The sequence below is a fragment of the Micromonospora sp. NPDC003816 genome, from assembly GCF_042874705.1.
In the GTDB taxonomy this organism is placed as follows: domain Bacteria; phylum Actinomycetota; class Actinomycetes; order Mycobacteriales; family Micromonosporaceae; genus Micromonospora.
In genome coordinates this window covers 1-56,093 of the sequence record NZ_JBIANP010000018.1, presented here as the reverse complement: position 1 = coordinate 56,093, position 56,093 = coordinate 1, and the positions used below count along the sequence as shown (strand labels likewise).

Annotated in this window: 56 protein-coding genes (1 of these 56 running past the window's edge); 14 read left to right on the top strand and 42 right to left on the bottom strand. The window is 72.8% G+C overall.

What is annotated here, in order from left to right:
- From ACFYTT_RS30005 to ACFYTT_RS29995, 3 genes are all read right to left on the bottom strand, one after another.
- Window positions 1-251: the beginning of a hemolysin family protein gene (locus ACFYTT_RS30005; protein WP_387264254.1), read on the bottom strand. It extends 1,234 nt beyond the left edge of the window; only the first 251 of its 1,485 coding nucleotides appear in the window; it begins with the start codon at window positions 249-251; its stop codon lies off the left edge, out of view.
- A 147-nt stretch (window positions 252-398) separates the two neighbouring features.
- On the bottom strand, window positions 399-1,034 hold the full coding sequence (locus tag ACFYTT_RS30000; protein WP_131054948.1) for a hypothetical protein: 636 nt from the start codon (window positions 1,032-1,034) through the stop codon (window positions 399-401).
- Between the two features lie 66 nt (window positions 1,035-1,100).
- Complete coding sequence (locus ACFYTT_RS29995; RefSeq protein WP_131054947.1) at window positions 1,101-1,580, bottom strand: GNAT family N-acetyltransferase; 480 nt, start codon at window positions 1,578-1,580, stop codon at window positions 1,101-1,103.
- Window positions 1,581-1,735: 155 nt separating this feature from the next.
- Between ACFYTT_RS29995 and ACFYTT_RS29990 the strand changes: the two genes are divergently transcribed.
- Complete coding sequence (locus ACFYTT_RS29990) at window positions 1,736-2,491, top strand: hypothetical protein (protein ID WP_387264251.1); 756 nt, start codon at window positions 1,736-1,738, stop codon at window positions 2,489-2,491.
- A gap of 79 nt (window positions 2,492-2,570) precedes the next feature.
- Entirely contained in the window at window positions 2,571-3,416 is an 846-nt protein-coding gene (locus tag ACFYTT_RS29985) for a universal stress protein (protein WP_131057738.1), read from the top strand.
- Window positions 3,417-3,466: 50 nt separating this feature from the next.
- On the opposite strand, the gene ACFYTT_RS29980 is transcribed toward ACFYTT_RS29985, so the two are convergent.
- The 3 genes from ACFYTT_RS29980 to ACFYTT_RS29970 all read right to left on the bottom strand — a co-directional run bounded on the left by ACFYTT_RS29980 (window position 3,467) and on the right by ACFYTT_RS29970 (window position 5,996).
- The gene (locus ACFYTT_RS29980) at window positions 3,467-4,090 is read right to left on the bottom strand and encodes an FMN reductase (protein ID WP_387264248.1); all 624 of its coding nucleotides are present in this window, start codon (window positions 4,088-4,090) and stop codon (window positions 3,467-3,469) included.
- Window positions 4,087-5,217 (bottom strand): LLM class flavin-dependent oxidoreductase, encoded by a 1,131-nt coding sequence (locus tag ACFYTT_RS29975; protein WP_387264245.1) that lies wholly within the window; start codon window positions 5,215-5,217, stop codon window positions 4,087-4,089. The genes ACFYTT_RS29980 and ACFYTT_RS29975 overlap by 4 nt, the downstream gene beginning before the upstream one ends.
- Before the next feature lie 170 nt (window positions 5,218-5,387).
- A complete protein-coding gene (locus ACFYTT_RS29970; RefSeq protein WP_387264243.1) occupies window positions 5,388-5,996 on the bottom strand; it encodes a CGNR zinc finger domain-containing protein in 609 nt (202 codons plus the stop codon).
- 91 nt (window positions 5,997-6,087) lie between these two features.
- Between ACFYTT_RS29970 and ACFYTT_RS29965 the strand changes: the two genes are divergently transcribed.
- Both ACFYTT_RS29965 and ACFYTT_RS29960 read left to right on the top strand, forming a co-directional pair.
- Window positions 6,088-6,834 carry a metallophosphoesterase gene (locus ACFYTT_RS29965; protein ID WP_387264240.1) on the top strand — a complete coding sequence of 249 codons (747 nt, stop codon included), beginning with the start codon at window positions 6,088-6,090 and terminating at the stop codon, window positions 6,832-6,834.
- Between the two features lie 2 nt (window positions 6,835-6,836).
- Complete coding sequence (locus ACFYTT_RS29960) at window positions 6,837-7,508, top strand: LysE family translocator (protein WP_387264238.1); 672 nt, start codon at window positions 6,837-6,839, stop codon at window positions 7,506-7,508.
- Window positions 7,509-7,528: 20 nt separating this feature from the next.
- Here ACFYTT_RS29960 and ACFYTT_RS29955 read toward each other — a convergent pair whose 3' ends face one another.
- The gene (locus tag ACFYTT_RS29955; protein ID WP_387264236.1) at window positions 7,529-8,134 is read right to left on the bottom strand and encodes a DNA-3-methyladenine glycosylase; all 606 of its coding nucleotides are present in this window, start codon (window positions 8,132-8,134) and stop codon (window positions 7,529-7,531) included.
- A 415-nt stretch (window positions 8,135-8,549) separates the two neighbouring features.
- Between ACFYTT_RS29955 and ACFYTT_RS29950 the strand changes: the two genes are divergently transcribed.
- Both ACFYTT_RS29950 and ACFYTT_RS29945 read left to right on the top strand, forming a co-directional pair.
- Window positions 8,550-8,681: a hypothetical protein gene (locus tag ACFYTT_RS29950; RefSeq protein WP_387264233.1), complete on the top strand. Its 132-nt coding sequence runs from the start codon at window positions 8,550-8,552 to the stop codon at window positions 8,679-8,681.
- Between the two features lie 27 nt (window positions 8,682-8,708).
- Window positions 8,709-8,978, top strand: a complete 270-nt coding sequence (locus ACFYTT_RS29945; protein WP_387264231.1) for a hypothetical protein — start codon at window positions 8,709-8,711, stop codon at window positions 8,976-8,978.
- Window positions 8,979-9,182: 204 nt separating this feature from the next.
- Here the strand turns inward: ACFYTT_RS29945 and argH are convergent, their stop codons facing one another.
- The 13 genes from argH to ACFYTT_RS29880 form a co-directional block, all read right to left on the bottom strand.
- Window positions 9,183-10,646 (bottom strand): argininosuccinate lyase, encoded by a 1,464-nt coding sequence (gene argH, locus ACFYTT_RS29940; RefSeq protein WP_176095740.1) that lies wholly within the window; start codon window positions 10,644-10,646, stop codon window positions 9,183-9,185.
- Between the two features lie 58 nt (window positions 10,647-10,704).
- Entirely contained in the window at window positions 10,705-11,220 is a 516-nt protein-coding gene (locus ACFYTT_RS29935) for an arginine repressor (protein WP_117230175.1), read from the bottom strand.
- Complete coding sequence (gene argF, locus ACFYTT_RS29930) at window positions 11,217-12,143, bottom strand: ornithine carbamoyltransferase (protein ID WP_387264228.1); 927 nt, start codon at window positions 12,141-12,143, stop codon at window positions 11,217-11,219. The genes ACFYTT_RS29935 and argF overlap by 4 nt, the downstream gene beginning before the upstream one ends.
- On the bottom strand, window positions 12,140-13,372 hold the full coding sequence (locus ACFYTT_RS29925) for an acetylornithine transaminase (protein ID WP_387264225.1): 1,233 nt from the start codon (window positions 13,370-13,372) through the stop codon (window positions 12,140-12,142). Before ACFYTT_RS29925 ends, argF begins: the two co-directional genes overlap by 4 nt.
- A complete protein-coding gene (gene argB / locus ACFYTT_RS29920) occupies window positions 13,369-14,256 on the bottom strand; it encodes an acetylglutamate kinase (RefSeq protein ID WP_131054058.1) in 888 nt (295 codons plus the stop codon). Before argB ends, ACFYTT_RS29925 begins: the two co-directional genes overlap by 4 nt.
- 140 nt (window positions 14,257-14,396) lie before the next feature.
- Window positions 14,397-15,566, bottom strand: coding sequence for a bifunctional glutamate N-acetyltransferase/amino-acid acetyltransferase ArgJ (gene argJ / locus ACFYTT_RS29915; RefSeq protein WP_357219460.1), 1,170 nt, complete (start codon window positions 15,564-15,566; stop codon window positions 14,397-14,399).
- Entirely contained in the window at window positions 15,563-16,564 is a 1,002-nt protein-coding gene (argC, locus tag ACFYTT_RS29910; protein ID WP_387264220.1) for an N-acetyl-gamma-glutamyl-phosphate reductase, read from the bottom strand. The genes argJ and argC overlap by 4 nt, the downstream gene beginning before the upstream one ends.
- Window positions 16,565-16,670: 106 nt before the next feature.
- On the bottom strand, window positions 16,671-17,696 hold the full coding sequence (locus ACFYTT_RS29905) for an NAD-dependent epimerase/dehydratase family protein (RefSeq protein ID WP_387264218.1): 1,026 nt from the start codon (window positions 17,694-17,696) through the stop codon (window positions 16,671-16,673).
- 8 nt (window positions 17,697-17,704) lie between these two features.
- Entirely contained in the window at window positions 17,705-18,505 is an 801-nt protein-coding gene (locus tag ACFYTT_RS29900; RefSeq protein ID WP_236145813.1) for a glycosyltransferase family 2 protein, read from the bottom strand.
- Window positions 18,502-19,704 carry a nucleotide sugar dehydrogenase gene (locus tag ACFYTT_RS29895; RefSeq protein ID WP_387264216.1) on the bottom strand — a complete coding sequence of 401 codons (1,203 nt, stop codon included), beginning with the start codon at window positions 19,702-19,704 and terminating at the stop codon, window positions 18,502-18,504. The genes ACFYTT_RS29900 and ACFYTT_RS29895 overlap by 4 nt, the downstream gene beginning before the upstream one ends.
- Window positions 19,705-19,928: 224 nt before the next feature.
- Window positions 19,929-20,753 (bottom strand): hypothetical protein, encoded by an 825-nt coding sequence (locus ACFYTT_RS29890; protein WP_254876777.1) that lies wholly within the window; start codon window positions 20,751-20,753, stop codon window positions 19,929-19,931.
- Entirely contained in the window at window positions 20,750-23,038 is a 2,289-nt protein-coding gene (locus tag ACFYTT_RS29885; RefSeq protein WP_387264214.1) for a hypothetical protein, read from the bottom strand. The genes ACFYTT_RS29890 and ACFYTT_RS29885 overlap by 4 nt, the downstream gene beginning before the upstream one ends.
- The gene (locus tag ACFYTT_RS29880; protein WP_387264212.1) at window positions 23,035-23,850 is read right to left on the bottom strand and encodes a hypothetical protein; all 816 of its coding nucleotides are present in this window, start codon (window positions 23,848-23,850) and stop codon (window positions 23,035-23,037) included. The genes ACFYTT_RS29885 and ACFYTT_RS29880 overlap by 4 nt, the downstream gene beginning before the upstream one ends.
- 451 nt (window positions 23,851-24,301) lie before the next feature.
- Here ACFYTT_RS29880 and ACFYTT_RS29875 point away from each other — a divergent pair, with 451 nt between their 5' ends.
- On the top strand, window positions 24,302-24,901 hold the full coding sequence (locus tag ACFYTT_RS29875) for a Crp/Fnr family transcriptional regulator (protein WP_254876776.1): 600 nt from the start codon (window positions 24,302-24,304) through the stop codon (window positions 24,899-24,901).
- 79 nt (window positions 24,902-24,980) lie between these two features.
- Here ACFYTT_RS29875 and pheT read toward each other — a convergent pair whose 3' ends face one another.
- The 10 genes from pheT to ACFYTT_RS29825 form a co-directional block, all read right to left on the bottom strand.
- Window positions 24,981-27,551 (bottom strand): phenylalanine--tRNA ligase subunit beta, encoded by a 2,571-nt coding sequence (pheT, locus tag ACFYTT_RS29870; protein WP_387264209.1) that lies wholly within the window; start codon window positions 27,549-27,551, stop codon window positions 24,981-24,983.
- Between the two features lie 39 nt (window positions 27,552-27,590).
- Window positions 27,591-28,661, bottom strand: coding sequence for a phenylalanine--tRNA ligase subunit alpha (gene pheS / locus ACFYTT_RS29865; RefSeq protein ID WP_131052958.1), 1,071 nt, complete (start codon window positions 28,659-28,661; stop codon window positions 27,591-27,593).
- Between the two features lie 255 nt (window positions 28,662-28,916).
- On the bottom strand, window positions 28,917-29,714 hold the full coding sequence (locus ACFYTT_RS29860; protein WP_131052959.1) for an RNA methyltransferase: 798 nt from the start codon (window positions 29,712-29,714) through the stop codon (window positions 28,917-28,919).
- Window positions 29,715-29,781: 67 nt separating this feature from the next.
- Window positions 29,782-30,174, bottom strand: a complete 393-nt coding sequence (rplT, locus tag ACFYTT_RS29855) for a 50S ribosomal protein L20 (protein ID WP_131052960.1) — start codon at window positions 30,172-30,174, stop codon at window positions 29,782-29,784.
- Between the two features lie 33 nt (window positions 30,175-30,207).
- Window positions 30,208-30,402: a 50S ribosomal protein L35 gene (gene rpmI, locus ACFYTT_RS29850; RefSeq protein ID WP_131052961.1), complete on the bottom strand. Its 195-nt coding sequence runs from the start codon at window positions 30,400-30,402 to the stop codon at window positions 30,208-30,210.
- Window positions 30,403-30,422: 20 nt separating this feature from the next.
- A complete protein-coding gene (infC, locus tag ACFYTT_RS29845; RefSeq protein ID WP_131052962.1) occupies window positions 30,423-31,058 on the bottom strand; it encodes a translation initiation factor IF-3 in 636 nt (211 codons plus the stop codon).
- 668 nt (window positions 31,059-31,726) lie between these two features.
- Window positions 31,727-32,254: a PH domain-containing protein gene (locus ACFYTT_RS29840; RefSeq protein ID WP_131052963.1), complete on the bottom strand. Its 528-nt coding sequence runs from the start codon at window positions 32,252-32,254 to the stop codon at window positions 31,727-31,729.
- A complete protein-coding gene (locus tag ACFYTT_RS29835; RefSeq protein WP_387264204.1) occupies window positions 32,247-33,305 on the bottom strand; it encodes a DMT family transporter in 1,059 nt (352 codons plus the stop codon). The genes ACFYTT_RS29840 and ACFYTT_RS29835 overlap by 8 nt, the downstream gene beginning before the upstream one ends.
- Window positions 33,302-34,147 carry an ATP phosphoribosyltransferase gene (hisG, locus tag ACFYTT_RS29830; RefSeq protein WP_131052965.1) on the bottom strand — a complete coding sequence of 282 codons (846 nt, stop codon included), beginning with the start codon at window positions 34,145-34,147 and terminating at the stop codon, window positions 33,302-33,304. The genes ACFYTT_RS29835 and hisG overlap by 4 nt, the downstream gene beginning before the upstream one ends.
- 44 nt (window positions 34,148-34,191) lie before the next feature.
- Window positions 34,192-34,473: a phosphoribosyl-ATP diphosphatase gene (locus tag ACFYTT_RS29825; RefSeq protein WP_387264270.1), complete on the bottom strand. Its 282-nt coding sequence runs from the start codon at window positions 34,471-34,473 to the stop codon at window positions 34,192-34,194.
- A gap of 120 nt (window positions 34,474-34,593) precedes the next feature.
- Between ACFYTT_RS29825 and ACFYTT_RS29820 the strand changes: the two genes are divergently transcribed.
- The 5 genes from ACFYTT_RS29820 to ACFYTT_RS29800 all read left to right on the top strand — a co-directional run bounded on the left by ACFYTT_RS29820 (window position 34,594) and on the right by ACFYTT_RS29800 (window position 39,863).
- Window positions 34,594-35,454: an ABC transporter substrate-binding protein gene (locus ACFYTT_RS29820; RefSeq protein WP_387264201.1), complete on the top strand. Its 861-nt coding sequence runs from the start codon at window positions 34,594-34,596 to the stop codon at window positions 35,452-35,454.
- Entirely contained in the window at window positions 35,451-36,296 is an 846-nt protein-coding gene (locus tag ACFYTT_RS29815; protein ID WP_131052967.1) for an amino acid ABC transporter permease, read from the top strand. Before ACFYTT_RS29820 ends, ACFYTT_RS29815 begins: the two co-directional genes overlap by 4 nt.
- A gap of 2 nt (window positions 36,297-36,298) precedes the next feature.
- Window positions 36,299-37,048, top strand: a complete 750-nt coding sequence (locus ACFYTT_RS29810) for an amino acid ABC transporter ATP-binding protein (RefSeq protein ID WP_131052968.1) — start codon at window positions 36,299-36,301, stop codon at window positions 37,046-37,048.
- Window positions 37,049-37,131: 83 nt separating this feature from the next.
- Window positions 37,132-39,135, top strand: a complete 2,004-nt coding sequence (locus ACFYTT_RS29805; RefSeq protein ID WP_387264197.1) for an acyl-CoA dehydrogenase — start codon at window positions 37,132-37,134, stop codon at window positions 39,133-39,135.
- A 74-nt stretch (window positions 39,136-39,209) separates the two neighbouring features.
- Complete coding sequence (locus tag ACFYTT_RS29800; protein ID WP_387264194.1) at window positions 39,210-39,863, top strand: hypothetical protein; 654 nt, start codon at window positions 39,210-39,212, stop codon at window positions 39,861-39,863.
- A gap of 936 nt (window positions 39,864-40,799) precedes the next feature.
- Here the strand turns inward: ACFYTT_RS29800 and ribH are convergent.
- The 6 genes from ribH to rpe all read right to left on the bottom strand — a co-directional run bounded on the left by ribH (window position 40,800) and on the right by rpe (window position 46,361).
- Window positions 40,800-41,300, bottom strand: coding sequence for a 6,7-dimethyl-8-ribityllumazine synthase (gene ribH / locus ACFYTT_RS29795; RefSeq protein WP_176093313.1), 501 nt, complete (start codon window positions 41,298-41,300; stop codon window positions 40,800-40,802).
- A 5-nt stretch (window positions 41,301-41,305) separates the two neighbouring features.
- Window positions 41,306-42,565: a bifunctional 3,4-dihydroxy-2-butanone-4-phosphate synthase/GTP cyclohydrolase II gene (locus ACFYTT_RS29790; protein ID WP_387264190.1), complete on the bottom strand. Its 1,260-nt coding sequence runs from the start codon at window positions 42,563-42,565 to the stop codon at window positions 41,306-41,308.
- A 76-nt stretch (window positions 42,566-42,641) separates the two neighbouring features.
- Entirely contained in the window at window positions 42,642-43,259 is a 618-nt protein-coding gene (locus tag ACFYTT_RS29785; protein WP_131057555.1) for a riboflavin synthase, read from the bottom strand.
- 2 nt (window positions 43,260-43,261) lie between these two features.
- The gene (gene ribD, locus ACFYTT_RS29780) at window positions 43,262-44,323 is read right to left on the bottom strand and encodes a bifunctional diaminohydroxyphosphoribosylaminopyrimidine deaminase/5-amino-6-(5-phosphoribosylamino)uracil reductase RibD (protein WP_176093312.1); all 1,062 of its coding nucleotides are present in this window, start codon (window positions 44,321-44,323) and stop codon (window positions 43,262-43,264) included.
- Window positions 44,324-44,698: 375 nt separating this feature from the next.
- Window positions 44,699-45,715: a response regulator gene (locus ACFYTT_RS29775; RefSeq protein ID WP_254876775.1), complete on the bottom strand. Its 1,017-nt coding sequence runs from the start codon at window positions 45,713-45,715 to the stop codon at window positions 44,699-44,701.
- On the bottom strand, window positions 45,681-46,361 hold the full coding sequence (rpe, locus tag ACFYTT_RS29770; protein ID WP_387264187.1) for a ribulose-phosphate 3-epimerase: 681 nt from the start codon (window positions 46,359-46,361) through the stop codon (window positions 45,681-45,683). The genes ACFYTT_RS29775 and rpe overlap by 35 nt, the downstream gene beginning before the upstream one ends.
- A 246-nt stretch (window positions 46,362-46,607) precedes the next feature.
- On the opposite strand from rpe, the gene ACFYTT_RS29765 reads away from it, so the two are divergent.
- Window positions 46,608-47,495 (top strand): septum formation family protein, encoded by an 888-nt coding sequence (locus ACFYTT_RS29765; RefSeq protein WP_176093310.1) that lies wholly within the window; start codon window positions 46,608-46,610, stop codon window positions 47,493-47,495.
- A gap of 78 nt (window positions 47,496-47,573) precedes the next feature.
- Entirely contained in the window at window positions 47,574-48,458 is an 885-nt protein-coding gene (locus ACFYTT_RS29760; RefSeq protein ID WP_387264184.1) for a septum formation family protein, read from the top strand.
- Window positions 48,459-48,510: 52 nt separating this feature from the next.
- On the opposite strand, the gene ACFYTT_RS29755 is transcribed toward ACFYTT_RS29760, so the two are convergent.
- The 6 genes from ACFYTT_RS29755 to ACFYTT_RS29730 all read right to left on the bottom strand — a co-directional run bounded on the left by ACFYTT_RS29755 (window position 48,511) and on the right by ACFYTT_RS29730 (window position 55,985).
- Window positions 48,511-49,926 carry an RsmB/NOP family class I SAM-dependent RNA methyltransferase gene (locus tag ACFYTT_RS29755; RefSeq protein ID WP_387264181.1) on the bottom strand — a complete coding sequence of 472 codons (1,416 nt, stop codon included), beginning with the start codon at window positions 49,924-49,926 and terminating at the stop codon, window positions 48,511-48,513.
- Complete coding sequence (fmt, locus tag ACFYTT_RS29750; RefSeq protein WP_131055812.1) at window positions 49,923-50,849, bottom strand: methionyl-tRNA formyltransferase; 927 nt, start codon at window positions 50,847-50,849, stop codon at window positions 49,923-49,925. The genes ACFYTT_RS29755 and fmt overlap by 4 nt, the downstream gene beginning before the upstream one ends.
- 4 nt (window positions 50,850-50,853) lie before the next feature.
- Complete coding sequence (gene def, locus ACFYTT_RS29745; RefSeq protein ID WP_131055810.1) at window positions 50,854-51,414, bottom strand: peptide deformylase; 561 nt, start codon at window positions 51,412-51,414, stop codon at window positions 50,854-50,856.
- A gap of 43 nt (window positions 51,415-51,457) precedes the next feature.
- The gene (locus ACFYTT_RS29740; protein WP_387264267.1) at window positions 51,458-52,726 is read right to left on the bottom strand and encodes a cytochrome P450; all 1,269 of its coding nucleotides are present in this window, start codon (window positions 52,724-52,726) and stop codon (window positions 51,458-51,460) included.
- A gap of 55 nt (window positions 52,727-52,781) precedes the next feature.
- The gene (locus tag ACFYTT_RS29735) at window positions 52,782-53,765 is read right to left on the bottom strand and encodes an AAA family ATPase (protein WP_387264177.1); all 984 of its coding nucleotides are present in this window, start codon (window positions 53,763-53,765) and stop codon (window positions 52,782-52,784) included.
- A 282-nt stretch (window positions 53,766-54,047) separates the two neighbouring features.
- Complete coding sequence (locus ACFYTT_RS29730; protein WP_387264265.1) at window positions 54,048-55,985, bottom strand: primosomal protein N'; 1,938 nt, start codon at window positions 55,983-55,985, stop codon at window positions 54,048-54,050.
- Between the last annotated feature and the right edge of the window lie 108 nt (window positions 55,986-56,093).

Here is a 56,093-nt window from a genome sequence, read left to right as displayed (position 1 = left end):
CGGGCCAGCGACACGGCGGCGGCGGCCGAGGCGAGGAAGCCGGCCAGGGTGATGCCGATCTGGATGGTGGCCAGGAAGCGGTTCGGGTCCCGGGCGAGCCGGGCCAGCACCTGTCCGGCCCGGCCGGTGCGCTCCAGCCGCTGGACCTGGCTGTCCCGCAGCGACACCAGTGCCAGCTCACTACCGGCGAAGATCGCGTTGATCACGATCAGGACTCCGACCAGGGCCAGCTGGCTCCAGTAGCTCTGCACGCCCGGTTCTCTCCCTCACTGGACCACGCCGGGTGGCGTCGCCGGCGGAGGCCCCGCGGCGTAGCGGTGCCAATTCCCCGTCGTCCCGACGCCGAATCCTGGTATCGGAAGGAGGCTTCCGCCCGGGCGCGGCACCGACGCGGAAGGTCAGCTCGACGGCACCGTCGGTGCCGGCAGGTCCAGTACGAACGAGTCGCCCTCCCGGCGGAAGCCGAGCCGGTGGTAGTACGCGCCGACCATGCCCGGTGGGCTGACCACACGGCGGAAACCACGCTCGGTGAAGAGGCTGCTGCGCCGGTAGACGAACTCGCCCGGGGTGAAGTCGCGAAACGGCGGGGTGACGTAGTCGAGGTCGATCTGGGCGACGCCGTCGCCGACGTCCCGGGCCAGCACCACGCCGACCACCTCGTCGGCGCGTACCACCAGGAAGGCCGTGCGGCCGGCCACCCGCCCCGGGTGGAAACCGGGGTTGAACCGGGCGATGTCGGCGGCGTGTACCCGCAGCGTGTGGGCCAGGAAGGCGTCGTCGGCACCGACCTCGACCACCTGGTAGGTCTGCTCGTCGTGCCGGGTGGTGAGCAGCCCGCGCAGGTACCACACGTTGATCACGGCCAGCACGACGTTCAGCCCGACCATGGGCCACACCTGCACGGCGGCGTTGTAGCCGATCAGCACGAAACAGCCGACCAGGTTGAGGGCGCGCAGCCGCAGGATGCGCGTCTGCAGCAGCGACCAGACCAGCAACGCGGAGCCGGCCCAGCCGACGAGATCCAGCCAGTTCACCCCGCGAGGGTAGTCGCCGCCCAGGTCAACGCCCCGGCGGGGCGGACGGTCAGGCGGGGCGGACGCTCAGGCGGGCAGTTCCAGGACGTACTCGTCGACCTCCTGGTCGCGGGCCGGGGCGTACCCCCGGTCGGTGCCGCGCACGACGAACCCGCAGCGACGCAGCACGGTCAGCGAGCCGGCGTTGTCGACCGCCGCGCGCGCGTGCAGCGGCCGTCGGGTCACCTCCTCCAGCAGCGCGCCGAGTGCCCGCGTGGCGTGGCCCCGGCCCCACCGGGCCGGATCGATCCAGTAGCTGACCTCGGTGCGGTCCCCGACGGGAAAGGCCAGCACGTAACCGACCACGGTGTCCCCGACGGTCGCGGTGCGGGACACGATGTCCGGGTCGGTCAGGATCCGGACCCAGCGCGCGGCGAACACCCGCGGGTCTGCGGGGTCCGCCGGACCGAAGGCGGCCATCCGGTTGGCCTCGAGGTCGAGCTGGTGGGCGTAGAACTCCGGCAGGTCGTCCTCGCCGACGGGCCGCAGTCGCAGGTCGTCGGTCATTCCTCAGACGATACGCAGTGACTCCTTCGGTCGGGCAGGGCCGTTGGTCCCGGGCCACGCGGGCGGATCGCCCCTGCCGCCCGGCGTCGGACCGGACCAGGCTGGCACCGGGAGAGCCGTCAGCGGGACGGCCCCGGCACAGGGCGGAGCGGACGTTGGCCGGACAGGTCCAGGTCACCGGCGGGACGACGACGGCGCGCACCGGCGTGGTCGTGGAGGGGGCGCACGGCGCCCGCACCGAGAGGCGGTGGGCGGTACGGCACGTGGTCGCCCCGGACGGCGACCGCTTCGACGTGACCGGCACCGGGTACGCCCCGTTCGGCGGCGTGCACCGCGACGGCACACCGGTGGCCGTGCCGGACGAGCTGCGCCGCCTGGCGCGGGCCGGGCTGCTCTGCGCCGACGCCTCGGTGGCCCCGCCGGACGCCGACCGACCGGACTGGTACGCCGTCGGCGATCCGGTGGAGGCGGCGCTGGTGACCTTCGCGGCCCGTTGCGGGCTGGACCCGGTCTCCACCCGGACGGCCTGGCCACGGATCGCCGCCCGCCCCTTCGACCGCCGGTTGCGCCGGACGACCACGGTGCACCGCTGCTGCGACCGCCGGTACCTGGTGGTCTGCACGGGTACGCCGGAGGGGGTGCTGCGCATGCCGCTGCTCGACGCCGTCGACGGGGACGTGACCACCCTGACCGCCGCCGCGCAGCGGATGGCCGACACCGGGCTGCGGGTGCTGGCGCTGGCGGCGGCCCTGGTGGGGACGGCACCGGTCGACACCGCCCACCCGGTCGGGTTGCGTCCGCTGGGGCTGGTCGCGGTCGGTGATCTCGCGGAGTCCGCCGGCCGACCCGGCCACCCGGATCGGAACCGTGGTCCACGGACCGTGGCCGCGCCGGGTGGGTCAGGCTGGTAGCGAGCGGGCATGGTGTGTCGGGGCCGGTCCCGGCCAGGGACGGCCCCGACAATTGGGCAGAGGCGAATCTGGAGGGCCGATGAACCGACCTGTCGTGGTGGGGGTGGACGGATCACCGCCGAGCCTGGTCGCCGCGGAACACGCGGCACAGGCCGCGGTCTGGCGGTCCCGCCCGCTGCACCTGGTGCACGGTTACCTGCACCCGCTCGGCTACGGGGTGCCGATCAACCCGTACGAGGTGGGGGTGCCGGCACCGACCGAGGACGGCCGGAAGATGCTCGAACAGACCTCCGCCGAGCTGGCCGACCGGTGGCCGGGGCTCACCGTCGAGGTACGCCAGGTGGCCGGAGGCCCAGGCGCGACGCTTGTCGAGGAGTCCCGGCGGGCGGAACTGGTCGTGGTGGGCAGCCGGGGTCTCGGCGGCTTCGCGGGGCTGCTGCTCGGTTCGGTCGGCACCCAGGTCGCCGCGCACGGTCACTGTCCGGTGCTGGTGGTCCGGCCGCCGGACCGTCCCCTGCCGACGGAGGGGCCGGTGCTGGTCGGGGTGGACGGCTCCGAGTCGGCCGAACTGGCCCTCGGGTACGGCGCCGAGGAGGCGGTCCGGCGCGGCGGCACGCTGGTGCTGGCGCACGTCGCCGACGAGCGACACACGGACGACGGCGGGGAGGCGGCGGCACTGCTGGCCACGGCGGCGGCCTCGGCCCGGGGCAGCCACCCGGGGCTGACCGTGGCGGAGCGGTTGATCACCGCGGCGAAGCCGGACCAGGCGCTGATCGAGGCGACGTCCGACGCGGCCCTGGTGGTGGCGGGCTCCCGTGGTCGGGGCGGCTTCGCCGGCCTGCTGCTCGGCTCGGTCAGCCAGGCGCTGGTGCAGCACGCCCGCTGCCCGGTGCTGGTCGCCCACCCGCACGGACCGGAGGTCTGAGTCGCCGACGCCCTCGCCGTGGTCACGGCGAGGGCGTCCGCGTCGTACGGTCAGGAATTGCCGCCGCGCAGCAGCCGCTCGAAGTCAGTGCCGAGCGCGAACGGGTCGGCCGGCCCGCTCGACGGAGCGGCACGGTGCACCTGCTCGGCGAGTTCACCGGCGGCACGGGTGATCCGGGACCGCAGCGCGCCCTCGGCCGTACCGCCGGACCAGTCCTCGGAGGCGGCGAACACCGCCGTCGGCGTCACCACCGACCGCAGGTAGGCGAACATCGGGCGGAGCGCGTGCTCCAGCGCGAGGGAGTGCCGGGCGGTGCCACCGGTGGCCCCGATCAGCACCGGCCGTCCGCCCAGCGCGTCGGCGTCGAGCAGGTCGAAGAACGACTTGAACAGGCCGCTGTACGAGGCGTTGAAGATCGGCGTCACGGCGATCAGCCCGTCCGCGCCGGTGACCTGGTCGAGCACCTGTCGCAGGGCCTCCGGGGCGAACCCGGTGAGCAGGTGGTTGACGATGTCGTGGGCGTACTCGCGCAACTCGACGTGGTGCAGCTCGACCTGCTCGCCGCGCCCGACCAGCTCGTCACGGGTGGCCGTGGCGAGCTGGTCGGCGAGCAACCGGGTCGACGACGGCTGGCTGAGGCCCGCCGAGACGACGGCGATCGCGCGTACGGTCACCGCTCCCCCTCCGCCGACGCGGCGCCGGCCAGCGCGTCGCCGCCCGAGGCGGCCCGCTCGGCGGCGGCGCGCAGCGAGGCGTGCGTCGGTGCCGCAGGTACGTGGGCGGGCCGCAGCGACTCGAACTCCTTGCGCAGCACCGGCACGACCTCCTCGCCGAGCAGGTCGAGCTGCTCCAGCACCGTCTTCAGCGGCAGGCCGGCGTGGTCGACCAGGAAGAGCTGACGCTGGTAGTCGCCCACGTACTCCCGGAACCCGAGGGTCCGGTCGATCACCTGCTGCGGGCTGCCCACGGTCAGCGGCGTCTGCGAGGTGAACTCCTCCAGCGAGGGGCCGTGCCCGTAGACCGGCGCGTTGTCGAAGTACGGCCGGAACTCGCGGACCGCGTCCTGGGAGTTGCGGCGCATGAACACCTGCCCGCCGAGGCCGACGATGGCCTGGTCGGCGGAGCCGTGGCCGTAGTGCGCGAAACGCTGCCGGTAGAGGCCCACCATCCGGCGGGTGTGCTCGGCCGGCCAGAAGATGTGGTTGGCGAAGTACCCGTCGCCGTAGTACGCGGCCTGCTCGGCGATCTCGGGGCTGCGGATCGAGCCGTGCCAGACGAAGGGCGGCACGCCGTCGAGCGGTCGCGGCGTCGAGGTGAACGACTGCAACGGGGTACGGAACTTGCCCGACCAGTCGACCACGTCCTCCCGCCAGAGCCGGCGCAGCAGGTCGTAGTTCTCGATGGCGAGCGGGATGCCGTTGCGGATGTCCTGCCCGAACCAGGGGTAGACCGGGCCGGTGTTGCCGCGCCCCATCATCAGGTCGACCCGGCCGTCGGCCAGGTGCTGGAGCATCGCGTAGTCCTCGGCGATCTTCACCGGGTCGTTGGTGGTGATCAGCGTGGTCGCGGTGGACAGCAGCAGCCGCTCCGTGCGGGCGGCGATGTAGCCGAGCATGGTGGTGGGCGACGAGGGCACGAACGGCGGGTTGTGGTGCTCGCCGGTGGCGAAGACGTCGAGACCGACCTCCTCGGCCTTGAGCGCGATGGCCACCATCGCCTTGATCCGCTCCGCCTCGGTCGGCTCACGACCGGTGGTCGGGTCGACCGTGACGTCGCCGACGGTGAAGACTCCGAACTGCATGACAGCTCCTCGTGTCGTCCGACCCGGGCGGTTCGTACCCGGCGTCGCGGACAACATATTTGACTCGTCAACTATTCCGTAACCCCGGCCCCCACCAGTGTCCCCCGTCACGCCGCGCTCATCCGCCCGGCCGAGGACGCCGCCGGGAAGCCGAGGACGCCGCCGAAACACTACGGAACCGTCGGGCTCGCCGCGTGGCGCTGGTAGTGCCGGGACACCCGGGCACGGTTGCCGCAGGACGGCTTGCACCACGCCTGGCGCGGATGGTCCTTCACGAAGTAGCGCACGCAGCGCGGCGCCGGGCAGGCGAGCAACTGAGTGCGAGCCGGGCCGGTGAGGAACTCGATCGCCGCCCGGGCCAGCACCGCGACGAGCCACCGCCGGGCGTCGGTCGTGGCACCCCGCCAGGCGACCGCCGGTGTCGACCCGTCCGGCCAGCTCAGCACCGGCCGCACGGGCAGCCGGCCGGCGGCCTCGTTGAGTCGCTCGACGGCGTCCGGCACGGGCATCAACGTCGAGGAGTCGGCCCGGCTGGGCGGCCCCGGACGGACCGCGTGCGCGAAGAGGGCGCGGACGGCACGCCGTACGGCCACCACGTCGCGCCGCAGGTGCTCGTCCGGCGTACCGGCGAAGGGCTCGGCGGCGTACTCCCGCAGCGGTTCGGCCTGCTCCCGCAGCCAGGCCGCCAGCCCGGCCACGTCCGCGAGGTCGTCGGCCACGCCCCCGTTGCCGTCGTGCCGGATGGTGCTCGCCAGGGCGAGCACGAGCTGCTGCGACATCGGGCCTCCTCAGGTCCTGCTTGACGCGCCCCGTGCGATCGAGTGTAGTTTCCCTAATGCTTGCGGACGCTACAACCATTAGGGGACTGCTGTGCTCGTCATCGCCCACCTCAGCGACACGCACCTCGACAGTCATCCCCGCTCGGCCGAGCGGACCGCCCGGGTGATGGACCACCTGCACGCCCTGCCCCGACCGGTCGACGCGATCCTGATCAGCGGGGACATCGCCGACCACGGCGAGGTGGCCGAGTACCGGCTCGCCGCGGAACTCTTCGCGTCGCCACTGCCGGTGATGGTCTGCCCCGGCAACCACGACGTGCGCGACGCGTACCGCAAGGGTCTGCTCGGCGACGCGGGCGGCGGCGACGGCCCGATCAACACCCGGCACGACGTCGCCGGCGCGGTCTTCCTGCTCGCGGACTCGTCGATTCCGGGCGAGAACGACGGTCACCTCGACGAGGAGACGATGGAGTGGCTCGCCGGACAACTCGGCTCGGTGCCGGCCGGGACTCCGGTCTTCGTCTCCTTCCACCACCCGCCGGTCGCCCTGCACCACCCCGTCGTCGACTCGATGCGGCTCTCCCCCACCGCGCCGCTGGCCGACCTGCTGGCCGCCCACCCACAGGTCGTCGCCGTGCTCACCGGCCACTTCCACACCGCCGCCGCGAGCACCTTCGCCGGCCGACCCCTGCGGATCGCGCCCGGCGTCGTCTCCACGCTCCGACTGCCCTGGGAGGGTGACGGACCGCTGGTCGACCTGCGCCAGCCACCCGGGGTGGCGTTCCACGTGTACGACGACGCGGGACTGCTGAGCACCCACTACCGCGTGGTGGTCTGAGGTTGAACAGGGTCGCCGTGCTCGGCTTCCTGGTCGCCGTCGCGCCGATAACCCTGACCCCGGGAACCAGCCTCACGCTGGTCGTCTCGCGGGTCGCCGCCGGCGGGCCCCGGCAGGGCTGGTGGGTGATCCTGGGTACGGTCACCGGGATCTACGTGCACGGCGCGCTCGCGGCCATCGGCCTCGCCGCTCTGGTGCTGCGCTCGTCGCAGGCGTTCTGGACGGTGAAGCTGCTCGGCGCCGCCTATCTGGTCGGGTTCGGGCTGTGGCTGCTGTGGTCGACGATCCGTCGCCGACACCCGGCCGGTTCTGCCCCGCCCGACGGCCCTGCGCTGTCCGACGGCCCGGCCACCGTCCGCCGAGCCCGGCGGCTGCCGTGGCGCGGGCACCATCCGTACGCGCAGGGGCTGCTCGGCACCGTGCTCAATCCCAAGGCCGCCGCCGTCTACCTGACCCTCGCCCCACAGTTCCTCGGCTCGCACCGCTCCGTGCTGGTGCCGATGCTGGTGCTGGCATCGGCGCACGCGGCGCTGCACACCTGCTGGCTCGCCGGCTGGACCGTCGTCTCGGGTGCGGCGGCCCGGCTGCTGCGCACCCTCCGGGTCCGCCGGGCACTGGACCGGCTGACCGGCGCGCTCCTGGTCGGTCTCGGTGTCCGCACCGCAGTCGGATAGAGCAGCCTGGCAGACCCGAGTCAGTGCCGTCGCCGGGGCACGTGGCGACGGTAGGTGCTGACCGTCGGGTCACCGGTGATCCAGAAGCGCCAGGGGACGTCGTGGGCGGCGGCCACGCCGACGCGCGGGCCGGCGGAGACCTCGGACGGCGCGACCGGACGCGTCGGCGGAGTCAGCAGCAACGGCCCGCTGCCGTCGACGAGGTTGGTGCCGTTAGCCGTCGCGTCGAGCCCCAGCGCCACCACCAACCGGGCCGGGCCGCGCGCCAGGTCCCGGTCGGGCACCTCGCCGCGACGCGTGCGGGCGAGATCCACCCCGTCGACCACCGCACCGGCCCGCAGCAGGACCGCCGCCGCCTCCCCCTCGCGCCCGCAGACCACGTTGAGGCACCAGTGCATCCCGAAGACGAAGTACGTGTAGGCATGGCCCGCCGGGCCGAACATGACCTTCGTACGCGGTGTCGGCCCGCGATGGGCGTGCGAGGCCGGGTCCTCGCCCGTCCCGGCGTACGCCTCGACCTCGGTCAGCCTGATCCGAACGCCGCCGGCCGAGACCTCCCAGCCCAGCAGCGTGCGGGCGGTCTCGGCGATCTCGGCGGCGGGCGCGTTCAGCCAGGAGTGGTCCACCCGTCCAGGTAACCGCGACCGGGGTTCGATCGGCAACCACGCGCCGACGCCTCGGAGAGCCCAGCATGGTCCGTCCCGGGTATGACCTGGGAGTCCAGGTCGCGGCCGAACATGTCCGGGACGACATCGCGCTCGGCTGAGACGGTCGGCATGTCGATCCCACCCCTCGGCGGGAGCGCACCCTCGACGAATCGGGCCTGGGGTGCTCCTCCTGGCCGCCTTTCGAGCTGAACCGTCGGCGCTATCGCCCGCCCCCAGGTGTGGACGGCTATGCCCGATCCGCTGCTGCGGTCAGCTCGACAGGCGCCTCGATGGACAAGCGACGCCCCACCGGCGCCCGCCGATCGACGCCCCTCCGACCTCGAGGGTTCAACACCTTGTTGACAACGCTTCATTGAAGTAGTGGACTGGGGGCATGACCGCCTCCGCCCGCACCTCAGCACAGGCAGCCCAGGATCCGGCCCACCGCACCTACGCGGCCCTGCACCGGCTCACCGAGCGGCACGCCGCCACCGAGGCGCAGCGCCGCCGGCACACCAACCCGTAGGCGGCCGATCCGTACGAGGCGATCGCCGTGGTGTTGGCCCTGGCCGCCGGGGCCGCCGAAGCTACGAACGGTGAGGAACCGGTCGACGAGGGAGACCTGCTCGCCGCGCTCACCCTCTTCCCGCACCTGCGGGCGGAGATCGACACCATGGAGGCGGGACTGCTGGACCTCGCGCGCAGCCGTGGGCTGACCTGGCAGGCGATCGGGCACGGACTCGGCCTGGGCAGCGCCCAGGCCGCCCGCCAGCGCTACGACCGGCTGGCCGCCCGCACCCGACCGGACCAGGCCGCCGACTGAGTCGGGTGCTGCGCCAGGGTCGCAGCACCCCGCCCCGGAGGTCGCCACCACCGGCGGGCCCCAGGCCCGACAGCACGAACGGTTCAGCTCGAAAGGACACCAACCACAAGTACCCGGAGCGACGAGCCGGCCCTCCGAAGCCGACGTAAAGGGGTGAAGCGAGCGTACGGCCCGGCCGGTGTAGACCGGGCCGGGCCGTCCGCCTCAGCGGGGTACGACCTGCTCCGCCGCCCACTCCCGCCAACCGGCCAACCGGTCGGCGGCGGTGGCGAGCTGGTCGGCGACCGGGCCGGGGCCGGTCGAGCCGGGCGTGATCCGGGCGGCCAACGCCGAGCGGACCGACAGCACGTCGCGCACGCTCGGGTCCAGGTGCTCGCTGACCGTGGCCAGGTCGTCGTCGGAGACCTCGTCGAGGGCACAGTCCCGGACCGCGCAGAGCGCCACCAGCTTGCCGGTGATCTCGTGCGCGTCGCGGAACGGCACACCCTTGCGGACCAGCCAGTCGGCCACCTCGGTCGCCAGCGAGAAGCCCACCGGCGCGGCGGCGACCAGGCGGTCGACGCGTACCGTCATGGTGGAGATCATCCCGGCCAGGGCCGGCAGCAGCAGTTCCAGGGTGTCGACCGCGTCGAAGGCCGGCTCCTTGTCCTCCTGCATGTCCCGGTCGTACGTCATGGGCAGGCCCTTGAGCATGGTCAGCACCGCGACCAGCCCACCGACCAGCCGTCCCGACTTGCCCCGGGCCAGCTCGGCGATGTCCGCGTTCTTCTTCTGCGGCATGATCGAGGAGCCGGTGGCGAAGGCGTCGTCCAGCTCCACCCAGCCGAACTCGTGCGACGTCCAGAGCACCACCTCCTCGCCGAGGCGGGACAGGTGCACGCCGACCAGCGCGGTGATGAAGAGGAACTCGGCGACGAAGTCCCGGTCCGCGACCGCGTCCATCGAGTTGGCGAACGAGGTCCGGAAACCCAACTCCTTGGAGACCGCCACCGGGTCCAGCGGCAGCCCCGACCCGGCCAGCGCGCCCGCGCCGAGCGGGCTCACGGCGGCGCGGTGGTCCCAGTCGCGCAGCCGCTCCAGGTCCCGCAGCAGCGGCTGCACGTGGGCGAGCAGCCAGTGGCCGAAGGTGACCGGCTGGGCGTGCTGCAGGTGCGTCATCCCGGGCGCGGCGGTGTCCACGTGCCGCTCGGCCTGCTCCACCAGCGCCTCGGCCAGCTCGACCAGCCGCGACGCCACCCCCCGGGCGTGGTCGCGCAGATAGAGCCGCAGGTCGGTGGCGACCTGGTCGTTGCGGGACCGGCCGGCGCGCAGCTTGCCGCCGAGGCTGCCGAGCCGCTCCAGCAACCCGCGTTCCAGGGCGGTGTGCACGTCCTCGTCGTCGACGGTGGGCCGGAACGCGCCGGAGGCGCAGGCCGCCTCCAGGTCGTCCAGGGCGGCGAGGATGCGGCCCAGTTCGTCCGGGTCGAGCAGGCCGGCGCCGGCCAGCACCCGGGCGTGGGCCCGCGAACCGGCGATGTCGTACGGGGCCAGCCGCCAGTCGAACTGGACGCTCACCGACAAGCGGGCCAGCGCCTCCGACGGGCCACCGGCGAACCGGCCACCCCACAGGCTCGTACGGTTGGCGGGCGCGCTGTTCTCGGTCAGGCTCTTGTCGTCCACCTGGCCCATTCTGGCGGTCACCACCGCGACGCTCCGCACCGGGCGTCCCGCCCGAAGTCCCGCTCGGTCATGGTGCTGTGTTCCCTTCGGTGTACTCGTCGCGACGGGCCCAGCCGGCGAGCCGTTCGCCGAGCGCAGCCCCGCCGTCGGATTCGCGGGCCACCACGAGGATGGTGTCGTCGCCGGCGATGGTGCCGACCACCTCCGGCAGTCCCGCCCGGTCCAACGCGCTGGCCAGATACTGTGCGGCCCCCGGCGGCGTCCGCAGCACGGCGATGTTGCCGCTGGAGTCGACCTCGTTGAGCAGTTCCCGCAGCAGCCGTACCAGCCGGGCCGGCGCCGCCTCGGCGTCGCGCAACGGCCGGTGGCCGTCCTCCGGGATGACGTACACGGCCCGGCCGTCGCCGCCCCGGGCGGTGACCGCCCCCAGTTCCTTCAGGTCCCGCGAGAGCGTGGCCTGGGTGACCTGGACGCCCTCGTCGCCGAGGAACTCGGCCAGCTCGGTCTGTGAACGGACGGCCCGGTCACGGATCAGCTCGACGATGCGGGCGTGCCGGGCGGCACGGGTGAGGGGTGCACTCATGTCTTCTCCTCCAGGAGGAACGCCAGCAACGCCTTCTGGGCGTGCAGCCGATTCTCCGCCTGGTCGAAGACGGCACTGCGCGGGCCGTCCAGCACCTCGCCGGTGATCTCCTCGCCCCGGTGCGCCGGCAGGCAGTGCAACACGATCACCGTCGGTGCGGCGTGCCCGAGCAGTTCCTCGTTGACCTGGTACGGCAGGAACGGGGTGGCGCGGTCCAGCCCGTCGCCCTCCTGCCCCATCGAGACCCAGGTGTCGGTGGCGACCACGTCGGCGTCCCGGACCGCGTCGACCGGGTCGACGAGCACCCGGACGCTGCCGCCGGTGTCGGCGGCGATCGCCTCGGCGCGGGCCACCACGTCGGCGTCGGGCGCGAAGCCCTCCGGACCGGCGACCCGGACGTGCATCCCGGCGGTCGCGCCGGCCAGCAGGTACGAGTGGGACATGTTGTTCGCCGCGTCGCCGACGTACGCCAGGGTGCGCCCGGCGGTGTCGCCGAAGCGTTCCCGCACGGTCAGCAGGTCGGCCAGGAGTTGGCAGGGGTGGAAGCCGTCGGTCAGCGCGTTGACCACCGGCACGGTGGCCCCCTCGGCGACCTCGGCGATCCGGTCGTCACCATGCGTCCGCAGGACGATCGCGGCCACGTAGCGGGACAGCACCCGCCCCGCGTCGGCCAGCGTCTCCCCCCGCCCGAAGTGGGTGACCTGGGTGTCCACCACCAGCGGGTGCCCGCCGAGTTCGGCGATGCCGGCGTCGAACGAGATCCGGGTCCGCAGGCTCTGCTTGTCGAAGAGCACCGCCACCGACCGGGGACCGGCGAGCGGCGCGTACGCGAACCGGTCGGCCTTCATCCGGGCCGCCAGGTCGAGCACGGCGGCTTGCTCGGCGGGCGACAGGTTGTCGTCACGCAGGAAGTGCCGGGTCATGCCTTGGCCTCCGTCGGGTCGAGGTCACCGGCCGGGCCGGGGGTGGGCGTCACCGCGTCGAGGGCGAGGGGCAGCGCGGCCAGGAACGCGTCGGCCTGGTCGGCGGTGAGGATCAGCGGCGGGGCCAGCCGGAGCACGTCCGGCTGGATCGGGTTCACCAGGAAACCGGCGCCGCGCAGCGCCTCGGCGGCGGCGGCCGACACCGGCGCGGTCAGGGTCACGCCGAGCAGCAGCCCGGCGCCCCGCACCCCGCCGACCAGCGGATGCCCGAGCCCCTCGATGCCCCGGCGCAGCCGCTCCCCGATCCGCTTGACGTGGTCGAGCAGCCCCTCGTGGGCGATCGTGGAGATCACCGCGAGCGCGGCGGCGCAGCTCACCGGGTTGCCGCCGAACGTGCTGCCGTGCGACCCGGCGACCAGCAGGTCCGCAGCCGGGCCGAAGGCCAGGGTGGCACCGATCGGCAACCCGCCGCCGAGCCCCTTGGCCAGGGTCACCACGTCCGGCTCGACACCCTCGGCCTGGTGCGCGTACCAGTGTCCGGTGCGGCCGACACCGGTCTGCACCTCGTCGACCACCAGCAGCGCGCCGTGCCGGGCGGTGATCCGCCGGGCGGCGGCGAGGTAGCCGGCCGGTGGGACCACCACACCGCTCTCGCCCTGGATCGGCTCCAGGATCACCATCGCGGTCGCGTCGGTCACCGTCGCCTCAAGGGCGGCGACGTCACCGTACAGGACGTGGTCGACCTCGCCGGGAAGCGGACGGAACGGGTCGGCCTTGGCCGGCTGACCGGTCAACGCCAGGGCACCCATGGTCCGGCCGTGGAAACCACCGACGGTGGCGACCACGTGGGTGCGGCCGGTACGCCGGGACAGCTTGAACGCCGCCTCGTTGGCCTCGGCGCCGGAGTTGGCGAAGAACACCCGACCCGGGCGTCCGGCCAGGGCCAGCAGCAGCTCCGCCAGGGCCACCGGGGGTTCGGCGACGTACAGGTTGGAGACGTGCCCGAGCGTGGCGACCTGCTTCGACACGGCGGCCACCACGGCCGGGTGCGCGTGCCCGAGGGAGTTGACGGCGATGCCGCCGAGCAGGTCCACGTACTCCCGACCGGCCTCGTCCGTGACCACGGCGCCGGAACCGGACACCAGGGCCAGCGGCGGCGTGCCGTAGTTGTCCATCATCGACTGCCGCCACCGCTCGACCAGCGTCATGCCGGCACTCCGCCCGCTCATGAGGGGATCACCATCGTCCCGAAGCCTTCCGAGGTGAAAACTTCCAACAGGGTGGAGTGCGCGACCCGACCGTCGACCACGTGGGCCGCGGGTACGCCCCCGCTGACCGCGCGCAGGCAGGCCTCCATCTTGGGCACCATGCCCGACTCCAGCGACGGCAGCAGTGCGGCCAGCTCGGTGGTGCCGATCTCGCTGACCAGGCTGGAGGTGTCCGGCCAGTCGGCGTACAGGCCGGGCACGTCGGTGAGCACGACCAGCTTGCGGGCGCGCAGCGCGACCGCCAGCGCGGCGGCGGCGGTGTCGGCGTTGAGGTTGTGCAGCACCCCGTCCACGTCCGGCGCCACGGTGGAGATCACCGGAATCCGGCCCGCTCCGATCAGGTCGTCCACCGCCGACACGTCCACCGACTCGACGTCGCCGACCTGACCCACGTCGACCGCCTCGCCGTCCACGTACGCGTGCCGACGTACCGCCGTGAACAGCCCGGCGTCCTCGCCGGAGAGCCCGACCGCGAACGGGCCGTGCGCGTTGATCAGTCCGACCAGTTCCCGGCCGACCTGCCCGACCAGCACCATCCGGACCACGTCCATCGCCTCCGGGGTGGTCACCCGCAGGCCGCCCCGGAACTCGCTGTCGATGCCGAGCCGACCGAGCATCGCCGAGATCTGCGGTCCACCGCCGTGCACCACCACCGGCTTGAGCCCGACGTAGCGCAGGAACACCATGTCGGCGGCGAAGGCCCGCTGCAACTCGGGGTCGACCATGGCGTTGCCGCCGTACTTGACCACCACCGTGGAGCCGGAGAAACGGGCCAGCCAGGGCAGGGCCTCGATCAGGGTGGCGGCCTTCTCCTGGGCGCGGGTCAGATCCGAGGTCAGGGTCACCGGACCGGCCTTCCGTAATAGATCACGTCGCTGACCTTCTGTTCGCGACTGCGGGACTCCGCTTCGCTGCATTCCTCGCGCTCACGTCGCTGACCTTCTGTTCGCGACTGCGGGACTCCGCTTCGCTGCGTTCCTCGCGCTCACGTCGAGTACGCCGAGTTCTCGTGCACGTACCCGTGCGACAGGTCGTTGGTCCACACCGTCGCCTCGGCGGCGCCGGCGTGCAGGTCGATGCGGATGGTGACGTCGCGTCCGGTCAGGTCGACGCGGGACCGGTCCTCGGCGGCGGCGCCGGAGCGGCAGATCCAGATCCCGTTGACCGCGACGTCGATCTCGTCCGGCTCGAACGTGGCGGCGGTCGTGCCGACGGCGGCGAGGATCCGCCCCCAGTTCGGGTCGTTGCCGAACAGTGCGGTCTTCACCAGGTTGTTGCGGGCCACCGACCGGCCCACCTCGACCGCCTCGTCCTCGTTCGCCGCGCCGACCACCTCGATGGCGACCTCCTTCGTGGCACCCTCGGCGTCGGCCAGCAACTGCCTCGCCAGGTCGTGGCAGGCGGCGGTGACCGCGCCGGTCAGCTCCGCCTCGCTCGGCGTGACCCCGGAGGCACCGCTGGACAGCAGCAGCACGGTGTCGTTCGTCGACATGCAGCCGTCGGAGTCGACCCGGTCGAAGGTGACCCGGGTGGCGGCCCGCAGCGCCGCACCGAGCGTCTCCGGCGGGGCCACCGCGTCGGTGGTGAGTACGCAGAGCATGGTGGCCATGCCGGGAGCCAGCATGCCGGCGCCCTTGGCCATGCCACCGACGGTCCAGCCGTCACCGCGCGTCACGGCGGTCTTCGGTCGGCTGTCGGTGGTCATGATCGCCTCGGCGGCGGCGTCACCGCCGTCACCGGCCAGGGCCCGCACCGCCGAGGCCACTCCCGGCAGGAGCTTCTCCATGGGCAGCCGCTCGCCGATCAGACCGGTGGAGCAGACGGCCACCTCACCGGCGCCGTACTCCCGGCCGCTGACCGCGCTCAGTTCGGCGGCGGTGTGCTCGGCGGTGGCGTGGGTGTCCTGGAAGCCGGCCGGGCCGGTGCAGGCGTTCGCGCCGCCGGAGTTGAGCACCACCGCCCGGACCAGGCCGCCGTGGACCACCTGCTGGGTCCAGACCACCGGGGCGGCCTTGACCCGGTTGCTGGTGAAGACCGCGGCGACCCCGGCGTCCGGGCCGTCGTTGACCACCAGGGCCACGTCGGAGGCGCCGCTGGTCTTGAGGCCGGCGGCGACCCCGGCCGCCCGGAACCCCCCGGGGGTGGTGACGGTCATGGCGCGACTCCGAAGCAGGACAGGCCCGTGGTCTCGGGCAGACCGAACATCAGGTTGGCGTTCTGCACCGCCTGGCCGGCGGCGCCCTTGCCGAGGTTGTCCAGTGCGGCGACCACGATCAGCCGACCGGAGTCGACGTCTACGGTGGCCTGGAGGTGGCAGGAGTTGCCACCGAGGGTGGCGGCGGTGTGCGGCCACCGGCCCTCGGGGAGCAGGTGCACGAAGGGCGCGTCCGCGTACGCCTGCGCCAGCACCGCGCGGGGGTCCACCTCGCCGGTCGGCCGCGCGGTGACCGTGGCCAGGATGCCGCGCGGCATCGGCGCCAGCACCGGTGTGAACGACAGCCCGGTCGCGCCGGTGGCCTGCTTGATCTCGGGTACGTGCTGGTGGGCGCCGACCTTGTAGGGCGACAGGTCGCCCGCCACCTCGCTGGCCAGCAGGTGGGTCTTGGCGGCCCGGCCCGCGCCCGAGGTGCCGCTGGCGGCGACGACCACCACGTCGGCCGGGTCGGCGGCTCCGGCGGCGATCAGTGGTGCCAGCGCCAGCACGATGGTGGCCGCGTAACAGCCGGTGTTGGCCACCCGCGTGGAGGCGGCGACGCGCTCCCGCTGACCGGGCAGTTCGGGCAGCCCGTAGGTCCACGCGCCGGCGTGGGCGCCGCCGTAGTAGCGGGTCCAGGCGTCCCCGTCGACCAGGCGGTGGTCGGCGCCGAGGTCCACCACCCGCACCTGCGCGGGCAGCCGGGACGCGAGCGCCGCCGACTCACCGTGCGGCAGGGCGAGGAAGACCAGGTCGGCATCGGCCAGGACGTCCGGGGTGGTCGCCGCGAACGTCAGGTCCATGCCGGTGAGCTGCGGGTGCACGCTGTCCAGCGGCTGCCCCGCCTGGCGGTGCGCGGTGGCGGCGACCAGGTCGAACTCGGGGTGCCCGGCCAACAGGCGCAGCAGTTCACCTCCGGCGTATCCGCTCGCCCCGGCGACTGCGACCCGAATTCCCATACCTACCTCCGCATGACTATGCAGAAGAGGTTAGCAGTGGCCGATGACTGACCGCAAGGTCATGCATACCGCTGCATGGTGATGTCACCGGGTGCGGACGGGACGGTCAGAGCCGCCCCTCGGCCACCGCCCGGGTCACCCACGGGACGACCTCGTCGAGCATCTCGTCCAGCGAGGTGGCGGCCGTGAAACCGAGCACCTCGGCGGCCTTGGTGGTGTCCGGCACGCGCCTGCGCACGTCGTACTCGAAAGGGTCGTCACTGACGTGACGGAACGGCACGTCCGGCCCCTTGATCTTGCGCCAGATCACCTCGGCCAGCTCCAGTACGGTGGTCGACCGCGCGGTGGAGAGGTTGAAGTCCTCGTTCCACGCGGCCGGGTGCTCGACGGCGAGCGCGATGCCCCGTGCCAGGTCACCGCCGTAGGTGTAGTGCCGCACCTGGTCGCCCTCGCCGAGGATGTGCAGCGGGTCCTGCCCCTTGACGATCTTCTGCACCAGGTCGGGCACCACGTGCGACATGGCCAGCTTGACGTTGCCGGAGAGCACCTCGGCCTGGCCCAGGGCCCGCCCCTCCCCCACGCCCACGCAGTTGAACGGCCGCACGATCGTGTACGGCAGCCGGTACTGCTCCCAGGCCGCCCGGGCGTAGTACTCCACGGCCAGCTTCTGGAAGCCGTACGAGGAGAGCGGAGGCGGGATCCGCCGCTCGTCGCCCTCCCGGCTCGGCCAGTGCGTCGTCGACTCGTACACCATCGAGGAGGACAGATAGGTGACCTTGGCGAGCCGACCCTCCCGATGGGCCCGGATCGCCGCGTCACAGGTGGCCGCCATGATCCGTTCGTTGGTGGCGAGCAGGTCGTAGGCGTACGCGTGGAAGTAGGAGATCCCGCCGATCATCGCCGCACCGGCGACCAGGTGGTCGCAGCCGTCGAGCAGGTCGGTGAGCAGGCCGACGTCGCGGGCGTCACCCTCGACGAACCGGAAACGCGGGTGCGTGTCGTAGCTGTGGGTGACCGGCCCGTACTTCGAGAAGTCGTCGATCCCGACCACCTCGTGCCCGCGATCGAGCAACTCGGAGACCAGATAGCCGCCGATGAAGCCGGCCGAACCGGTAACCAGGACCTTCGCCACGTACGCTCCTAAGCCGTCTTCTCGTACTCGGTGCCGCGCTGTTCGTACCCGGCGCCGCGCGGGACCGCCACGACCGCCGGCCCGCGCCGGGCGGCCATCTTCTCCCGGCTCAGCCGCCGACCGTAGGAGAAGACGTACCAACGCAGGTAGCCCGGCAGGAAACGCCCCAGGTCGAAGTGGGACTCGCCGAGCGGTCGGTCCAGCCAGATCGTCGGGATCTCCGCCACCGGCAGCCGCAGCCGGGTCGCCTTGGCGGTCAGCTCCAGCCCGATCTCGAAGCCGGTCCGCGACTCGATACCGACCTCCCGCACGAACGCGGTGTCGTACGCCTTGAAGCTGTTGGTGGCGTCCCGGGTGCCGACCCGGGCGAAGGTGTACAGGCTCCGGCCCGCCCACCGGGACATGATCCGCTTCAGCCGTGGTCCGCCGACCTGCTGGCCGCCCGGCATGTACCGGGACGCCGCCGCGACCACCACACCCCGGTCCACCAGCCGGGCCAGCTCGTCGATCTGCCGGGGGTCGTCACAGCCGTCGGCCATCGTCACCACCACGACCGGCGCCCGGGCCGCGTCGATGCCGAACCGGATCGCGTTGGCCGGGCCCCGCCCGTAGGTGTTCAGCACCGCCCGCACCCGAGGATCGGTCCGCGCGATCTGCTCCACGTACGGCACCGTGGTGTCCTCGGGCTGGTCGTGCACGATGAGCACCTCGGCGGGGAGCATCAACTCCCGCAGCATCCGTTCCAGGCAACGGACGATCGCCTCGCCCTCGTCGTAGACCGGCACGATCACCGAGACGCGCGGGTTCACACCCGCACCCCCTGCCCGGTCAGGCCCCACATGTCGATCACCGGCCGGTCGGTGTCGAGGCGGGCGTACTGCTCGTGCGGGGCCGCGATGACCAGCAGATCCGACCGGCGCACCACCTCGTCCAGGTCGAGGAGCCGCTCGTCGACCACGTACGGGTCGGTGCACAGCGTCTCGCGGGCCTTCAACGCCAGGATCTTGCGCAGCTTGTACGCCAGGCTCTCCCGAGGGTCGTCGCTGCCGCCCTTGAACGCCATGCCGAGGATGCCAACGGTCGACGTGGCCAGGTCGAAGCGGTCCTCCAACCGGGACACCAGATACAGCGGCAGCCCTTCGTTGATCAGCATGGCCGAGTGACCGAGCACGAAATTGTTCCGGTTGAAGGCGGCCAACTGCATGGTGTCCTTGAACAGGCACGGTCCGGCGGCGAAGCCCGGCATCGGCAGGTCCGCCGCGCGCGGATAGTCGAACGCCACGGCGTGCCGGATCCGGGCGAAGTCGAGCCCGACGTCGTTGGCCATCATCCAGAACTGGTTGGCGGTGGCGAACTTGATGTAACGCCACGTGTTGGTGAACAGCTTCGCCAGCTCCGCCTCCTCCGGCTGCAACGGCACGATCTGCTCGGTGAGGTGCCGGAACAGCCGCTCCGCCCGGGCCTGCGCCTCCGGCGTCCGCGCGGCCACGATCTGCGGCAGCGCGAACAACTCGGTCATCGCGTGGCCCTCGGCGATACGCTCCGGACAGAAGGCGACGTCGGCGTGCACACCCTTGGCGGCCAGCAGCTTCTCGGTCAGCGCGGTCACTCCCGGATAGACGGTGCTGCGCAGCACGACGAGCTGACCGTCCCGCAGGTGCTCCGCGCAGCGTTCCAGGGCCCGGGGCACGGCACCGAGATCCGGGTTGAGGTGCTCGTCGACCGGCGTACCCACCACGACCACCAGATGCGCGGAGAGGCCGACGGCCGCCGGGTCGGTGGTGGCCCGCAGACGACCGGCGGCCACCGCCTCGGCCAGCGGTGCGGCGGCACCCGCCTCGGCGAACGGCAACGTGGCGGCGTTGACGGTGTCCACCGCGTCGGCGTTGAGGTCGTACAGCACGACGGAGAGTCCGCGGGTGGCGAAGGCGATGCCCAGTGGCAGGCCGACCCGGCCACAACCACCGACTATGCAGACGTCGACCGCAGGGGGTGGCTCGTCGGACATGAGGGGGCTCCCGTGGGGTGGCGGGTCTGATCGGCGGCGGTGCGCGGGGTCCAAGCAGGCTAACCGCTCGCACGTGACTCGCGGGTAACCAAACAGCTATCGATGCCAGCCTTTCGGCCGATCTCTGCCCGGATGCAAGGACCGGATGCAAGGAAGGGTCCCCTCCTAACGCCTCATGCATAGGAGGGGACCCTTCCTAACATCTCTACGAGCGCCCTGACGCTTCAGTTGACCTGCTCGGACAACCCGTGCTGCCGCTCATACGTGCGCAGTGCCAGATCCCACGCCTGCGTGTACTCGGACGGCCCGAGAGCAAGGTCGCTGTGCCCCTTGACCGCCTCGCGGAGCAGCCGCACCAGGTCCGGCACGCTGCCCCGACGCTCCTCGACGTAGCGCCGGAAGATATCGGCGAACTGTTCCCCGGCCAGGGCCGCCGCGTGGGCGGTGACCGGGTCGTCCTCGAGGTCACGCAGCACCGTGCCCCACCGGCGAGTCAACTCGTCGGCCTGGCGAGCCCGGATCTTCTGCAGTTCGTGGTCGCACTCCAGCCTGATCCGCTCCTCCCAGTACGGACGGAGTCTTTCGCGCACCCGATCCTCCGGGCTGACCCGGATACGCACCCCGAACTGCGGCAGCTGGCCCTGCTCCTGCGGCCACCGCTGGTGCATCAACACGTTGTTCAGCGCCCGCTCCAGATCGTGGGCCCGGTGCGGCTCGTACTCGCGGGCAAGGTCGATCACGCGCTCCCGGACGATGCTCCGCGCCCACGGCAGCAGACCCTCGGCACGCATCTGCAGCTCCTCGAAGGGCATGTTCGACGCCGTCCACAGGTAGGCCACGTACAGGCAGAAGTCGAAGGCGTCCCCCTTGGCCGGCACCAGCATCGGTCTCGGTACGTCCTGCCGGAAGGTCACCCGCACCGGCGCGGGCCTCGGCACAGGCACTGGCGCAACGGGCATCGGCGAGAAGATGCGCTGCCACCACGAGCGCTCCGGCTGACGCGGTACGGCATGGTGCGTGGGCGTGTTCCCCGGGGATGCAGTGGTCATCGGCTGTCCTCACGAATCAGTCGTTCGACATCGTCGAGTAGCGGCTTGCGCGGCATGACGGGACGCCACACATGACGCAACTGGTGGTCGAGCCGGCGGCGCAGCGGAGGCCGTCCGGCCACCACGAGCCGCAGCAGCGCCAGTACGTGGCCGGCGACCTCCGGCTGCCCGTCGGCCCGGTCCAGCCAGAAACCGAGCGTCCGCCAGGCGCGGTACGCCGTCTCCGGGAGGCTCAACGCCGTCGCCCAGAGCTCGGCCAGGTCATGCGGGGACACGATCTCCGCCCGGGCCAGGTCCAGCAGTTCCGGCCACTGCTCCCGGGGTGCCGGCGCCCACCGTTCCGCCAGCACCCGGAGGGTCCTCGCGGCGTGCAGCCGCACCTCCCGATCGCTCGAACGGGTCCATCCGGCCAGGTCGGGGACGAGCGCGGCGGCGTTCCCGCCCTGGTACACCTCGACCAGCCCGCGTGACACCGAGTTGTTCCACCGCTGCATCCGCGCCGACGCGACCATCCGCAGTTGGACCAGGGCCGCGTCCGGCCAGAGACGGGCCAACCCCAGTTCGTGGGCTCGGGCCACGGTGTCCCGCAGGTGCGCGGCCGTTCCGGCGGCCCAGCCGTCCAACTCGACCCGTACCCGCTGACGCAGGCGAGGCTGCAGTGCCATCGCGACCAGGATGATCGCGGCGGCCTGCCGAACCCCGGCTCGCCGGTCCCGGGCCAGGTCCCGCACGGCGTCCAGAGCCGCCCGGACGTCCCGGCCGGCAGACCAACCGATCGCCCCCGCCGCGGCCTGCCGCACCTCCGGCAGGTCGGTACGGACCATGTCCGCGAGCCAGCCGAGCAGGACCTCCGGCGGCCACCACTCGGCCCACGCGACGTCGAGCACGGCCGACCGCAGATCCTCGCTGCCCGTCGCGAACTGCACCCGTACCCCACCGACGGCCCATCCGTCGGCCGGCTCCACCACCACGGCGGCACGCAGGGTGGCCCCGAGCAGATCGTCGAGCGCGGTGCCCCGCAGCCGTACCGCCGTCGCCGGTGACCGCTCCGGCACGGGAGCCCCCGGCGGACGCTCCGGCGCGTCGGCCGCCACCAGCCGGCCGGCGGCGAACCGGATCTCCGCTGTCGACAGCCCCGCCAACACCACACAGGAGAGTCGGAACGCACGTACCTGTTCGCCGGACCAGCCCACCGGGATGCCGGCACCGTCCTGCGGATCCAGGATGCGCGCGGCGCGCTCCCGGAGCTGCTGGGGAAGCAGCTGCGCCAGCCGCTCGGTGAGCTGGCCGGCACGGGGCAGCGTCCGGGCGATCGCCTCGACCACCGGCACCACCTCGCGCGACCGAGGCTCGGCGGCGAGATAGGTGGCGAGCAGCGGATGGCGGGCGCACTCCTCGTCCACGTAACGCTCCAGGCACTCCCCGTCGCAGCGGTCGGCGCAGAAACCGACGCAGCGTCCGGCCAACTCCCGTCGCAGCCGAGCGCGGAACACGTCCCCGGCCGGCGCCGGTCGATGCTCGATGACGTGCCCGCCAAGGTCCCGGGCACGTCGGGAGAAGTCACCGACCAGCAGCAGCGTCACCCCCTCGGACTCGGCCCGCGACGCCAACTGGACCAACGTGTAACCGTCGACGCCGCGCACCGCCTCGTCGGTGAGCCGCAGCACGTACCCGCACCCCGACCGGGGGCCCGTCGCACCACCGAGCAGGTCGGCGGGCTGCGCGACACCGAGTACGCCGACCCGGTCGAGACCGTGCCGGCGGGCGGCTCCGACCAGCGCCGAGGTGAAACGCCCACTGCCGGCAGGGCCGGACAAGCACACCACGTGGCGTTGCTTCAGTACCCGGTCGAGCTGCTGGTCAGTGACGGCCGGGGCGTAGCCGTGGACCACGTCCCGGACGATTGTCGCGCTGAGCGTCTCGGACCAGACCCGGCCCGCCTGCGCTGCCGTCGCGGTGACGTTGACCGTGCCGATCGCCATCGCACCGTGTCCGGTGGCGTTCTGTCCCCGGACGAGGACGTCGCCCACCTCGACGCCGGCGACGCCGCCGAGCAGACCCGCGAGTCGGCGCAGCACATCGCCGGGATCCAGTGGCTCCTCGACGTCCTCCGGCTCCTCCGGCCCGGCCGGCTCGGCCGGCCCCGACGTGCCCGCACCGGCCTCCGGTGCCGGTCCGTCGTGGGGCGCTGGTGTCTCACCACTCGGCGGCGCGGACTGCGGCGTGTCCGGGACGGTGCCGGTCACGGAGTCGTGCGGAGCCGACTGCGGGTTCGGGTCGGTCATCGGTCCGTACCAGGACGGAGATGGACGTCCCGGCCCACCGAACCGATCGCCATGGCGCCGTGTCCCACCGCGTTCTGGCCGTCGACACGGATGTCACCGGTACGGATTCCGCCGGCCACCGGATCCGGGGCACGGTACGCGGGGTAGCCGCCCCGCCTCTCCTCTTCCAGCCTGGGCTCGCTCACCCCACCGGACACCTCCGGCGACTCGTCCCCCACCCACGAGGCGACGTCCTCATCCACGACGCAGAGCCACCCCTGAGCCTGGAACTGCTTGTCCGGGATGCGCACGTCGATCCGCTTGAAGCGGTCCGGGCGGATCTGCTCGGGATACTCGGTGACCACGTCGCGATAGATGTCCGAGGAGACCACCAGCGCGATCCCGGCGTCCGGGAACGCGGCCAGCGCACGGCGTACCGGTGCGGCGTCGCAGAGCCTGCTCACCAGTACGACCGCCTGACCGGGAAAGCCGTTGGCGCCGTCCAGGTGCACCATGCCCTGGTGCACCGCGATCCGCAGCCGGATGCGGGCCGCCGGGAGGCGACTGGCGTTGTAGCGACGCAGTCGACGGTTCAGCTCCGGCACGAACCGACCGATCAGGTGTGCCTCGGGAAGCTCGCGGGGCAGGATCGCCAGTTCTCCGTCACCGGACTGCTGCGTCCTCCAGTCTTCCCGTCGCAGGCCCACCTCCTCGGCCGTTTCCCGCAGCAGTCGGTGGAAGTCCTGCTGCGCCTCGTACTGCTGGACGTTACCGCGCCCGCTGTAGCGCTCCATGTCCACGCAGATCAGCATCCGCCGTTCTGGATGTCTCATGTCGTCACCCCTTCGTCACCACACCCTGCCGGTCCTGGCACCAGGGGACATCCAAGCCGTGGCGACGGGCGCAGACCCCGTAGAAGTACGGCATCACAGGGGTTGTCGACCAACCGTCATTCCGTCCTGAGCGGGCATTCCGGCCAGCTCCGGGCGGTGTACTCGCCGTATGTGGACAGTTCCGATCGACCTGTTCCTGGGGCTGGATCTGGAGTTGCTGCCTACCCTCGGTCTGCTGGTCGGATACCTGCTCACAGCGGCTCTGTTCCGGTGGGCGCCGAAGATTGTAGGCGACCGGCTACGCTTCGACCGCTGTCGTTGGCTAAGCAGATTGGGAGCCTTGATGCGGCGAGATCCACCCCAGATTCCGGAGTGGCCTCACGGCACCTTTCTTCAACGACTGGGTCCTCCCGTACGCGCCGCCCTTCTCGAACTCGGGGTCCGTCGCCGGGTGCCGGCCGGCCAGATCCTGATCCACGAAGGCCTGCGGGAGTCCCACCTGATCCTCATCGAGGAGGGCCTGACGAAGGTCACCGCTGCGCTGGCCGACGGACGAACCGCGCTGCTGTCCCTGCGGGTCGGGGGCGACCTGATCGGGGAGATGTCGGCGCTCAACGACCAGCCACGCTCGGCGACCGTCACCGCCTGCGGGCCCGCCCGGTACTGCGTGATCCCGTCCGACCGGTTCCGTACGTTCCTGAAGGGCCATCCCGACGCCGCGCTCGAACTCGCCGCGATGGTCTCCGACCGGCTGCGGTGGTCGAACCGGCGGCGGATCGACTTCACCTCCTACCCGGTGACCATCCGGGTGGCCAGGGTGGTGGCGGAGCTGTCCCGCACCCACGGTCGGCAGGCGGCCGGCGGGGTCGTCATCGACGTCCGGCTGACCCAGTCGGAGCTGGCCACCATCTGCGGCGCCTCCGAGACCTCGATCCAGAAGAGTCTCCGCGAGTTGCGCAACGAGGGCCTGGTGGACACGGACTATCGGCGGATGACCGTCCGCGACCTGGACGGGCTGCGCGCCCTCGGTCGCCTCGACGACGAGAACTGACCGGAGCACACCCCGGATGTTAGGAGGGGTCCCCTGCTATGCACGAGGCGTTAGCAGGGGACCCCTCCTTACATGCGCGTCAGGCGCCGCGCAGGGTGGCGTGGTAACGCTCGGCGGCGCGGGCCACCGCGGCGTCCCTTGCGGCCACCGCCTCCTCGACGGTCAGCGTCCGGTCCGGTGCGCGGAAGGTCAGCTTGTAGGCCAACGACTTGCGGCCCGCGCCCACCTGCTCGGAGGCGTACACGTCGAACAGCCGCACCGATTCCAGCAGGGTGCCGGCGCCCTCGGTGAGAGCCTGCCGCACCGCCTCCGCCGGGACCGACTCGTCCACCACCAACGCCACGTCGATCAGCGCCGGCGGGAAGCCGGACACCGTCGGCGCGAGCGCCACCGGCGCCTCCGGCAGCGCGTCCAGGTCCAGCTCCATGGCGCTGGTCCGGCGGGGCAACTCCAGCGTGGCGAGCACCGTCGGGTGCAGTTCACCGGCGTGGCCGACCACCGTGCCGTCCACCAGCAACGCGGCGCACCGGCCGGGGTGCCAGGGGGCGTACTCGGCGGCCCGCACCTCGATGCTGTCCTGCGGCACCCCGGCGGCGGCCAGCACCGCCCGACCCGCCTCCACGGCGTCCGCCCAGCCGGCCGCCCGACCCGCACCCCACCAGCCGGCCGGCTCGACGTCACCGGTCAACACGACCGCGACGTGCCGGGGCTGGTCCGGGACGACCGCGTCGGCGGCGGCGAACTCCTCGTCGGTGGGCCGCCGGTCGACGCCCATGACCGGCGGTCGGCCGGCACCCGGACGCGCGCGGAAGACCGCGCCGGTCTCGTAGAGCGCCAGGTCACGCAGACCACGACCGAGGTTGCGGCGGACGATGCCGAGCAGCGGGCCGAGCAGCGTGGTCCGCAGCAGCGGCTCCTCCTCGGAGAGCGGGTTGGCCAACCGGACCGCCTGGCGACGCGGGTCGTCGGCGGGCAGCCCGAGCTGGTCGGCCAGCTCGGTCGCCACGAACGGGTGCGCCAGCACCTCGACGAAGCCGCGTTCGGCAAGCGAGCGGCACACCGCGCGGTGACGGCGCTGCCGCGCGGTCAACCCCCGCCCGGGCGGCGCGGTCGGCAACACCGACGGCACCTTGTCGTACCCGTCGAGGCGGGCCACCTCCTCGACCAGGTCGGCCGGATCGGTCAGGTCGGGCCGCCAGGTGGGCGGGGTGACGCTGAGCGCCTCGACACCGCCGACGGCACCCACCTCGCCCGCGTCCTCGGCGAGCCGGTCGGCACCCCGGGCGACGGTGCACCCGACCTGCTCCAGCAGGGCCACCACCCGGGCCGGCGGGTACTCCACGCCGACCCGCCGGGTGGGCAGGTCGACCGGCAGCACCACCGGCGTACGCGGTGCGACGTGGTCGATGTCCAGCACCTCGTCGGCGACGGTGCCGCCCGCGTACTCGGTGAGCAGCCGCACCGCGCGGTCCAGCGCGACCAGCGGCAGGGCCGGGTCGACGCCCCGCTCCCACCGCTTGGCGGCCTCGCTGAACAGCTTGTGCCGGCGGGCGGTGCGCCCGACCATCACCGGGTCCCAGTGCGCGGCCTCGAACAGCACGTTGACGGTGCCGGGCACCACCTCGCTGGTCTCGCCGCCCATCACGGCGGCGAGCGAGATCGGCACGCCCTCGCCGGCGAGCGGGTTCGGCGCCCCGGTGTCGCAGATGACCATGTCCTCCGGCGCGAGGACCCGGGTCACCCCGTCGAGCGTGGTCAGCTTCTCGCCCGCCTCGGCCCGTCGAACCACCAGCGCACCGGTGATCCGGTCCGCGTCGAAGGCGTGCATCGGCTGGCCGGTTTCCAACATCACGTAGTTGGTGATGTCGACCGGCAGGGAGATGGTGCGGATGCCGGCGAGGGTGAGCCGCCGCTGCATCCACTCGGGGCTCGGTGCGGTCGGGTCCACGCCGCGCACCAGCCGGGCCGCGAACCGGTCGCAGCCGACCGTGTCCCGGACCTCGACCGGGTACGCCGGGTCGGCGGTGCCGGCCGGCGCGGGCACCAGACCGGGATCCCGGAAGTTCACCCCGAGGGCGAGCGCCAACTCACGGGCCAGCCCCCGCAGCGACATCTGGTAGCCCCGGTCCGGGGTGATCTCCACCTCGACCACGACGTCGTCGAGGCCGACCATCGGGCGGGCGTCGTCGCCGGGCTTGCCGGCGGTGCCCTCGGGCAGCACCACGATGCCGTCGTGGTCGTCGCCGAGGCCCAGCTCACGCTCCGAGCAGATCATGCCGTTGGAGTTGCGCCCGTACGTCTTGCGGGCGCCGATCGCGAAGCCACCCGGCAGGACGCCGCCGGGCAGGATCACCACCACCCGGTCGCCGGGGGCGAAGTTGCGCGCCCCGCAGACGATCTCCTGCGGCTCGCCGGTGCCGTTGGCGGCCCCGACGTCGACCCGGCAGAACCGGATCGGCTTCTTGAAGCCGGTCAGCTCCTCGATATCGAGGACCTCACCGACCACCAGCGCCCCCTGGACCGTGTCGGCCAGGTCCACGATCGACTCGACCTCGATACCGAGGTCGACCAGGGCCCGCTCCAGGTCGGCGGCGGGCAGGTCGGCCGGGAGATCGACGTACTCCCGCAGCCAACTGACAGAAACTCGCATGACTTGTGACCACCGTCTCCGTGACTCGTACCCGTCGCCCTACACACCGGCCCCGAACGCGCGGGTGAACCGCACGTCGCCTTCGGCCATGTCCCGCATGTCGCTGACCCCGTGCCGGAACATCACCGTGCGGTCGATGCCCATGCCGAAGGCGAACCCCGAGTAGACCTCCGGGTCGATGCCGCAGGCGCGCAACACCCGGGGGTTGACCATGCCGCAGCCGCCCCACTCCACCCACCGGGGGCCGTCGCGGTGCTCCGGGAACCAGACGTCGAACTCGGCCGACGGCTCGGTGAACGGGAAGTAGTGCGGCCGGAAGCGGGTCCGCGCCCCCGCGCCGAACATCGCCTGGGCGAAGTGGTCCAGGGTGCCGCGCAGGTGGGCCATGGTGATGCCCTTGTCCACCACCAGGCCCTCGACCTGGTGGAAGACGGGCGCGTGGGTGGCGTCCAACTCGTCGGTGCGATAGACCCGGCCGGGCACGACCACATAGATCGGCGGCTTGCGGGTCAGCATGGTCCGCGCCTGCACCGGCGAGGTGTGGGTCCGCAGGACCAGCCCGGACTCCGTGGCGGGTGCGATGTGGAAGGTGTCCATCAGACCGCGCGCCGGGTGGTCCGGCCCGATGTTCAACGCGTCGAAGTTGGTCCACTCCAACTCGACCTCGGGGCCCTCGGCCACCTCGTAGCCCATCCCGACGAACAGATCGCTGATCTGCTCGGTCACCAGGCTGACCGGGTGTCGGGAGCCGCGCGGCCGCCGGTCGTGGGGCAACGTCACGTCGACGCGCTCCTCCACCAGCACCCGCTCGGCCTGTTCGCGCTCCAGCACCTCGGCGCGGGCGGCGTGGGCCTGCTCGATGGCGCGGCGGGCCTCGTTGACCCGTTTGCCGGCGTCGGACTTGGCGGCCGGCGGCAGGGCGCCGATCTCCCGGCGGGCCAGCGAGACCGGGGCGCGGTCACCGAGGTGCGCCGGGCGCACCACGGCCAGCGCGTCGGGGTCACCGGCGGCGGCGAACGCCTTCTCGGCCTCGGACACGGCCTCGGCCAGGGCGGCCGGGTCGAGCAGGGCGACCTGCTTCGGGTCGTACGGATCGTTGCGGTAGCTCATGGCGTACGGGCACTCCCTCACGGCGGTGCCGGCCCTCACGGGCGGCGAAGCGAGTCTACGGACGCGCGGCTACGCCGCAGCCCGCCGGTGGGAGTCGCGTGGGGAGCAGGTCAGGCCCGCCGCCCGCCGACACCGGCGGGCTGGCTAAAGGAACGCCCGGTCGCGTTCACCATGGGGGCCGCTCTCCTCGTGCTGAGTCTGGTCGCACGGCATGTCTCGTGCGGTGCCGTCTCGTGCGGTGCGCCTGACCGGAGGTCAGCGCTGTGCTCTCGCCGAAGCGTACAGGCAGACGGCCGCCGCCGCAGCCAGGTTGAGGCTCTCCGCCCGCCCGTGCAGCGGCACCCGGACCCGGGCGTCGGCGGCCCCGGCCAGCTCGGCGGGGAGGCCGTGCGCCTCGGAGCCGAACAGCCAGGCCGTGGGCGCGGCGAGCCGACCGGCGTCGGCCAGGTCGTCGAGGTCGTCGGCGCCGTGCCCGGTGGCGGCGAGCACGGTCAGCCCGGCGGACCGCACCGCGTCGACCACCTCGGCGGGGTCGCGTTCGCGGACCACGTCGACGTGGAACAGGCTGCCGGCCGAGGAGCGGACACACTTGCCGTTGTACGGGTCGACCGCCTCCCCGGCGAAGACCACCACGGCGGCCCCGGCCGCGTCGGCGGTCCGCAGCACGGTGCCGGCGTTGCCCGGGTCACGGATACCGGCGAGGACCGCGACCAGGCGCGGCCGTCCGGCCAGAGCGGTCTCCAGGGGTACGTCGACGTGCTCGCAGACGGCGACCAGGCCCTGCGGCGCGACGGTCTCGGCGAGCGCGGCGAGCGCCTCCTCGGTCACCTCGGAGACGGGTACGTCGTCGCGGGCCGCGGCTGCCGCGAGGTCGGCGTACCGGTCGAGAGCGGTCGGCGTGCCGAACAGCTCGCGGACCGTACGCGGGCGGGCGAGTGCCTCGCGGACCGCCTGCGGCCCCTCGGCCAGGAACCGGCCGGTGGCCTCGCGGTCCCGGCGGCGCTGAAGTCGGCGGGCGGCGACCACCCTGGGGGTACGCGGCGTGAAGGTCATCTCGTCCTCACCACACACGCGCGAGGCGCCCCCGGTCGTGGGGACGCCTCACTGCGTTGTGCGGGGATCAGGCGGCCTGAGCCGGCGCGCCGCCGGTGCCCTCGGCCTTGACCGCGGCCCGGGCCAGCTCGACGATCGCCGCGAACGACGAAGCGTCGTGGACCGCCATGTCGGCCAGGATCTTGCGGTCGACCTCGATGCCGGCCAGGCGGAGGCCCTGGATCAGGCGGTTGTAGGTCATCCCGTTGGCACGGGCACCCGCGTTGATCCGCTGGATCCACAGCTGCCGGAAGTCGCCCTTGCGGTCGCGGCGGTCCCGGTAGGCGTACTGCATCGAGTGCAGCACCTGCTCCTTGGCCTTGCGGTACAGCCGGGAGCGCTGACCGCGGTAACCGCTCGCGGTCTCCAGCAGGGTACGACGCTTCTTCTGGGCATTCACAGCCCGCTTGACGCGTGCCATCTCAACTCCTTCTTGGACTCAGGTTGGCGCGCGTCAGCGGCCGAGCAGCTTCTTGAGGCGCTTGACGTCGGACTTGGCGACCTCGACCAGGCCCGTCAGCCGCCGGGTACGGGTGGAGGGCTTCTTCTCCAGGTTGTGACGCAGACCGGCCTGCTGCTTCATGATCTTGCCCTTGGCGGTCACGCGAACCCGCTTGCCCGTCCCCGTGTGGCTCTTCATCTTCGGCATGTGGAACGTCTTCTCCCCTGTTACTCGCCGCTGTTGTCGGCGACGGTGCCGGTGTCACCGGCTGCTGCGGTCTCGCCGGCCTCCGGCGCGGCGGACTCATCCGCTGCCCGGTCCCGGGGCGCCCCGCCCCGGGAGGCGACCGCGGCGACCGCGGCGGCCTTGGTGGCGCGGTGCGGCGCGAGCACCATGATCATGTTTCGACCGTCCTGCTTGGGAGCGGCCTCGACGTACCCCAGCTCCGAGATCTCGCTCTCGAGCCGGCGCAGGAGCCGGTAACCCAGCTCCGGGCGGCTCTGCTCGCGACCGCGGAACATGATCGTCACCTTGACCTTGTCGCCGGCCTTGAGGAACCGCACCACGTGACCCTTCTTGGTCTCGTAGTCGTGCGGATCGATCTTCGGCCGGAGCTTCATCTCCTTGATGACGGTCTGCTGCTGGTTACGCCGCGCTTCGCGCGCCTTGAGTGCGCTCTCGTACTTGAACTTGCCGAAGTCCATGAGCTTGCACACCGGCGGGCGCGCCATGGGCGCAACCTCGACCAGGTCCAGATCGACGTCCGCGGCCAGCTGAAGGGCGCGCTCCAGCGGGACGATGCCCACCTGCTCACCCTCGGGGCCGACCAGTCGGACCTCACGTGCCCGGATCTGCTCGTTCACGCGTGGTTCGACGCTGATGGGGCCTCCTCGAGTCGGTTCTTCATGCGTGTCCGACCCTGCGGCTCCCGGTTGGGAGCCGACCCGGAAAGCAGAAGGCCCCGGCACATGCCAGGGCCCGCTCGACCGGTCGGCACGATCACAGGATCGCGCATCCCGGCCCGGGACATGCCCGGAACCGGAGACCGGACCCGGCCGCCGTAGTCGGCGACTCGGGTGGGAGCAGGCGCCCCACTTTCATGGCCGCCCGCGCAACGCGGACAGCCTGGTCGACTCGACCACACTACACCCCGGGTAACCGGGCCCCCAAACCGACCCGCCCCTGTGCCGGCTTGCCCGTGCGCTGGCTCCTCCCGTGCCGGGACTGGTGCACTCCCCCGCCGGCGCCACGGTCAGGAACCCGAGTTCGCGCCCTGTCGAGCTGAACCGTCGACGCCATCGCCAAGAACCGAGGACGCAGCGACCCGTTGACGCCCTCAGCTCCAAAGGGCACGACGAACAGTCACTCGGACCCCGCCCTATCGACCTGAACCGTCGACGCCATCACCCATGAACCGAAGACGAGGCGATCCGTCGACGCCCTCAGCTCGACAGCGACCGGCGGCGTTGCGGTCCGGTCGACGTTGGGCTGGGGCTGGCCGGGGACCGGTCGGGACGGAGGTGGGGGCGGGTCAGCGGGTGGCGCGGTCGGCGACGGCGGTCAGGTGCGCCTGGTGCAGGCGACGCAGGGCACGGACTCCGTCGACGGCGAGTTGCTTGTCGGCGGCCTGGAGGGCGACCACGGGCAGCAGGTCGTCGTCGTAGAGCTCCAGGGCGGCCCACGGTGCGCCGCGGTCGAAGCGTACGCCGCGGACGACCTCCCAGGGCAGCTCGTACGAGCCGATGATGTTGCGGACCCGGATGCGGTGGGCGTCCGCCTCGACCCGGGGGCGGGTGAACAGCAGTGTGCCGAGGGCGAAGAGGACGCCGAGCCCGATCATGGCGAACTGGTCGCCGCGCTGGAAGCTGCCGTAGCCGTTGCCGGTCGGGCCGGTCAGCGTGGTGGCGATCAGCGCGAAGACGACGACGAGTACGGCTGCCGAGATCCAACAGACCAGCCGGATGCGGCGCGGTCGCAGGCGGATCCGCTCGGTGCCGTCCGCCGGCTCGCGTTCGCTCGTGCCGGCACTGACCTGCGTCGCGTCCCGCCGCTCACTCATGTCCCCAGTTTGCCATCCGGCCCGGCACGTCGTCCGGCGCCACACGGACCACACCGTCGTCCCCACCGGTCCCGACGTCGGCGACCGGGAAGGCACGTGGAGCCGGGGGCGGAGGCGGGGTGCCGGTGGCGGGGGCGGTGGCGGCGCGGGGGCCTCGGCCGGCGACCAGGACGGCGAGCAGCGTGAGCACGGCACCGGCCAGGACCGGTAGCCGGGCGCCGGGGCCCTGCGGCAGCAGCACGTCCAGGAGCAGGGCGCCGACGAGTTGGCCGCCGACCAGGGCCAGGCCGGTACGCAGGACGCCGGCCGCGCGGACGCCGATCACCAGGGCGGCGACGATGCCGACGCCGAGCAGGCCGCCGGTGTAGAGGTGCCAACCGCTCGGCCAACTCACGGACGGGCCGGTGAAGGCGCCGGCCAGTGCGGCGACGAGCAGCACCGCCGGCGTACTCACGACGAAGTTGACCGCGACCCCGGCGGCGGCCGAACCGGCGGCGGAGATCCGGCCGTTGAGCGCGGCCTGCAACGCGACGGCGACACCGCCGAGCACGGCGAGCAGGAGCACGCCGACGGCCAGGTCACCGACGGGTCGACCGGTCTGGGCCAGCGCCACCGCGGCCACCCCGAGCAGCGCCCCGGCGACCCGGGGCGGGGTGAGCGGCAGCCGGCCCACCGGGGCCAGGCCGGTCCGGTCCGAGGCCAGCCCACCGATGCTGCTGCCGGCGACCTGGGCGATGGTGAAGACCGCGACGCCGAGCACCGGAACGGCGTAGGCGGCGAGCACCACGATGGCCGCGCCGCCCAGCCCGCCGAGGTACGACCACCAGGGCATCCGGGCCCGCCGCAGCGCGACGAGCCCGGTCCGCATGGACGGCAGCACCAGCAGCCCGACCAGCACCAGCAGGCAGCCGCCGAGGTTGTTGACGACCGCGCCCAGGGTGGCGTTGCCGGTCCGCTGCCCCAACTCGGCGTTGACCGCGCCCTGCGCCGCCGACGCGACGCCGCCGAGGGTGACCAGGGCGAGCGCCAGCGCCGCCGGGCGCGGTCTCACAGCCGGCAGGCGTGGATGTTGGTGACCAGGATCGCTCGGGCGCCTAGGTCGTAGAGCTCGTCCATGATCTGGTGTACGTCGTCGCGGAGCACCATGGCCTGCACCGCCACCCAGCCCTCCCGGTGCAGCGGGGAGACGGTCGGCGACTCGATGCCGGGGGTCAGCGAGCTGGCCCGGTCCAGCAGACCGGCTGGTACGTCGTAGGCGAGCATCACGTAGCGGCGGGCCACCAGCACCCCGTGCAGCCGGCGCAGCAACTGCTCGGCCTGCGGGTGGGAGGTGGCGCCGGCGCGACGGACCAGGACCGCCGACGAGCGCAGCAGCGGCTCGCCGAAGACCACCAGCCCGGCCTGGCGCAGGGTGGCGCCGGTCTCGACCACGTCGGCGACCACGTCGGCGACGCCGAGCCGGATGGCGTTCTCCACCGCCCCGTCGAGCCGGGTCACCTCGGCCTTCACGCCCAGCTCGGCCAGGTGCCGCTCGACCAGGCCCGGGTACGCGGTGGCGATCCGGTGGCCGCCGAGTTCCCGGACGTCGTCGACGTCGTCGGGGCGGGCGGCGAAGCGGAAGGTGGCCCGCCCGAAGTTGAGGTCGACGATCTCCTCGGCCGGCGCGCCGGAGTCGATCAGCAGGTCCCGGCCGGTGATGCCGACGTCCAGGTCACCGGAGCCGACGTAGGTGGCGATGTCCTTCGGCCGCAGGTAGAAGAACTCGATGTCGTTGGGTTCGTCCCGGCAGACGAGGTCCTTGGGGTCGGTGCGCTGGCGGTAGCCCGCCTCGCGCAGCATCTTGGCGGCCGACTCGGCCAGGGCGCCCTTGTTGGGTACGGCGACACGCAGCATGACGGAGTGCTCCTTCGATCGGGTTGAGGTCGACGGCGGGGCACTCACAGATGTCGGTAGACGTCCTTCAGGTCGAGACCGCTGGCCAGCATCAGGACCTGGACCTGGTAGAGCAGCTGGGAGATCTCCTCGGCGGTGCGCTCGGGCCCCTCGTGCTCGGCGGCCATCCACGACTCGGCCGCCTCCTCGACGACCTTCTTGCCGATGAAGTGCACACCCTTCTCCAGGGCGGCGACCGTGCCGGAGCCCGGGGTGCCGGCGGCGGCCTTGGCCTGCAGCTCGGCGAACAACTCCTCGAACGTCTTCACGGAATCGGATTCTCCCAGTCGCCCTCGGTCGCCGTGACCACGGGTCCGGTGCCGACCGCTGGGCGGGACCCGAATTCCCTACCGACATGGTGGGACACCCCTTCGACGTCCGCCGATGCGGGTCGTACGCTGTGCGCCATGGTCAGCACTCCTCGCCTCCTCGCGCTCGCGGCCGCCGGCTCGGTCCTGCTCGCGGTCAGCGCCTGCGCGCCCGAATCCGCACCCGCCCCCCAACCCACCGCGTCCGCCGCGTGCGACAAGGAGAGCCTGGTCACCCGCACGCCGGGCAAGCTCACCATCGCCACGGACGAGCCCGCCTACCAGCCGTGGTTCGTCGACGACAAACCCGACAACGGCGAGGGTTTCGAGTCCGCCGTGGCGTACGCGGTGGCCGAGAAGCTCGGGTACTCCCGCGCGGACGTGGTCTGGACCCGGGTCAAGTTCGAGACCGCCGTCGCTCCCGGGCCGAAGGAGTTCGACTTCGACATCAACCAGTTCTCCATCACCGACGAGCGCAAGCGGGCGGTGGACTTCTCCGCGCCGTACTACCTGGTGCGGCAGTCGGTCATCGCGCTGAAGTCGTCCCCGATCGCGGGCAAGAAGTCCCTGGCCGACCTGCGCGACGCCAAGCTCGGCGCCCAGGTCGGCACGACCAGCTACCAGGCGATCACCGACCTGGTGAAGCCGACCGTCGAACCGCAGGTCTACAACAGCAACGACGACGCCAAGAAGGCCCTGCAGAACGGGCAGATCGACGGGCTGGTGGTGGATCTGCCCACCGCGTTCTTCATCACCTCGGCCGAGATCGACGACGCGGTGATCGTCGGGCAGTTCCCCCAGGTGGGCTCGCCGGAGGCGTTCGGGCTGCTGCTGGACAAGGACTCCCCGCTGACCGGCTGCGTCAGCGGTGCGATCGGTCAGCTCTCCGGTGACGGTGTGCTGAAGCAGTTGGAGCAGCAGTGGCTCGCCCAGGTGGCGGGGGCACCCGAACTCACGTGAGCACCCTCACCCACGATCCGTCGCCCGCGCAGCGGGCCCGGGACGCGTACCGCCGCCGGCAGACCGTGCTGAGCGTGCTGGTCGCCGCCGCCTCCACGGCGGCGATCGGCACGCTGCTGGCGGTCGCGGTGACCGGGGCACCGGGCTGGGACCGGGTACGCGAGTCGTTCCTCGATCCGGAGATCGCCCGGGACGCGCTGCCCCGGGTGCTCACCGGGCTCTGGCTCAACGTCCGCCTGCTGGTCTGCTGCGCGATCGGCGCACTGCTGCTCGGGCTGCTGATCGCCGTCCTGCGGACGTTGCGCGGGCCGGTGTTCTTCCCGATCCGGGCGCTCGCGGCGGGCTACACGTACACGTTCCGCGGCCTGCCGCTGATCATCGTGCTGTACGTGCTCACCCTCGGCGTGCCGGGACTGCGGTTGCAGGGCATGCCGCCGGTGCTGGTGCTGGGCGGGTTGGCGCTGGTGCTCACCTACGGCGGGTACCTGGCCGAGGTGTTCCGCGCCGGCATCGAGTCGGTGCACTCCAGCCAGCTCGCGGCGGCCCGCTCGCTGGGGCTCACCTATCGGCAGACGATGCGGCACGTGGTGCTGCCGCAGGCGGTCCGGCGGGTGGCGCCGCCGCTGCTCAACGACGTGGTGGCGTTGCAGAAGGACGTCGGGCTGGTGTCCCTGGCCGGGCCGATCGACGCGGTACGGGCCGCGCAGATCGCCACCGCCCAGACGTTCAACTACACGCCGTACATCGTGGCCGGGGTGCTCTTCGTCCTGCTCGCCATCCCGCTGATCGCGGTCACCGACCAGGTGACGTTGCGGGCGGCCCGACGCCAGTCCGGAGGCTGACCGTGGACGTGTTGCGGTGTCGGGGGCTGCGCAAGGAGTTCGGTGGGCGGGTGGTGCTGGACTCGCTGGACCTGACCGTGGCCGAGCACCGGGTGGTGGCGTTGATCGGGGCCTCCGGCTCCGGCAAGTCGACGCTGCTGCGCTGCGTCAACCTGCTGGAGGAACTGCACGACGGGACGATCGAGCTGGACGGCGAGGAGATCACCGCCCCGGGCGTGGACCCGGACCGGGTACGCCGCCGCATCGGCATGGTCTTCCAGTCGTACAACCTCTTCCCGCATCTGAGCGTGCTGGACAACGTGACGCTGGCCCCGCGCCGGGTGCACGGGCGGTCCCGGGCCGACGCCGAGGCGCACGCCCGGGAGCTGCTGGAGCGGGTGGGGCTCGGGGACCGGGCCGACGCGTACCCGGATCGGCTCTCCGGCGGCCAGCAGCAGCGGGTGGCGATCGTGCGGGCGCTGGCCAACTCGCCCCGGCTGCTGCTGCTCGACGAGGTCACCTCGGCGCTCGACCCGGAGCTGGTCGGCGAGGTGCTCACGATGATCCGCGACCTCAAGACCGACGGCATGACCATGGTGCTGGCCACGCACGAGATGAGCTTCGCCCGGGACGTGGCCGACCAGGTCTGCTTCCTCGACGGCGGCCGGGTGGTCGAGTCCGGCCCGCCGGCCCAGGTGTTCGGGGCGCCGACGCAGCCGCGTACCCGGCAGTTCCTGGCCCGGATCATCGAGGCGGGTCGGCTGCCGGGCTGAGCGGCGTCGCGTATCGGGCATCGTGACGACGGTCACCTGCGCCGACCGGCAGGTTTGTACCCTTGATTGGGTACAAACCGACCATGACGACGTCTGTAGAGGTAGCCGTGACCCGTTCCGCTTCCGACCCCGTCGACGTCGCCCACCTGCGGAAGGTCCTCGACGGGCCGTGGGCCGAGGTCCGCGACGCACACCGGAACAAGCTCGACGACCGCTTCCTCCCGGTCTATGGGGAGAGCAGCGAGCAGGCCCGGGATCGGATCAGCCGGCTGCTTCCCGAGCTACCCGCCGAGATGGGTATGGCGACGGCCTTCCCCACCGAGTACGGCGGCCGTGGCGACATCGGCGCCTCGATCGTGGCCAGCGAGATGCTGGCGCAGGTCGACCTCTCGCTGATGGTCAAGGCGGGCGTGCAGTGGGGGCTGTTCGGCGGGGCGGTGCTGGCGCTCGGCACCCGCCGGCACCACGACGCCCACCTCCGGGACATCGTCGCGGGCGACCTCCTCGGCTGCTTCGCGATGACCGAGACCGGTCACGGCTCGGACGTCCAGCAACTGCGCACCACCTGCACGTACGACCCGGAGACGCAGACCTTCGACCTGCACACGCCGCACCAGGCCGCCCGCAAGGACTACATCGGCAACGCCGCCCGGGACGGGCGGATGGCGGTGGTCTTCGCGCAGTTGATCACTGGCGGGCAGCGGCACGGCGTACACGCCTGGTTGGTGCCGATCCGCGACGCCGACGGCATGCCGATGCCCGGCGTGACCATCGGCGACGCCGGCCCCAAGGCCGGGCTGCTCGGCGTGGACAACGGACGGCTCAGCTTCGACCACGTGCGCGTGCCGCGCGACATGCTGCTGGACCGCTACGGCCAGGTCGCGGCGGACGGCACCTACGCCAGCCCGATCGCCGACGACTCCCGACGCTTCTTCACCATGCTCGGCACCCTGGTCCGGGGCCGGGTCAGCGTGGGTGGCGCGGCGGCGGCGGCGACCAAGTCGGCGCTGACCATCGCGGTCCGCTACGGCGACCTCCGCCGTCAGTTCGGCACGCCCGACGCCGACCGCGAGGTGCTGCTCAACGACTACCTGGCCCACCAGCGCAAGCTGCTGCCCGCGCTGGCCACCACGTACGCGCTGCACTTCGCCCAGGCCGAACTGGTGGCCGCCGTCCACGAGGTGCAGGGCAGCGACGAGCCGGTCGACGAGCACCGGCAGCGGGAGCTGGAGTCGCGGGCCGCCGGCCTCAAGGCCGCCCAGACCTGGCACGCCACCCGGACCATCCAGATGTGCCGCGAGGCGTGCGGCGGCGCCGGCTACCTGGCCGAGAACCGCCTGCCCGGACTCAAGGCCGACACCGACGTCTTCACCACGTTCGAGGGCGACAACACGGTCCTGCTGCAACTGGTGGCCAAGGGACTGCTCACCGGTTACAAGGACGAGTTCGGTTCGCTGGACGGCTGGGGGCGGGCGTCCTTCGTCGCCGAGCAGGTCCGCGAGATGGTGCTGGAGCGTACCGCCGCGCGGGCACTCATCGAGCGGCTCGTCAGCGCCGTGCCGGGCCGGGACGAGGAGGTCGCCGTCACCGACCGGGGTTGGCAGCTCTCCGTCTTCGAGGACCGCGAGAAGCACCTCCTCGACGGCGCCGTCCGGCGGCTGCGCAACGGCGCGAACAGCAAGCGGGACCGGCCCTTCGACATCTTCAACGACGTGCAGGACCACGTCCTCACCGTCGCCTCCGCGCACATCGACCGGGTGACGCTGGAGGCGTTCGTCGCCGGCATCGAACGCACCGCCGACCCGGCCGTCGCGGCCCTGCTCTCCCGCGTCTGCGACCTGTACGCCCTCAGCGTCATCGAGGCCCACAAGGGATGGTTCCTGGAGCACGGCCGGCTCACCCCGGCCCGCGCCAAGGCGATCACCGCAGTGGTGAACAGCCTGCTCAAGGAGCTGCGCCCGCAGATGCGCACCCTGGTGGACGGCTTCGCCATCCCGGAGGCGTGGCTGCACTGCGCCATCCTGCGGGAGGAGGGCGACCGGCAGGAGGCGATGGCCGCTCACGACCGGTTCCCGACTGATCGGTAACGGATCGCGGACAGGGTGATCACCAGCGGTACCCCATCCTGGGGCGACACGCCTCACCGACGGGAGACCTCCTGGTGATCTGGATCATCGAGAGCAAGAGCAAGCTGAGCCGCGTGTTCGCGGCCGACCTCACGCGCCTACAGGCCAACGAGGCGGTCGCGGCGCACGTCGCCCGGTCCGTGCTGAACAGCAAGATCGCCGAGATGCAGACCCGGCTCGCACCCCCGCTCGACCCCGGCGAGCCGGTGCTCGTCCTCGCCCACTCCGGCTACGCGCTCGACGACCGGCACAACGAGGACCGGCCCTGGGTCGGCGGGCGCTGGCTGGACGAGTTCGTGCAGGACGTCACGGCGAAGTTCACCCCGGCCGGCATCAGCGGCCGTACGCTCTGGTTCCTCGTCTGCCACACCGGACACGACGTCACCACGCTGGGCACGCTGCTGGCCGCCGCCGGGGTGAACGACGTGACGATCTACATGCCGACGGACTTCATGTACATCAGCAAGAACGGCATCCCGCACGTCCTCAAGAGCGATGCCGACCTCGAATCCGTCAACAAGGACGTCGCGAAGTGGGACGGCGACTACATGAGCATCACGGGCTCGCAGCCCACCGGCGCCTACTGGGCCGGCTGCACGGTCCGCAACCAGGTGGTCACCACGCTGGGCGCGCGGACGGTCGAGCAGGCCGTCCGCGAGCAGTTCGACCCGGACGAGGACGAGGCCTGAGCCGCCGTCGCCGGGGACCCGGACGCGGTCCCCGGCAACGGGCGGCTCGTCGCGCCTGCGGAAATCAGCGACACCGACCGACTGTTCCGCCAGACCCGGTCCAGGCCACCGGCCCGGAGTCTGCTCAGGTCAGCCATCCGAGGACCCTCCGATGCAGCAGCCCCGCCGGGGCCCATCCCATGTCCCGACTCGCCACCAACAGGCACGAACCCATGTAGAGCGCGAGGGACACCGGAGCCCGGTCGTACTCAGCCCGCAACTCCTGACGACGCGTCCGACACGGCCAGGGCGCACCACACCCCGCGCACGTCCAAACCGGCACCACCGGCCCGTGCGCCGTCACGACCCCTCCCCCGGCCAGTGGCCCCGATTGATCGGCACCCGGTACCGCACCCGACACGGCAGATCCCGACCACACCGACACATCACCCGCCTCAGCACGTGGTTCCACCTCGGCCGATGCCGACGCGCAAGCGTCAGAGCTGCCGCAAGCAGCGTTCAGAAACCCGATGCCTCAGCACGCGTTGCCCAGCTGTCGGACCAGCTCAAGATCTTGGACAGTTTCCGTTAGCTGCTAACGGAAACTGTCCAAGGTTCACATTCGCAAGGCGGTGACCGGGGTCCGCTCGGGGGCGGCCAGTGATGTCCGTGCCGTCGACGTGGAAGAACGGAGACACTGCCGGTCGCGATGGCGGACAAGGGCGAGACCGCTCGGTCGCTGGCCGGAAGGTCGGCGTCGACCCGAAGACGGCGGGGCGTTGGGTGGCCGACGGGCGTACCCCGCATCCCGGCACCCGGGCCGCCGTTGCCGCCGTCCTCGGCCGTCAGTCGAGGGAACCCTGGCCGGAGCCGTAGCGTCGCCGGACATGCCCTGGTTCCAGCGGTCAGCCAGTGCGCCCCGCACACCCCTCCGTCGCCGGCGGGGTGCCGGGCGGGTCAGGCGCCGAAGCCGACGCGTTGGTTGCCGGCGGTGGCGACCTGCCGGACGGCCAGCGCCGCGTCGAGTGCGGCGACGGTGGCGGCCCAGCCCTTGTCCTCGGCGGAGCCGGGCAGCCCGGCCCGGTCGCGGGCCTGCTCGATGGTGTCGACGGTGAGCACGCCGTGTGCCACCGGCTTGCCCTCGTCCAGCGCGATGCGGGTCAGCCCGTCGGTGACCGAGCGGCAGACGTAGTCGAAGTGCGCGGTCGCGCCACGGATCACGACGCCGAGCGCGACCACCACGTCGCAGCGGCGGGCCAACGCCTGCGCGACCACCGGCAGCTCCACCGAGCCGGCCACCCGGGCCGTCACGGCCCGCGCGCCGCACGCCTGCGCGGCGGCGACCGCCCGCTCCAGCATGTGGTCGGTCAGCTCACCGTGCCAGCGCGCGGCGACCACTCCCACGGTCATCCCGGACGCGTCGACCGGGGTCGTCCCCGGCTCGCCGAAACCCGCCATCTCGCCTACGCTCCGATCTCTTTGCCGGCGACCGGACGGCCCATCGGGGCCTCCGACACCTCGTCCAGGTCGAGCAGGTGCCCCATCCGGTCCCGCTTGGTGCGCAGGTAGCGCACGTTCTCCGGGTGCGGGCGCACCGGCAGGCCCTCGCGGCCGGTCACGGTGAGCCCGTAGCCCTCCAGCCCGGCCCGCTTGGCCGGGTTGTTGGTCAGCAGCCGCATCGTGCGGACCCCGAGGTCGTAGAGGATCTGCGCGCCGGTGCCGTAGTCCCGGGCGTCGGCCGGCAGGCCCAGGTCCAGGTTCGCGTCGACGGTGTCCCGGCCCTGGTCCTGCAACTGGTACGCCTGGAGCTTGTGCAACAGGCCGATGCCGCGTCCCTCGTGACCTCGGACGTAGAGGACCACGCCCCGCCCCTCCCGGGCCACCCGCTCCAGCGCGGCGTTGAGCTGCGGCCCGCAGTCGCAGCGCACCGAGGCGAAGACGTCGCCGGTCAGGCACTCGGAGTGCACCCGCACCAGCACGTCGCGCCCGTCACCGATATCGCCGATCACCAGCGCCACGTGCTCGGCCGTGTCGTACTCGCTGCGGTAGCCCAACGCCCGGAACACCCCGTGCTCGGTGGGCATCCGCGCGTCGGCGACCAGCTCCACCTGCTTCTCGGTGCGCCGTCGGTAGGCGATCAGGTCGGCGATGGAGATCAGGGTCAGCGAGTGTTCGGCCCGGAACTTCTCCAGGTCCGGCAACCGCATCATGGTGCCGTCGTCGTTGACCAGCTCGCAGAGCACGCCAGCCGGACGCAGCCCGGCCAACCGGGTCAGGTCCACGGCCGCCTCGGTGTGCCCCGGCCGACGCAGCACCCCGCCGGTGCGGGCCCGCAGCGGCACCACGTGACCGGGTCGGGCCAGGTCGGCCGGGCCGGTGGCCGGGTCGGCGAGCAGCCGGATGGTGTGCGCCCGGTCGGCGGCGGAGATACCGGTGCTCACGCCCTCGCGGGCGTCCACGGTCACCGTGTACGCGGTCTGCCGCCGGTCCTGGTTCGTGTGGTGCATGGGCGGCAGGTCGAGCCGGTCGCACTCGTCCTCGGTGAGCGGTACGCAGATGAAGCCGGAGGTGTGCCGCACGGTGAACGCGAGCAGTTCCGGGGTGGCCAGCTCGGCGGCGAAGATCAGGTCGCCCTCGTTCTCCCGGTCCGCGTCGTCGGTGACGATGACCGGTCGACCGGCGGCGATCTCCGCCAGCGCGTCTTCCACCCTGTCGAAGGTCATGCCGGCACTCCGCTTCGCTCCGTGCCGCCATGAGGCAGCGCCTTACTGCACCGATGATTCGCTCGCTGACGCTCGCTCATGCCGGCACTCCGCTTCCGGTGGAGCGCGCGGTGAGCAGGCGCTCGACGTACTTGGCCAGGACGTCGGTCTCCAGGTTGACCGGGTCGCCGACGGTCCGGCCGCCGAGCGTGGTCAGCGAGAGCGTGGTGGGGATCAGGCCCACGGAGAACCAGTCGTCACCGACCTCGGCCACCGTCAACGACACCCCGTCCACGGTGATCGACCCCTTCTCCACCACGTACTTGGAGAGTGCGGCGGGCAGCCGGAACCGGACCGTCTCCCAGCGCGGCGCCGGTTCCCGGGAGATCACCTCGCCCACCCCGTCGACGTGCCCCTGCACCAGGTGACCGCCGAGGCGGCTGTTCAGTGCGGCGGCGCGTTCCAGGTTGACCGGGTCGCCGGCGCGCAGCGCGCCCAGCGCCGTACGCCGGAGCGTCTCGCCCATCACGTCGGCGGTGAACACTCCGCCGTCGACCTCCACCACGGTCAGGCAGACGCCGTTGACCGCGATCGAGTCGCCGTGTCGGGCGTCGGAGGTGACCAGTGGGCCGCGTACGGCGACCGTGGCCGAATCCTGTGCCGTCGGGGTGATCCCGACGACCTCGCCCAGTTCCTCGACGATGCCGGTGAACATGCCTAGCCCTCCCTCTTTCGGGGCAGCGCGGTGATCCGCAGGTCGGGACCGATCTGCGTAACGTCGGTGAGTTCCAGGTCGATGGCCTCGGCGATGGTGCTCACACCCGCGTCGACCAGAGCGGCGGGTCCGGCGCCGAGCAGCCGGGGAGCGAGATAGCCGACGACGCGGTCGACCAGGCCGGCGGCGAGGAACGCCCCGGCCAGGCGCGGGCCGCCCTCCAGCAGCACGGCGCGTACCCCGCGCCCGTGCAGCGCGGCCATCAGCGCGAAGAGGTCCACGCCGCCGTCCGGGCCGGTGCCCACCTCGGCGGCGGTGGCGATCCAGGTCCGGGCCGCACCGTCGCGGACCGCGGCGTCGGCCGGGGTACGCCCCGCCGAGTCGACCACCACCCGCAGCGGCTGCTGGATGGCGAGGCTGCCGTCGCGCAGGTTGCGGACGGTGAGCCGGGGGTCGTCGGCGAGCACGGTGCCGACGCCGACGACCACCGCGTCGACGGTGGCGCGCAGCGCGTGCACGTCCATCCGGGCCGCCTCGGAGGTGATCCACATGCTGGTGCCGTCGGCCGCCGCCGAACGACCGTCGAGCGTCGCGGCGTACTTCCAGATGACGAAGGGCAGGCCCCGGCGCATGGCGGTCAGCCAGGCGATGTTGCCGCTCTCCGCCTCGGTGCCGCGTACCCCCAGGTCGACCCGGACCCCGGCGGCCCGCAAGGTCGCCGCGCCGCCGGTGGCGACCGGGTTCGGGTCCGGTACGGCGATCACCACGCGGGCGACCCCGGCCTGGACCAGGGCGGCGCTACAGGGGCCGGTGCGGCCGGTGTGGTCGCAGGGTTCCAGGGTGACGACTGCGGTGCCGCCCTTGGCGCGCCGCCCGGCCTGGGCCAGCGCGACGATCTCGGCGTGCGGTCCGCCGGCGTACGCGTGGAAGCCCTCGCCGACCACCTCGCCGTCGGCGTCGAGTAGGACGCAGCCGACCACGGGATTCGGACTGGTCGTGCCGAGTCCGCGCGCCGCGAGCTCGATCGCGCGACGCATCGCCTCGTCGACGGAGACGCTCGCCATCACCTGGCCCTGCCCTCTCGCTCTGCTCGCGCGGGCAGGAAGATCGACTCGCGAGCAGGCGGCGCAGATCCGGGTACGGCACAGCCGCCCCCGGCAGACGGTGGGCACGCCGAGAGTCCGGCGAACCACACGCCCGTGCCGTCCCGCGCGCTGTCTCCCATCCGGACTGTCTGGGTGCGGACCAGCCGCCCCCAACCGTCGGCCCCGGATTCTCACCAGGTCCACCGGGCGGACGAACCGCTCCCGGGTCGCGGGCTTACCACGGTCGGACCGTGGATCACCGCCGGTTCGGAATTACACCGAGTCCCGCCAGCGCGTGGTGGGTACTGAGGGAAGTCTTACACGCTTCGCAGGGTTCTGCGCCACCCCGGCGAGCTACTTCACATGTCGGTGACCGGGGTCGGCGACACCCCGACGGCGGTCCACCGCCACGTACGAGCCCGGTTGGCTCTTGGCCACGGTCTTCATCTCCGAGGCGATCGTCATCGCCTCCAGGGGGTCGGTGAGGCGTTTGTCCCGGTCCGAGACGGAGACCCCGATGGAGAGCGTGACCAGCGCGGCCCGGCGGACGTTCCCCCGCCGGTCCTTCAGCTCCACGTAGCCGCGTTCCCGGTCGGTCGGGTCGTAGAGCGCGTCGGCGGCCGTCTCGAAGTCCGCCGAGACCCGGGAGGTGAGCGGCAGGACCTGCTCCGGGGTGCAGACGAAGACGAAGTCGTCGCCGCCGACGTGCCCGAGGAAGGCCGGGGGCAACGCGACCGAGACCACCGCCCGGTGCAGGCTGCGGGCCAGCGCCGAGATGAAGCCGTCACCCCGGGAGAAGCCGTACCGGTCGTTGACGCTCTTGAACCGGTCGACGTCGATGTAGCCGACGGCGTAGTCCGAGCCGACCCGGATCCGGTCGGCGATCTCCCGCCGGATCCGGCTGTTGCCGGGCAGCCCGGTCAGCGGGGAGACCTCGCGGAACTCCTTGTTGCGCCGCAGCGTGGAGCTGACCCGGGCGACCAGCTCGGCGGTGTCGAAGGGCTTGACCAGGTAGTCGTCGGCACCGGCGCTGAGCCCGTGGACCTTGTCCACGGTCATCCCCTTGGCGGTCAGCATGATCACCGGCAGCGCGGCGGTCATCGGGTCGGCGCGCAGCCGCCGGGTCAGTTCCAGGCCGTCCACCCGGGGCATCATCAGGTCCACCACGGCCAGGTCCGGACGCTGCCGCTCGATCAGTTCGAGCGCCTCCTGACCGTCCCCGGCGAGCACCACCTCGAAGCCGTGCAGTCGCAGGTTCACCTCGACGAAACGGGCGATGTCCCGGTCGTCGTCGACGACCAGGATCACGTCCTTGTGTTCCCCGGCCGGCTCCACCTCAGGCTCCGGGCGCCGCGCGCTCCGCCAGCGCACGCAGTCGGCGTACGGCCTCGGCCGGGTCGTCCGCGCCGTAGACCGCAGTGCCGGCGACGAAGGCGTCGGCACCGGCTGACGCGGCCTGCTCGATGGTGTCGGCGGCGATCCCCCCGTCCACCTCGATCCGCAGTTCGAGATGGCCGGCGTCCACGTGCCGCCGGGCGAGGCGGACCTTCTCCAGCAACTGCGGCATGAACCGCTGCCCGCCGAAGCCGGCCTTGATGGTCATCACCAGCAGCGTGTCGAAGCTCGGCAGCAGGTCCAGGTACGGCTCGATCGGGGTGTCCCGGTCGATCGCCAGGCCGGCCTTGGCGCCGGCCGCCCGCAGGTCCTTGGCCAGGGCCGCCGGGTCGTCACACGCCTCGGCGTGGAAGGTCACGTTGTACGCGCCGGCGTCGGCGTAGCCGGGCGCCCAGCGCTGCGGGTCCTCGATCATCAGGTGCACGTCGAAGGGCAGCCGGGTGGCGGCCCGCAGGCTCTGCACGACGGGCAGCCCGATGGTCAGGTTGGGCACGAAGTGGTTGTCCATCACGTCGACGTGCAGCCAGTCCGCGGCGTCCTCGACGGCACGGACCTCTTCGGCGAGACGGGCGAAATCGGCGGCGAGGATACTGGGCGCGACGATCGGCGGCGGTACGGTCACTGGGCCAGTGTACGAACGCGCCCGACGGTCGCGGCAGCACGCCACCAACGGGGACGCCCGGTGACTCGGGCGTGACCATTGGTGCAGAATGACCCCCTTCGGACCAGTGGAACCGGACGAAGCGGGGACTTGACTGGCCAATGGTCCGAATCGCGGCAACACTCCATCGGGGACGGTGACGGTAACGTGCAGGCCGGTGGGCACGGGAGCCGACAGCCGGGCGACGGTTCCCGGAAAGGGCGGACGATGCGACGGTGGCTCGCGACGCTGGCGCTGGCCGGCGCGGCGGCGATGGTGCTCAGTGGCTGCGTACGGCCGGGCGGGACGGACGGCGACATCACCAACGGTTGGCCCGCCCTGCGGGCGCCGACGATGTTCGTCCCGGCCACCGGTGCCTGCCTGCCCCGGATCACCCCGATCGTGCAGGCGGGCACATACGAGACGGTGGACTGCGCCCGCAACCACCTCGCCGAGGCGGTCCACGTGGGCACGTTCACCGGGTCGGACGCGCGGGGACGGCGACCGGAACCGGGCTCGGCGGCGCTGCGGACCGCGCGGGCCGAGTGCGACCAGCGGGCCCGCCTGGTGCTCGGCGGCGACTGGCACACCGCACGACTGACGATGAACATCGCGCTGCCCTCGGTCTCCGCCTGGAACGGCGGCGCCCGGTGGTTCCGCTGCGACCTGAGCGAGACCGACAGCATCGACAACACCCGCCCGGTCAACCGCACCGGCAGCCTGCGCGGCGCCCTCATCGGCGACTCGCCGCTGGTGCACCGCTGTTTCGACCCGAAGCTGATCGGCGACAACCTCAACTACATGGCACCGGTGCTCTGCACCGAACCGCACCGCGCCGAATTCGTCGGGGTCTACGTCGAGCGGGACATGAGCTGGAAGGAGTTCGTCGACTCCTCCGCCCGGGCGCACCAGCGGTGCATGGAGCTGATCGCCTCCTTCGCCGACGTACCGAACAACGCCGACCTGCCGTACCGTGCCGGCTCGATCTTCTATCCGCCGTCGCAGCGCGAGTGGGAGGAGGGCGACCGGGGAGTGCGGTGTTTCCTGTGGAGCGACGACCGCAAGCTGACCGGCTCCATGCGCGGTGTCGGCCCGCAGGGACTACCCGTCACCTGACCACGGTGCCGTATGCTGCCGCACCGTGGCGTGCCGTGTCCGCGGTCACGGCCACGCGCGGCAGGAGGTCGACGGGGGATGCGACGGTGGTGGATCGGGGTCGCGCTGGGCGCGGTGACGCTGGCGCTGGCCGCGTGCAGCACCAGACCGGCCGGCATCGACGGTGACCTGGTCGACGACTGGCCGGTGATGGCCGCGCCGGAGGTGTTCACCCCGGCGGCGCAGACCTGCCACACCCAACCGCAGGACGTCGGATACCTCAGCGGGTACGCGCCGGTGGACTGCGCGCAGCCGCACCGGGCCGAGACGCTGCACGTCGGGCGGCTGACCGGGGCGGGCGGGACGGCTCCGCCCGAGGCCGGCAGCCGGGCGATGCGCACCGCGTACGGCGAGTGCGACCGGGCCGTCCGGGGCGTGCTGGGCGGCGACTGGCGGACCGCCCGGATCGGGCTGACCGTCGTCTTCCCGTCGCCCCGGGCCTGGATCGGCGGGGCCCGCTGGTTCCGCTGCGACGCCCACGAGATGCGCGGGCTGGACACCCCCAACCCGGTCCGCCGCACCGCCAGCCTGGCGGGCACGCTGGAGGGGTCGTCGCCGTTGCGGCACGGCTGCTTCGAGGCCGAGACCAAGGGTGACGACGTCACCGAGATGGTGGCCGTGAAGTGCAGCGCCCGGCACCGGGCCGAGTTCGTCGGGGTGTGGAAGGCCCCGGCCACCAGCTACTCGGCGTTCCTCAAGGACAGCGCGCGGGCGCACCGCGCCTGCCGCAGTCTGATCGCGAAGTACGCCGGCGTACCCGACGACGGCAACCTGCAATACCGCGTCGGCACGATCTATTACCACCCCTCCGAGCCGGACTGGCGCAGCGGCGACCGTGGGGTGCAGTGCTTCCTGTGGCTGAACGAGCGCACCCTGACCCGGTCACTCAAGGGCGGCGGCACCCGGGCCCTGCCGATCACCTGACCGGCGGGCCCGGGGCGCGTCGCCCATGCCCGGCAACGCGGTGCGGCGAGGCTCAGGTGCGGCGCAGCAGAGCCAGGAACATCGCGTCGGTGCCGTGCCGGTGCGGCCACAACTGCACGGTCGGCCCGTCGCCGAGCCCGGGCATGCCGGCCGGCAGCAACGGCCGGGCGTCCACGAAGTCCACCGGCGCGCCGCAGCGGCGGGCCGCCTCGGTGACCGTCACGTGCGTCTCGACCACGTGCGGCGAGCAGGTCACGTACGCCACCACCCCGCCGGGGCGTACCGCCCGCAGCCCGGCGGTGAGCAGCTCACGCTGCAACCGGGTCAGGGCGGGCAGGTCCGAGGGCTGGCGCCGCCAGCGCGACTCCGGCCGGCGACGCAGCGAGCCCAGGCCGGTGCAGGGCGCGTCGACCAGCACCCGGTCGAAGTGTTCCTCCGGCAGCTTCGGCTCGCCGCCGACCAGCCGGCCGTCGGTGTGCAGCACGGTCACCGGCAGCCCCCGGGTCGCGTTCTCGACCAGTCGGGCCCGGTGCTCGGCCACCTCCACCGCGGTCAACCGCGCGTCCCGCTGCGCGGCGATCGCGCCGAGCAGCCCCGACTTGCCGCCGGGACCGGCGCAGAGGTCGAGCCAGCGGCCGTCCGGCCCGTCCAGCGGCGCGGCGGCGAGGGCGTCGGCCACCAACTGGGACCCCTCGTCCTGCACGTGCGCCCGGCCGTCGACCACCGCCGCCAGGTCGCCGGGGGCACCGCCGCCGAGATAGACCGCGTACGGCGAGAAGGCGCCCGGAGCGCCATGGACCTCGTCAGCGAGTTCGACCGGGTCGGCCCGGCCCGGCCGCGCGCACAGGTGCACCGGCGGGCGCTCGTTGTCCTCGATCAGCAGTCGGGTGGTCTCGCCGAGGTCCCCGCCGAGCGCCTCGGAGAACGCCCGGACGATCCACTGTGGATGGCTGTAGGCGAGGGCGAGGTGACCGATCGGGTCGGTCTCCAGCGGCGGTGCCAGCCGGGCCACCCATGCCTCGTTGTCGCGCTCGGCGACCTCGCGCAGCACCGCGTTGGCGAAGCCGGTGGCCCCCGGGCCCACCACCCGCACCAGGTCGACGGTGGACGACACCGCCGCGTGGGCGGGCACCCGGGTGTGCAGGAGTTGGTACGCGCCGATCCGCAACGCGTCACGGACCGGCGGATCGATCCGCTGCACGTCCCGACCGGCGGCGGCGGTGAGGATCGCGTCGAGCGTGCCGACGTGGCGCAGCGTGCCGTAGGTCAGCTCGGTGGCGAAGGCGGCGTCCCGGCCGATCAGTCCCTCGTCGCGCAGGATCGCCGGCAGCACCAGGTTGGCGTACGCGTCGTCCCGATGCACCGCCGCGACCGCCTCGTACGCGGCGTGACGTGGCCGGTCCGCGGCGTTGCGCCCGCTCCGGGGGCCACGGCGCTCGGGCCCTCGACGAGCGGTGGTCTCCCTCACGCGAACTCCTCCCCGGTGGCGACCCGGACACCGCGTGCCCAGTCGGTCGCCGGCATGACCCGCTTGCCCGCCGCCCGCACCTCGCCGAGGCGGACCGGGACGGTGGCCGTGCCGGCCAGCACCCGCGCCTTCTCGACCAGCAGCTCACCGGGCTTGAGATCGGGGCCGTCGGGTGCCGGGGTGACCGGGCCGAGCTTCACCCGCTCGTCCCGGAAGGTCGTCCACGGGCCGGGCGCCGGGGTGCAGGCGCGGATCCGGCGGTCCACCGCGAACGCCGGGTCGGCCCAGCGCACCCGGGCATCCTCGACGGTCAGCTTCGGGGCCAGCGAGACCCCGTCGGCGGGCTGCGGTTCGGCGCGGGCGGTGCCGTCCTCCAGCGCGTCCAGCACCGCCACCAACAGCCCTGAACCGCTGTCGGCCAGCCGCTCCAGCAGGTCGCCGGAGGTGTCGGCGGGTCGGATCTCGTCGGTCAGGGTGCCGTACACCGGCCCGGTGTCCAGCCCCTCCTCCAACTGGAAGACGCTGGCCCCGGTCAGCTCGTCGCCGTGCAGCACGGCGTGCTGCACGGGTGCGGCACCCCGCCAGGCCGGCAGCAGCGAGAAGTGCAGGTTCACCCAGCCGTGCCGGGGGATCTCCAGCGCCACCGGGGGCACCAGCGCGCCGTAGGCGACCACCGGCACGCAGTCCGGTGCCAGCTCGCGCAGCCGCTCCAGGAACTCCGGCTCCCGGGGACGGGCCGGGGTCAGCACCTCGACGCCGTGCTCGTCGGCCCAGGCGCCGACCGGTGAGCGTTGCAGGCCACGACCGCGTCCGGCCGGGGCGTCCGGCCGGGTGACGACGGCCACCAGCTCGTGCCGCGAGGCGGCCACGGCGGCGAGGGCGGGGACGGCGACGGCCGGCGTACCGGCGAAGATCACGCGCATCGACTCACCGCCCCAGACCGAAGGGGCTGCCGCTGCCGTGCGGGCTCAGCTTCACCGTGGGCGGCGCGGCGACGTCGTACCACTCGGCCTGCCGGATCGCCTTCATCGCCTCCTTGCGGCCGGCCTGGTCCAGCCGGTCGATGAAGAGCACCCCGTCCAGGTGGTCGGTCTCGTGCTGCACGCAGCGCGCCATCAGGCCGGTGCCGACGATCTGCATCGGGTCGCCGTAGCCGTTGAAGCCCTTGGCGATCACGTTCTGCCGTCGCTTGGTGTCGAAGTACAGCCCGGGGATGGACAGGCAGCCCTCCGGGCCGTCCTGCTCCTCCTCGTCGGGGAACTCCAGCACCGGGTTGACCAGGTGACCGAGCACGTCGTCGACGTCGAAGGTGAACACCCGCAGGCCCACCCCGAGCTGCGGCGCGGCGAGGCCGGCGCCGTTGCGCTCACGCATGGTGTCGGTCAGGTCGGCGACGAGCGAACGCAGCTCGACGTCGAAGTCGACCACCGGATCGGCCGGCGTGCGCAGCACCGGGTCCCCGAACAGACGGATGGGCTGAACGGTCACGCGGGTCGGCTCCTTAACGGTGGGACGGGAGTGCCGTACCAGTCTACGGAGTGCCCGCGGAGGTGCCGGTCGGCGCACCACGATCGGCGTGCGGCGCCAGCTCGCCGACGGTGACCGGCAGCGTGTCGTACCCGCGCAGGGTCAACCGGGTGCGGTGGCGGGGGGTGCCCGCCGAAGCCAGCCCGGGCAGTCGCCGCAGCACGGCCGGGAACGCCACCTGCGCCTCCAGCCGGGCCAGCCCCGCACCGAGGCAGTAGTGCGGGCCGGCACCGAAGGAGAGCGGGCCGAGCTGGGCCCGCCACGGGTCGAACCGCGCCGGCTCAGGGTACCGCCGGGGGTCGCGGTTGGCCGCGCCGAGCAGCACCAACATCCAGCTGCCGGCGGGCACCTCGACACCGCCGAGGCGGACGGTCGCGGTGCTGGTCCGGGTGGTCAACTGCACCGGCGAGTCGAAGCGGAGAAGCTCGTCGACGTACGCCGGGGCGTGCTCCGGGTGGCGGCGCAGCACGTCGGCCTCCTGCGCGTGCGCCAGCAGCACCGCCAGGCCGTTGCCGAGCAGGTTGGTGGTGGTCTCGAAGCCCGCCACGAGCAGCACCACCAGGTTGGCCAGCAGCTCCTCGCCGGAGAGCCGGTCACCGGCGTCGTGCGCCTGCACGAGCGCGGTGGTCAGGTCGTCGGCCGGCTGTCGGCGGCGGGCCGCCACCAGCTCGGTGAAGTAGTCGCGCAGCTCGGTGGCACCGGCGTCGGCCACGGCCAGCTCGGCCGGGGTGATCTCGGGTTCCAGGACCCCGGTCAGGTCGGCCGCCCACCGCCGGAACAGCGGACGGTCGGCGGACGGTACACCGAGCAGCTCGCAGATCACCGCGACCGGCAGCGGGTAGGCGAACTCGGCCATGAAGTCGACGGGTACGCCGTCGCGGCCGGCCGCCGCCATCGCCGTGATCAGCTCGTCGGCCTGGGCGGACACCACGTCCCGCATACCCGCGATCCGGCGCGGGGTGAACGCGCCCGCCGCCAGGCGCCGCATCCGGCTGTGGTCCGGCGGGTTGGTCCGCAGCATCGACCGGGCGATCGACGACAGCGCCGGGCTCTCCCGCCACTGCGGCAGGACCTGGTCCCGCAACTCGCCGTCGAGCACCTGGAAACTCGGGTCCCGGAGCAGTTCGTCGGCCTCGGCGTACCCGGTCACCACGAACAAGCCGGGACCGGCCGGGACGACGTGCCCGAAAGCACGCATCCGCTCGTACGCCGGATAGGGATCGACCCGCCCGGTGGGCGACATGAGTAGCGCGAGCGTGCCGGCGGCGTCCATGGCGGCCTCCTGCGGGTCGGGAGGTTCCATCATGCCCGCGCCGCACGGCGGCGGTTCACCCCGCGGTGCCGGACTCCCCCGCCAGCACCGCGTCCCCGCCGAGCAGCGCGTGCTCCGGCAGCGGCAGGCGGATGTCGTGGGCCGCCTCCCAGTCGTGGATCAGGCTGGGCCGGGCCTGCGCGGCGAAGTAGTCGACCGCGCTCATCCCCCCCACCACGGGCTCGTCGACCTCGGCCACCAGCCGGCCGGGCACCAGCCGGAACCCGCCGCGCAGCGCGGCGCTGAGGCGACGGTGCCCGTCCACCACGAAGAAGTACTCGCCGGTGTAGCCGATCTCCAACGGCTTTAGGGCGGTCTCACCGGCGGCGACGACCTCGTCGACGACGCTGGAGTCCCAGAGCCCGCGCAGTTCCGTCACGTCCTCGGTCGGGTAGACCCGGGCCGGGTCGAGCAGCAGCAGCGGCGGCGCGGCGCGCAGCACCTCCGGGGCGAGCCGGCCCTCGTACGCGTCGACGATCCGCTCGATCACCTCGCCGGCGGGCGCCCGGGTGGTGTCGCAGACCAGGTCGTAGTTGCGCAGCCGGGCCTTGTCCACGCCGTACCGGACCACGAAGCGGTTGCGCTCGCTCTCGCTGCGTTCCCGCAGCTTGGCCTTTGCCTCCTCCATCGAGGTGTAGCTCTCCGCCGGGCCGGAGGGCCGCAGCAGCACCCGGCGGGCCGCCTCACCCGGCTCGGTGATCATGTGCACCTTGAGCGCGTCGGTGAAGAAGTGCCAGGCCAGCCGCGAGTCCATCACCAGGCTCTCGCCGGAGGCGGCGATGTCGCGCTGGAGCTGGTCGACGTAGCCGTCGACCGCCTGGTCGAGTTCGGCGTGCAGGTTGAGCTGGAGCGCGGTCATCTGACGCTCCTGGGCCATCTGCCGGTACAGGTCACCGACGCTGACCCGGCGCAGGCCGAGCCGCTCGGCGATCACCACCGACACGGTGCTCTTGCCGCTGCCGAGGTCACCGTTGAAGACGATCGACTGACGAACGGTCACGACTGGTCCACCCCTGATCACCGGCTGTACTGGATCGTCATCGATATCGCGCCGGACCGACCCGGTCCCGCCGTCACCACGCCGACCCGCGACAACTCCGGCTCCACGTGCCTGACGCCGCGTCACGACCTGGACTCGTCGTGCGCCCCGGCATGACGGGCGATGCTACCACCTTGACCACGGGACTCCCGCGCGCGCAACTCGGGAGCGGCGCGTCGACACCACACGCGAGGATCAGGTCACATCCGGCGACCGGCAGTCACTCAGCGTCACCGTTCGGCGTCAGAACAGCGTAAGCGGGTCGACCTGGAGGCGTACCGGTTCGGCGGCCTTGCGGGCGGTGCGCGACCCCGCCGCCGCGTGCAACGCCTCGGCCATGGCCGCCGCCCGCGCCCGGGGCACCCGGACCAGCATCCGTTCCCGGTCGCCGTCGGCCGGCACCGGGCCGAGCAGTTCCGCCTCCTCCGGCAGCCGCGCCTGCGCCAGCAGGTCGGCCACCGCCACCGGCAGCCCGGTCACGCTGGCCATCCGCATCGCGGGCGGGAAGCCCAACTCACGCCGCTCGGCCAACTCCCGGGCGGCGAACCAGCCCGGATCCCACCGCAGCAACGCCTGCACCGGGGCCAACGCGCCGTCGGCGACCACCACCACCCGGCCGCCCGCCGCCGCCGGCCGGGCCAGCGCGGCAGCCGCCGCCCAGCGGCGCAGCGCCTCCTCCCCCGCCCGCAGGTCGGCCCGGGTGAGCATGGCCCAGGTGTCCAGCAGCAGCACCGCGCCGTACCCACCTTCGGCGACCGGTTCGGCACCTGGCGTGGCGATCACCAGTCCGGCGCCGCCGGGCACGTCGGCCAACACCTCCTCCCGCCCGGAGGTCCGGACCGCCACCCCGGGGAAGGCCCGGCCCAACTCCTCGGCGGTACGCCGGGCACCGGTGACCGAGGCACGCAGCCGCCGTCCCCCGCAGTGCGGGCAGGCGTACGCGGCGGCGACCCGGCCGCACCAGCGGCAGGCCGGCGGCCGTCCGGCGGAGGACAACGCCAGCGGCCCGGCACAGTGCGGGCAGCGGGCCGGGGTCCGGCAGTCCTGGCAGGCCACCGAGGGCATGTAACCCCGACGGGGTACCTGCACCAGCACCGGCAGATCCGCCCGCAACGCCTCCCGGGCCGCCGTCCAGGCCAGGCTCGGCAGCCGCGCGGTCGCCGCGCCCGGATCGCGGGCCAGCTGCGGGTCGTCGCCGGTCGGAGCGACCGCCGGGGTACGCGCCCGCAGCACCGCCCGGTCCGCGACCACCTCGCGGGCCCAGCCGGTCTCCACCAGCAGTTGCGCCTCGGCGGTACGGGCGTAACCGCCCACCAGCGCCGCCGCGTCGTCGAGCTGGGCCCGGGTGAGCAGCACCTCGCGGGCGTGCGGGTACGGGGCCCGCAACTCGGCGTGCAGGTCGTCACCGTCGTCCCAGACGGCCACCAGACCGAGCCGGGCCACCGGAGCGAACATGGCCGCCCGGGTGCCGATCACCACCGGGGCGGTGGAGCGGCGGGCGGTCAGGAAGGCCCGGTAGCGACGGGCCGGTCCCGACGCGGCGGAGAGGCAGACGTGCCGCCCGGCGCCCAGCGTGGCGGTGAGCGCGGCGTCGAGCCGGTCCAGGTCCCGGCCGTCGGCGACCACCACGAGCGCACCCCGGCCGGAGGCCACGGTGGCGGCGACGGCGGTGGCGTAGCGGGCCGCCCAGTCCTCCCCCGGCAACGCCGACCACACGGCCCGGGGCGACCGCCCCTCGGTCAGGGCGCGCAGCAGCGCCGGTCCGGCCGGGTAGTCCCGCCACCCACCCGGATCGGGTGTCTCGGGGGTGGGGGGCGTCTCCGGGGTGGGGGTGGCTTCGGTGACCGACGGCGCCTGGTCGGAGGGCGGGGTGAGGATCTCCTTCTCGACGCGGGCGTGCCGGGGCGGCACGGCGAGGCGCAGCACGTCGGCGAGGCTGCCGGCGTACCGGTCGGCGACGGCCCGGGCCAGCCGTGCCACCTCGGGTGCCAGCACCGGCACCGGCGAGACCACCTTGGTCAGGTACACCGGCTTCGGGTGGTCGGAGCGGTCGGCCCGTTCCAGCACCCAACCGTCGACGAGTTGACCGGCGAAGCGGACCTTCACCCGCGCGCCGGGGACCGCGTCGTCGGCGAGGTCCGACGGGACCAGGTAGTCGAAGAGCCGATCCAGGTGCGGCAGCGGTACGTCGACACAGACGCGAGCGACCGGCGACCCGTCGGCGGGTCGCCGGTCGTCACTCCTCGTGCCGGTCAGGCTCCTGCGGCCGACTTGAGGTCGGCGGCCCGG

Excerpts from the sequence above, each read along its gene's own strand:
- ACFYTT_RS29995 (WP_131054947.1), bottom strand. The coding sequence starts at position 1,580 with ATGACCGACGACCTGCGACTGCGGCCCGTCGGCGAGGACGACCTGCCG.
- ACFYTT_RS29985 (WP_131057738.1), top strand. The coding sequence starts at position 2,571 with ATGAACCGACCTGTCGTGGTGGGGGTGGACGGATCACCGCCGAGCCTG.
- ACFYTT_RS29975 (WP_387264245.1), bottom strand. The coding sequence starts at position 5,217 with ATGCAGTTCGGAGTCTTCACCGTCGGCGACGTCACGGTCGACCCGACC.
- ACFYTT_RS29970 (WP_387264243.1), bottom strand. The coding sequence starts at position 5,996 with ATGTCGCAGCAGCTCGTGCTCGCCCTGGCGAGCACCATCCGGCACGAC.
- ACFYTT_RS29950 (WP_387264233.1), top strand. The coding sequence starts at position 8,550 with ATGACCGCCTCCGCCCGCACCTCAGCACAGGCAGCCCAGGATCCGGCC.
- argH (WP_176095740.1), bottom strand. The coding sequence starts at position 10,646 with ATGGGCCAGGTGGACGACAAGAGCCTGACCGAGAACAGCGCGCCCGCC.
- ACFYTT_RS29935 (WP_117230175.1), bottom strand. The coding sequence starts at position 11,220 with ATGAGTGCACCCCTCACCCGTGCCGCCCGGCACGCCCGCATCGTCGAG.
- argF (WP_387264228.1), bottom strand. The coding sequence starts at position 12,143 with ATGACCCGGCACTTCCTGCGTGACGACAACCTGTCGCCCGCCGAGCAA.
- ACFYTT_RS29925 (WP_387264225.1), bottom strand. The coding sequence starts at position 13,372 with ATGAGCGGGCGGAGTGCCGGCATGACGCTGGTCGAGCGGTGGCGGCAG.
- argJ (WP_357219460.1), bottom strand. The coding sequence starts at position 15,566 with ATGACCGTCACCACCCCCGGGGGGTTCCGGGCGGCCGGGGTCGCCGCC.
- argC (WP_387264220.1), bottom strand. The coding sequence starts at position 16,564 with ATGGGAATTCGGGTCGCAGTCGCCGGGGCGAGCGGATACGCCGGAGGT.
- ACFYTT_RS29895 (WP_387264216.1), bottom strand. The coding sequence starts at position 19,704 with ATGTCCGACGAGCCACCCCCTGCGGTCGACGTCTGCATAGTCGGTGGT.
- ACFYTT_RS29890 (WP_254876777.1), bottom strand. The coding sequence starts at position 20,753 with ATGACCACTGCATCCCCGGGGAACACGCCCACGCACCATGCCGTACCG.
- ACFYTT_RS29885 (WP_387264214.1), bottom strand. The coding sequence starts at position 23,038 with ATGACCGACCCGAACCCGCAGTCGGCTCCGCACGACTCCGTGACCGGC.
- ACFYTT_RS29880 (WP_387264212.1), bottom strand. The coding sequence starts at position 23,850 with ATGAGACATCCAGAACGGCGGATGCTGATCTGCGTGGACATGGAGCGC.
- pheT (WP_387264209.1), bottom strand. The coding sequence starts at position 27,551 with ATGCGAGTTTCTGTCAGTTGGCTGCGGGAGTACGTCGATCTCCCGGCC.
- pheS (WP_131052958.1), bottom strand. The coding sequence starts at position 28,661 with ATGAGCTACCGCAACGATCCGTACGACCCGAAGCAGGTCGCCCTGCTC.
- ACFYTT_RS29860 (WP_131052959.1), bottom strand. The coding sequence starts at position 29,714 with ATGACCTTCACGCCGCGTACCCCCAGGGTGGTCGCCGCCCGCCGACTT.
- rplT (WP_131052960.1), bottom strand. The coding sequence starts at position 30,174 with ATGGCACGCGTCAAGCGGGCTGTGAATGCCCAGAAGAAGCGTCGTACC.
- rpmI (WP_131052961.1), bottom strand. The coding sequence starts at position 30,402 with ATGCCGAAGATGAAGAGCCACACGGGGACGGGCAAGCGGGTTCGCGTG.
- ACFYTT_RS29840 (WP_131052963.1), bottom strand. The coding sequence starts at position 32,254 with ATGAGTGAGCGGCGGGACGCGACGCAGGTCAGTGCCGGCACGAGCGAA.
- hisG (WP_131052965.1), bottom strand. The coding sequence starts at position 34,147 with ATGCTGCGTGTCGCCGTACCCAACAAGGGCGCCCTGGCCGAGTCGGCC.
- ACFYTT_RS29820 (WP_387264201.1), top strand. The coding sequence starts at position 34,594 with ATGGTCAGCACTCCTCGCCTCCTCGCGCTCGCGGCCGCCGGCTCGGTC.
- ACFYTT_RS29805 (WP_387264197.1), top strand. The coding sequence starts at position 37,132 with ATGACGACGTCTGTAGAGGTAGCCGTGACCCGTTCCGCTTCCGACCCC.
- ribH (WP_176093313.1), bottom strand. The coding sequence starts at position 41,300 with ATGGCGGGTTTCGGCGAGCCGGGGACGACCCCGGTCGACGCGTCCGGG.
- ACFYTT_RS29790 (WP_387264190.1), bottom strand. The coding sequence starts at position 42,565 with ATGACCTTCGACAGGGTGGAAGACGCGCTGGCGGAGATCGCCGCCGGT.
- ACFYTT_RS29785 (WP_131057555.1), bottom strand. The coding sequence starts at position 43,259 with ATGTTCACCGGCATCGTCGAGGAACTGGGCGAGGTCGTCGGGATCACC.
- ribD (WP_176093312.1), bottom strand. The coding sequence starts at position 44,323 with ATGGCGAGCGTCTCCGTCGACGAGGCGATGCGTCGCGCGATCGAGCTC.
- ACFYTT_RS29765 (WP_176093310.1), top strand. The coding sequence starts at position 46,608 with ATGCGACGGTGGCTCGCGACGCTGGCGCTGGCCGGCGCGGCGGCGATG.
- ACFYTT_RS29760 (WP_387264184.1), top strand. The coding sequence starts at position 47,574 with ATGCGACGGTGGTGGATCGGGGTCGCGCTGGGCGCGGTGACGCTGGCG.
- fmt (WP_131055812.1), bottom strand. The coding sequence starts at position 50,849 with ATGCGCGTGATCTTCGCCGGTACGCCGGCCGTCGCCGTCCCCGCCCTC.
- ACFYTT_RS29740 (WP_387264267.1), bottom strand. The coding sequence starts at position 52,726 with ATGGACGCCGCCGGCACGCTCGCGCTACTCATGTCGCCCACCGGGCGG.